Origin of the sequence: Streptomyces sp. NPDC058741, from assembly GCF_042746715.1 — a bacterium.
In the GTDB taxonomy this organism is placed as follows: domain Bacteria; phylum Actinomycetota; class Actinomycetes; order Streptomycetales; family Streptomycetaceae; genus Streptomyces.
Map to the genome: position 1 here is coordinate 56,523 of NZ_JBHYQH010000008.1, position 56,599 is coordinate 113,121.

51 protein-coding genes, 1 pseudogene and 1 riboswitch (2 of these 53 only partly in view) are annotated in these 56,599 nt (G+C 72.5%); of the genes and pseudogenes, 19 read left to right on the forward strand and 33 right to left on the reverse strand.

Features of this window, described 5'->3' with window-relative positions; translation table 11 throughout:
• Nucleotides 1–2,033, forward strand: partial view of an isoleucine--tRNA ligase gene (ileS, locus tag ACFW6P_RS09085; RefSeq protein WP_386423274.1) — the 3' portion only. 1,111 nt of this gene lie to the left of the window's left edge; 2,033 of the gene's 3,144 nt are visible here — the last part of the coding sequence; its start codon lies off the left edge, out of view; the stop codon is at nt 2,031–2,033.
• Between the two features lie 185 nt (nt 2,034–2,218).
• Here the strand turns inward: ileS and ACFW6P_RS09090 are convergent, their stop codons facing one another.
• The 16 genes from ACFW6P_RS09090 to rsmH form a co-directional block, all read right to left on the reverse strand.
• Nucleotides 2,219–3,391, reverse strand: coding sequence for a DivIVA domain-containing protein (locus ACFW6P_RS09090; RefSeq protein ID WP_386423276.1), 1,173 nt, complete (start codon nt 3,389–3,391; stop codon nt 2,219–2,221).
• A gap of 53 nt (nt 3,392–3,444) precedes the next feature.
• Nucleotides 3,445–3,729, reverse strand: coding sequence for a YggT family protein (locus tag ACFW6P_RS09095; protein WP_007448661.1), 285 nt, complete (start codon nt 3,727–3,729; stop codon nt 3,445–3,447).
• Between the two features lie 60 nt (nt 3,730–3,789).
• Entirely contained in the window at nt 3,790–4,431 is a 642-nt protein-coding gene (locus tag ACFW6P_RS09100) for a cell division protein SepF (RefSeq protein WP_386353602.1), read from the reverse strand.
• A gap of 129 nt (nt 4,432–4,560) precedes the next feature.
• Entirely contained in the window at nt 4,561–5,280 is a 720-nt protein-coding gene (locus ACFW6P_RS09105) for a YggS family pyridoxal phosphate-dependent enzyme (protein WP_386353600.1), read from the reverse strand.
• A 6-nt stretch (nt 5,281–5,286) separates the two neighbouring features.
• Nucleotides 5,287–6,018 carry a peptidoglycan editing factor PgeF gene (gene pgeF / locus ACFW6P_RS09110; RefSeq protein WP_386353598.1) on the reverse strand — a complete coding sequence of 244 codons (732 nt, stop codon included), beginning with the start codon at nt 6,016–6,018 and terminating at the stop codon, nt 5,287–5,289.
• 10 nt (nt 6,019–6,028) lie between these two features.
• Nucleotides 6,029–7,222: a cell division protein FtsZ gene (ftsZ, locus tag ACFW6P_RS09115; RefSeq protein ID WP_386353596.1), complete on the reverse strand. Its 1,194-nt coding sequence runs from the start codon at nt 7,220–7,222 to the stop codon at nt 6,029–6,031.
• A 288-nt stretch (nt 7,223–7,510) separates the two neighbouring features.
• Complete coding sequence (locus ACFW6P_RS09120; protein WP_386353594.1) at nt 7,511–8,305, reverse strand: cell division protein FtsQ/DivIB; 795 nt, start codon at nt 8,303–8,305, stop codon at nt 7,511–7,513.
• A gap of 26 nt (nt 8,306–8,331) precedes the next feature.
• Entirely contained in the window at nt 8,332–9,429 is a 1,098-nt protein-coding gene (gene murG / locus ACFW6P_RS09125) for an undecaprenyldiphospho-muramoylpentapeptide beta-N-acetylglucosaminyltransferase (RefSeq protein WP_386353592.1), read from the reverse strand.
• Between the two features lie 6 nt (nt 9,430–9,435).
• On the reverse strand, nt 9,436–10,800 hold the full coding sequence (gene ftsW, locus ACFW6P_RS09130; RefSeq protein WP_386353590.1) for a putative lipid II flippase FtsW: 1,365 nt from the start codon (nt 10,798–10,800) through the stop codon (nt 9,436–9,438).
• A gap of 136 nt (nt 10,801–10,936) precedes the next feature.
• On the reverse strand, nt 10,937–12,379 hold the full coding sequence (gene murD, locus ACFW6P_RS09135) for a UDP-N-acetylmuramoyl-L-alanine--D-glutamate ligase (RefSeq protein ID WP_386353588.1): 1,443 nt from the start codon (nt 12,377–12,379) through the stop codon (nt 10,937–10,939).
• Nucleotides 12,361–13,452, reverse strand: a complete 1,092-nt coding sequence (gene mraY / locus ACFW6P_RS09140; protein WP_386353737.1) for a phospho-N-acetylmuramoyl-pentapeptide-transferase — start codon at nt 13,450–13,452, stop codon at nt 12,361–12,363. Before mraY ends, murD begins: the two co-directional genes overlap by 19 nt.
• Nucleotides 13,452–14,867 (reverse strand): UDP-N-acetylmuramoyl-tripeptide--D-alanyl-D-alanine ligase, encoded by a 1,416-nt coding sequence (gene murF / locus ACFW6P_RS09145; protein WP_386353586.1) that lies wholly within the window; start codon nt 14,865–14,867, stop codon nt 13,452–13,454. The genes mraY and murF overlap by 1 nt, the downstream gene beginning before the upstream one ends.
• Before the next feature lie 28 nt (nt 14,868–14,895).
• On the reverse strand, nt 14,896–16,416 hold the full coding sequence (locus ACFW6P_RS09150) for a UDP-N-acetylmuramoyl-L-alanyl-D-glutamate--2,6-diaminopimelate ligase (RefSeq protein WP_386353584.1): 1,521 nt from the start codon (nt 16,414–16,416) through the stop codon (nt 14,896–14,898).
• A 178-nt stretch (nt 16,417–16,594) separates the two neighbouring features.
• Nucleotides 16,595–18,556: a peptidoglycan D,D-transpeptidase FtsI family protein gene (locus ACFW6P_RS09155; protein WP_386353582.1), complete on the reverse strand. Its 1,962-nt coding sequence runs from the start codon at nt 18,554–18,556 to the stop codon at nt 16,595–16,597.
• A 5-nt stretch (nt 18,557–18,561) separates the two neighbouring features.
• The gene (locus ACFW6P_RS09160) at nt 18,562–19,011 is read right to left on the reverse strand and encodes a septum formation initiator family protein (protein ID WP_386423277.1); all 450 of its coding nucleotides are present in this window, start codon (nt 19,009–19,011) and stop codon (nt 18,562–18,564) included.
• A gap of 35 nt (nt 19,012–19,046) precedes the next feature.
• The gene (gene rsmH / locus ACFW6P_RS09165) at nt 19,047–20,045 is read right to left on the reverse strand and encodes a 16S rRNA (cytosine(1402)-N(4))-methyltransferase RsmH (RefSeq protein ID WP_386353578.1); all 999 of its coding nucleotides are present in this window, start codon (nt 20,043–20,045) and stop codon (nt 19,047–19,049) included.
• 394 nt (nt 20,046–20,439) lie between these two features.
• Here rsmH and ACFW6P_RS09170 point away from each other — a divergent pair, with 394 nt between their 5' ends.
• The 4 genes from ACFW6P_RS09170 (at nt 20,440) to ACFW6P_RS09185 (ending at nt 26,111) form a co-directional block, all read left to right on the forward strand.
• Nucleotides 20,440–20,988, forward strand: coding sequence for a beta-class carbonic anhydrase (locus tag ACFW6P_RS09170; RefSeq protein ID WP_386353576.1), 549 nt, complete (start codon nt 20,440–20,442; stop codon nt 20,986–20,988).
• Nucleotides 20,989–21,310: 322 nt separating this feature from the next.
• The gene (locus tag ACFW6P_RS09175; protein ID WP_386353575.1) at nt 21,311–22,354 is read left to right on the forward strand and encodes an AAA family ATPase; all 1,044 of its coding nucleotides are present in this window, start codon (nt 21,311–21,313) and stop codon (nt 22,352–22,354) included.
• Nucleotides 22,354–23,715, forward strand: a complete 1,362-nt coding sequence (locus ACFW6P_RS09180; RefSeq protein WP_386353573.1) for a DUF58 domain-containing protein — start codon at nt 22,354–22,356, stop codon at nt 23,713–23,715. The genes ACFW6P_RS09175 and ACFW6P_RS09180 overlap by 1 nt, the downstream gene beginning before the upstream one ends.
• Complete coding sequence (locus tag ACFW6P_RS09185; protein WP_386353571.1) at nt 23,715–26,111, forward strand: DUF3488 and DUF4129 domain-containing transglutaminase family protein; 2,397 nt, start codon at nt 23,715–23,717, stop codon at nt 26,109–26,111. Before ACFW6P_RS09180 ends, ACFW6P_RS09185 begins: the two co-directional genes overlap by 1 nt.
• A gap of 468 nt (nt 26,112–26,579) precedes the next feature.
• Here ACFW6P_RS09185 and ACFW6P_RS09190 read toward each other — a convergent pair whose 3' ends face one another.
• From ACFW6P_RS09190 to ACFW6P_RS09200, 3 genes are all read right to left on the reverse strand, one after another.
• The gene (locus ACFW6P_RS09190) at nt 26,580–26,978 is read right to left on the reverse strand and encodes a DUF3040 domain-containing protein (RefSeq protein WP_386353569.1); all 399 of its coding nucleotides are present in this window, start codon (nt 26,976–26,978) and stop codon (nt 26,580–26,582) included.
• A 279-nt stretch (nt 26,979–27,257) separates the two neighbouring features.
• Complete coding sequence (locus ACFW6P_RS09195; RefSeq protein ID WP_386423279.1) at nt 27,258–28,100, reverse strand: methyltransferase; 843 nt, start codon at nt 28,098–28,100, stop codon at nt 27,258–27,260.
• Between the two features lie 210 nt (nt 28,101–28,310).
• Nucleotides 28,311–28,874, reverse strand: a complete 564-nt coding sequence (locus tag ACFW6P_RS09200) for an SAV_6107 family HEPN domain-containing protein (RefSeq protein ID WP_386423281.1) — start codon at nt 28,872–28,874, stop codon at nt 28,311–28,313.
• Between the two features lie 188 nt (nt 28,875–29,062).
• On the opposite strand from ACFW6P_RS09200, the gene ACFW6P_RS09205 reads away from it, so the two are divergent.
• The 4 genes from ACFW6P_RS09205 (at nt 29,063) to ACFW6P_RS09220 (ending at nt 34,633) form a co-directional block, all read left to right on the forward strand.
• Nucleotides 29,063–29,845 carry an ATP-binding cassette domain-containing protein gene (locus ACFW6P_RS09205; protein ID WP_386423348.1) on the forward strand — a complete coding sequence of 261 codons (783 nt, stop codon included), beginning with the start codon at nt 29,063–29,065 and terminating at the stop codon, nt 29,843–29,845.
• Nucleotides 29,817–31,901: a YhgE/Pip family protein gene (locus tag ACFW6P_RS09210; protein ID WP_386353563.1), complete on the forward strand. Its 2,085-nt coding sequence runs from the start codon at nt 29,817–29,819 to the stop codon at nt 31,899–31,901. The genes ACFW6P_RS09205 and ACFW6P_RS09210 overlap by 29 nt, the downstream gene beginning before the upstream one ends.
• 113 nt (nt 31,902–32,014) lie before the next feature.
• The gene (locus ACFW6P_RS09215) at nt 32,015–32,644 is read left to right on the forward strand and encodes a TetR/AcrR family transcriptional regulator (RefSeq protein ID WP_386353561.1); all 630 of its coding nucleotides are present in this window, start codon (nt 32,015–32,017) and stop codon (nt 32,642–32,644) included.
• A 498-nt stretch (nt 32,645–33,142) separates the two neighbouring features.
• Nucleotides 33,143–34,633 (forward strand): phytoene desaturase family protein, encoded by a 1,491-nt coding sequence (locus ACFW6P_RS09220; protein ID WP_386353559.1) that lies wholly within the window; start codon nt 33,143–33,145, stop codon nt 34,631–34,633.
• Between the two features lie 21 nt (nt 34,634–34,654).
• On the opposite strand, the gene ACFW6P_RS09225 is transcribed toward ACFW6P_RS09220, so the two are convergent.
• From ACFW6P_RS09225 to ACFW6P_RS09250, 6 genes and pseudogenes are all read right to left on the reverse strand, one after another.
• Complete coding sequence (locus ACFW6P_RS09225) at nt 34,655–35,581, reverse strand: hypothetical protein (RefSeq protein ID WP_386423283.1); 927 nt, start codon at nt 35,579–35,581, stop codon at nt 34,655–34,657.
• Nucleotides 35,582–35,637: 56 nt separating this feature from the next.
• On the reverse strand, nt 35,638–36,561 hold the full coding sequence (gene metF / locus ACFW6P_RS09230; protein ID WP_386353555.1) for a methylenetetrahydrofolate reductase [NAD(P)H]: 924 nt from the start codon (nt 36,559–36,561) through the stop codon (nt 35,638–35,640).
• 95 nt (nt 36,562–36,656) lie between these two features.
• Nucleotides 36,657–37,319, reverse strand: coding sequence for a thiamine phosphate synthase (thiE, locus tag ACFW6P_RS09235; RefSeq protein ID WP_386353553.1), 663 nt, complete (start codon nt 37,317–37,319; stop codon nt 36,657–36,659).
• Between the two features lie 329 nt (nt 37,320–37,648).
• On the reverse strand, nt 37,649–38,014 hold the full coding sequence (locus tag ACFW6P_RS09240; protein ID WP_356435086.1) for an Rv2175c family DNA-binding protein: 366 nt from the start codon (nt 38,012–38,014) through the stop codon (nt 37,649–37,651).
• A gap of 101 nt (nt 38,015–38,115) precedes the next feature.
• Complete coding sequence (locus ACFW6P_RS09245) at nt 38,116–39,357, reverse strand: NAD(P)/FAD-dependent oxidoreductase (RefSeq protein WP_386355195.1); 1,242 nt, start codon at nt 39,355–39,357, stop codon at nt 38,116–38,118.
• A 32-nt stretch (nt 39,358–39,389) separates the two neighbouring features.
• Nucleotides 39,390–39,738, reverse strand: a pseudogene (locus ACFW6P_RS09250) (hypothetical protein).
• A 51-nt stretch (nt 39,739–39,789) separates the two neighbouring features.
• Nucleotides 39,790–39,901, forward strand: a riboswitch (TPP riboswitch).
• Here ACFW6P_RS09250 and thiO point away from each other — a divergent pair.
• From thiO to ACFW6P_RS09275, 5 genes are all read left to right on the forward strand, one after another.
• Nucleotides 39,899–41,068, forward strand: a complete 1,170-nt coding sequence (gene thiO / locus ACFW6P_RS09255) for a glycine oxidase ThiO (protein ID WP_386355192.1) — start codon at nt 39,899–39,901, stop codon at nt 41,066–41,068. (Overlaps the previous riboswitch by 3 nt.)
• Nucleotides 41,065–41,265: a sulfur carrier protein ThiS gene (gene thiS / locus ACFW6P_RS09260; RefSeq protein WP_386423285.1), complete on the forward strand. Its 201-nt coding sequence runs from the start codon at nt 41,065–41,067 to the stop codon at nt 41,263–41,265. The genes thiO and thiS overlap by 4 nt, the downstream gene beginning before the upstream one ends.
• Before the next feature lie 2 nt (nt 41,266–41,267).
• The gene (locus ACFW6P_RS09265) at nt 41,268–42,065 is read left to right on the forward strand and encodes a thiazole synthase (RefSeq protein WP_386355187.1); all 798 of its coding nucleotides are present in this window, start codon (nt 41,268–41,270) and stop codon (nt 42,063–42,065) included.
• A 93-nt stretch (nt 42,066–42,158) separates the two neighbouring features.
• A complete protein-coding gene (gene pknB / locus ACFW6P_RS09270; RefSeq protein WP_386355184.1) occupies nt 42,159–44,132 on the forward strand; it encodes a Stk1 family PASTA domain-containing Ser/Thr kinase in 1,974 nt (657 codons plus the stop codon).
• Nucleotides 44,133–44,190: 58 nt separating this feature from the next.
• Nucleotides 44,191–45,069, forward strand: a complete 879-nt coding sequence (locus ACFW6P_RS09275; RefSeq protein ID WP_386355182.1) for a deoxyribonuclease IV — start codon at nt 44,191–44,193, stop codon at nt 45,067–45,069.
• Nucleotides 45,070–45,073: 4 nt separating this feature from the next.
• Here ACFW6P_RS09275 and ACFW6P_RS09280 read toward each other — a convergent pair whose 3' ends face one another.
• Nucleotides 45,074–45,724, reverse strand: a complete 651-nt coding sequence (locus tag ACFW6P_RS09280) for a sulfite oxidase-like oxidoreductase (RefSeq protein WP_386355180.1) — start codon at nt 45,722–45,724, stop codon at nt 45,074–45,076.
• A 174-nt stretch (nt 45,725–45,898) separates the two neighbouring features.
• Between ACFW6P_RS09280 and bfr the strand changes: the two genes are divergently transcribed.
• Nucleotides 45,899–46,375, forward strand: coding sequence for a bacterioferritin (gene bfr, locus ACFW6P_RS09285; protein ID WP_386355179.1), 477 nt, complete (start codon nt 45,899–45,901; stop codon nt 46,373–46,375).
• 10 nt (nt 46,376–46,385) lie between these two features.
• Here bfr and ACFW6P_RS09290 read toward each other — a convergent pair whose 3' ends face one another.
• Nucleotides 46,386–46,619 (reverse strand): bacterioferritin-associated ferredoxin, encoded by a 234-nt coding sequence (locus tag ACFW6P_RS09290; protein WP_386355176.1) that lies wholly within the window; start codon nt 46,617–46,619, stop codon nt 46,386–46,388.
• Between the two features lie 144 nt (nt 46,620–46,763).
• Entirely contained in the window at nt 46,764–48,119 is a 1,356-nt protein-coding gene (locus tag ACFW6P_RS09295) for a class II 3-deoxy-7-phosphoheptulonate synthase (RefSeq protein ID WP_386423287.1), read from the reverse strand.
• Nucleotides 48,120–48,322: 203 nt separating this feature from the next.
• On the opposite strand from ACFW6P_RS09295, the gene ACFW6P_RS09300 reads away from it, so the two are divergent.
• Together ACFW6P_RS09300 and ACFW6P_RS09305 are read left to right on the forward strand one after the other, a co-directional pair.
• Entirely contained in the window at nt 48,323–48,412 is a 90-nt protein-coding gene (locus ACFW6P_RS09300) for a trp operon leader peptide (protein ID WP_386423288.1), read from the forward strand.
• A 96-nt stretch (nt 48,413–48,508) separates the two neighbouring features.
• Nucleotides 48,509–50,392 carry an anthranilate synthase family protein gene (locus tag ACFW6P_RS09305; RefSeq protein ID WP_386423290.1) on the forward strand — a complete coding sequence of 628 codons (1,884 nt, stop codon included), beginning with the start codon at nt 48,509–48,511 and terminating at the stop codon, nt 50,390–50,392.
• A gap of 97 nt (nt 50,393–50,489) precedes the next feature.
• Here the strand turns inward: ACFW6P_RS09305 and ACFW6P_RS09310 are convergent, their stop codons facing one another.
• Genes ACFW6P_RS09310 through ACFW6P_RS09320 form a run of 3 tightly spaced genes read right to left on the reverse strand, consistent with a single transcriptional unit; the run spans nt 50,490 to nt 53,322 of the window.
• Nucleotides 50,490–51,176, reverse strand: coding sequence for a response regulator (locus ACFW6P_RS09310; protein WP_386355166.1), 687 nt, complete (start codon nt 51,174–51,176; stop codon nt 50,490–50,492).
• Entirely contained in the window at nt 51,173–52,408 is a 1,236-nt protein-coding gene (gene macS / locus ACFW6P_RS09315; protein ID WP_386355163.1) for a MacS family sensor histidine kinase, read from the reverse strand. The genes ACFW6P_RS09310 and macS overlap by 4 nt, the downstream gene beginning before the upstream one ends.
• A 29-nt stretch (nt 52,409–52,437) precedes the next feature.
• Nucleotides 52,438–53,322: a lysophospholipid acyltransferase family protein gene (locus ACFW6P_RS09320; RefSeq protein ID WP_386423292.1), complete on the reverse strand. Its 885-nt coding sequence runs from the start codon at nt 53,320–53,322 to the stop codon at nt 52,438–52,440.
• Between the two features lie 201 nt (nt 53,323–53,523).
• Between ACFW6P_RS09320 and ACFW6P_RS09325 the strand changes: the two genes are divergently transcribed.
• Both ACFW6P_RS09325 and ACFW6P_RS09330 read left to right on the forward strand, forming a co-directional pair.
• The gene (locus tag ACFW6P_RS09325; RefSeq protein WP_386355157.1) at nt 53,524–54,321 is read left to right on the forward strand and encodes an alpha/beta hydrolase; all 798 of its coding nucleotides are present in this window, start codon (nt 53,524–53,526) and stop codon (nt 54,319–54,321) included.
• On the forward strand, nt 54,314–54,961 hold the full coding sequence (locus ACFW6P_RS09330) for a hypothetical protein (RefSeq protein ID WP_386355154.1): 648 nt from the start codon (nt 54,314–54,316) through the stop codon (nt 54,959–54,961). Before ACFW6P_RS09325 ends, ACFW6P_RS09330 begins: the two co-directional genes overlap by 8 nt.
• Nucleotides 54,962–54,992: 31 nt before the next feature.
• Here the strand turns inward: ACFW6P_RS09330 and ACFW6P_RS09335 are convergent, their stop codons facing one another.
• Together ACFW6P_RS09335 and ACFW6P_RS09340 are read right to left on the reverse strand one after the other, a co-directional pair.
• Complete coding sequence (locus ACFW6P_RS09335) at nt 54,993–55,739, reverse strand: endonuclease/exonuclease/phosphatase family protein (protein ID WP_386355151.1); 747 nt, start codon at nt 55,737–55,739, stop codon at nt 54,993–54,995.
• 104 nt (nt 55,740–55,843) lie between these two features.
• On the reverse strand, nt 55,844–56,599 hold the 3' portion of the coding sequence (locus ACFW6P_RS09340) for an ROK family glucokinase (protein ID WP_386355148.1). The gene runs 198 nt beyond the window's last position; only the last 756 of its 954 coding nucleotides appear in the window; the start codon falls outside the window, past its right edge — the gene reads right to left on this strand; it ends in the stop codon at nt 55,844–55,846.

Below are 56,599 nucleotides of genomic sequence, written 5' to 3' on the forward strand. Positions count from 1 at the left end.
ACGAGAAGCTCACCGCCGACCTCGACGGCCGCGGCCTGCTCTTCAGGCACATCCCGTACGAGCACAGCTACCCGCACTGCTGGCGCTGCCACACCGCGCTGCTCTACTACGCCCAGCCGTCCTGGTACATCCGCACCACGGCCGTCAAGGACCGCCTCCTGACGGAGAACCAGAACACCAACTGGTTCCCGGACACGGTCAAGAACGGCCGGTACGGCGACTGGCTGAACAACAACATCGACTGGGCGCTGTCCCGCAACCGCTACTGGGGCACCCCGCTGCCCATCTGGCGCTGCGAGGACGAGCACCTCACCTGCGTCGGCTCCCTCGGCGAGCTGACCGAGCTGACCGGCACCGACCAGTCGGGCCTCGACCCGCACCGCCCGTTCATCGACGAGGTCACCTTCGCCTGTCCGCAGGGCGGCTGCGGCAAGACCGCCACGCGCGTGCCCGAGGTGATCGACGCCTGGTACGACTCGGGCTCGATGCCGTTCGCGCAGTGGGGCTACCCGTACAAGAACAAGGAGCTGTTCGAGGCCCGCTACCCGGCGCAGTTCATCTGCGAGGCCATCGACCAGACCCGCGGCTGGTTCTACACGCTGATGGCGGTCGGCACGCTCGTCTTCGACAAGTCCTCGTACGAGAACGTGGTCTGCCTCGGTCACATCCTCGCCGAGGACGGCCGCAAGATGTCCAAGCACCTGGGCAACATCCTGCAGCCGATCCCGCTCATGGACCAGCACGGAGCGGACGCGGTCCGCTGGTTCATGGCGGCCGGCGGCTCCCCCTGGGCGGCCCGCCGCGTCGGCCACAACACCATCCAGGAGGTCGTCCGCAAGACCCTCCTGACGTACTGGAACACGGTCGCCTTCCAGGCCCTGTACGCCCGTACGGCCGCCTGGGCCCCGTCCGAGGCCGACCCGGCCCCCGCCGACCGCCCGCTGCTGGACCGCTGGCTGCTGTCCGAACTGCACGCCCTCACCGACCAGGTGACCCGGGCGCTGGACGCCTACGACACCCAGCGCGCCGGCAAGCTGCTGTCCGCGTTCGTCGACGACCTGTCGAACTGGTACGTACGCCGCTCCCGCCGCCGCTTCTGGCAGGGCGACAAGGCGGCGCTGCGCACCCTGCACGAGGTCGTCCGGACGGTGACGCAGCTCATGGCGCCGCTGACCCCGTTCATCACCGAGCGGGTCTGGCAGGACCTGGTCGTCCCCGTCACCCCCGGTGCCCCCGAGTCGGTCCACCTGTCGTCCTGGCCCGAGGCCGACCTCGGCGCGATCGACCCGGAGCTCTCGAAGCAGATGGTGCTGGTGCGCCGCCTGGTGGAGCTGGGCCGGGCCACGCGCGCGGAGTCGGGCGTCAAGACCCGCCAGCCGCTGTCCCGCGCCCTGATCGCCGCCTCGGGCTTCGACGCCCTGGACGCCGAGCTGCGCACGCAGATCACGGAGGAGCTGAACGTCTCCTCGCTCGCCTCGCTGAGCGAGGTCGGCGGCAGCCTGGTGGACACCACGGCCAAGGCCAACTTCCGCGCGCTGGGCAAGCGGTTCGGCAAGCGCGTCCAGGACGTGGCCAAGGCGATCGGCGCCGCCGACGCCGCCGCCCTGTCGCTGGCGCTGCGCGCGGGCACGGCGTCCGTCGAGGTCGACGGCGAGACCGTCACGCTCGCTCCCGACGAGGTCATCGTCACGGAGACCCCGCGCGAGGGCTGGTCGGTGGCCTCCGACTCGGGCGCGACGGTCGCCCTGGATCTGGAGATCACGGAGGAGCTGCGCCGTGCGGGCCTCGCCCGTGACGCGATCCGCCTGATCCAGGAGGCCCGCAAGAACAGCGGCCTGGACGTGGCCGACCGCATCGCCCTGCGCTGGACGGCCGGCGACCCGGCCGTCGTGGAGGCGCTGACCGAGCACACGGCCCTGATCGCCGACGAGGTCCTCTCCACGGACTTCGCCCAGGGCGACGCGGACGGCGCGTACGGCGAGCCGTTCACCGACGAGGGTCTGTCGCTGGCGTTCCGCCTGCGCAAGGCGTAGCGCTCCGCCAGAAGGCCCGGACCCGCCAAGATCTTCGGCGGGTCCGGGCCTTCGGCGTTGCGTGCGCAGAACGCGGGTGCGTGACAGGGAACACGCGTGCCAAAAGGGCGAGGCCCCGGGGGGTCACCCGGGGCCTCGCCCTGAACGCTGCCGACGTCTATGCCGTACTACGGGCCATCAGGCCGTCAGTTGTCGTCCTCGTCGATCAGGAAGCCTCGCATGGGCGAGGGTGCCTGACCCATCGGCGACGGGCCCTGCGGACGCACCGGCGCCATCGGCTGGGTCATCGCCGGGGACATCTGCTGCTGACCGCCGTAAGACGGACCGGACGGCGAGGAGCCCCCGCCCATCGGCTGGTTGCCGCCGCCGTAGGACGGGGCGCTCGCGCCGGCCGGGGCCATGGAAGGCGCCGGGGACGGCGGGAGGGACGCGGCCGCCGGAGAGCGCGGCGGGGCCAGCGAGTCGTCGGCCTGGGTGTCCAGCTGGCGCAGCTGCGACTCAAGGTAGGACTTCAGGCGCGTGCGGTACTCGCGCTCGAAGCCGCGCAGGTCCTCGACCTTGCGCTCCAGCGTGGCGCGGGCGGACTCCAGGGAGCCCATCGCGACGCGGTGCTTCTCCTGCGCGTCCCGCTCCAGGGCGTCGGCCTTGGCACGGGCGTCACGCTCCAGACCCTCGGCACGCGAACGCGCCTCGCCGACGATCTTGTTGGCTTCGGAGCGGGCCTCGGCGATCGCCTGGTCGGCGGTCTGCTGGGCCAGCGAGAGGACACGGGCGGCGCTGTCGCCGCCGGGGCCCTGACCGGGGCCGCCCATCGGACCGCCCATCGGACCGCCCATGGGGCCGCCCATGGGGCCGCCCATGGGGCCGCCCATGTGCTGCTGCATCGGGGGCTGACCCATCGGCCCCGGACCCTGACCCATCGGCCCCGGACCCTGACCCATCGGGCCGGGGCCGCCGGGACCCTGGGGACCACCCTGACCGCCGGGGCCGGCGGGCAGCTGCGGGGCACCGCTCGGCAGCTGGGGCGGACCACCCATGGGGCCACCCATCTGCTGCTGCGGCGGGCCCGATATGCCGGCGGGTACGGGACCACCCGGACCGCGCATGCCCTGCTGCTGTTGCTGCTGCTGCTGTTGCTGGTCCTGCTCCGGCGGCTTGCGCATGTTCTGCTGGTTCTGGGCAGCAGCGCGCGTGGCCGCGGCCAGTTTGGCGCGCAGGTCCTCGTTCTCGCGGAGCAGGCGGGTCAGTTCGGCTTCGACCTCGTCGAGGAAGGCATCGACCTCGTCCTCGTCATAGCCTTCTCGGAGGCGGACGGTCGTGAACTGCTTGTTCCGCACGTCCTCGGGGGTCAACGGCATCTCTTCACCTCAACGTAGTCGTCGGCATTCGGCAAGACCGTAGTTCACATCGCTCACAGCCGGCTCACGATCGAGATCAGGATGTAGACGATGATCATCAGTACGAAGAAGGACAGGTCGAGCGCCACGCCCCCGAGACGCAGCGGCGGAATGAACCGCCGCAGAAGCTTGAGCGGTGGATCAGTGACAGTGTAGGTGGCCTCCAGAACGACCACCATCGCCTTGCCGGGTTGCCATGAGCGGGCGAACTGGAAGACATAGTCCATGACCAACCGGAAGATGAGCACGATGAGGAAGCACATCAGCGCGATGTAGACGACATCCAGGACCACGCTCATGGTGTGTTGCTTCCCTCTCCCCTGTGCCCTGCTGGGTACTGCTGTTTCCGGTGGTGCGTCTCAGCTCTGGTTGAAGAACCCGCCCTCTGCGATGCGGGCCTTGTCCTCCGCCGTGACATCGACGTTAGCAGGCGACAACAGGAACACCTTCTGCGTCACCCGCTCGATGCTGCCGTGAAGACCAAACACCAGACCGGCCGCAAAGTCGACAAGTCGCTTCGCATCTGTGTCGTCCATCTCAGTCAGATTCATGATCACCGGGGTGCCCTCACGGAAGTGTTCCCCGATGGTACGGGCCTCGTTGTAGGTCCGCGGGTGAAGTGTGGTGATCCGGTAAGGCTCTCGTTCCGACACGACCTTGGGCATGATCACCGGTGCGTTCTTCTCCAGGCTCGCGCGTTCTTGTGTGATGGACGCCACGGGCGCGATGCGCGCCGGGCGGCTGGATTCCGCGGGGAGCGAAGCGGAGCGGGCTGCCGGTTCGCGAGGCGCGGGCGGCTGTACGACTCGCACCTCTTCGCCCCTTTGGGGCTGATGTGAGATGTGGGGCTGATGGGTCGGCTCGTGCCGACGGTGGTCTCGCTCGGGCTCCGGGTCCAGTTCGGGTTCGAAGTCGTCGTCGGGGTCGAATCCGCGGCCGTCGTACCCATCGTCCTCCACGAGGCCGAGGTAGACCGCCATCTTGCGCATCGCGCCGGCCATGCTCTGAGTCCTCCGCTCTGTGGTGGATCGGCTGACGACTGCCAAGTGCCCGCGATCCACGTGGTCCTTGAATCCGCCTTTCGGCGGCAATGACCATATTTTCTGCTGTGGTCCGACTTCTTGGCGACGTTACCCGAGCCTGGGTCGGACTCCGAGTACCGCACTGCCGACGCGCACATGTGTCGCTCCGGCCGCCACGGCCTGTTCGAGGTCCGCACTCATCCCTGCCGAGACCATGGTGGCAGCCGGATGACTCCGGCGCAGGTCCGTCGACAAATCCATCAACCGCTCGAACGCGGCCTGTTCGCGCCCCGCGTACTCCCCGGTCAGAGGTGCGACGGTCATCAGTCCGGCGAGCCGCAGCCCGGGCGCGCCTGCGACGAGGTCCGCCAACTCCGCGACGCCGCCGGGCGCGACGCCGCCGCGCTCGCCCCGGGCGCTCTCACCGGCGTCGAGAGCGACCTGGATCAGGCACCCCGGCTCGCGCCCGGCCCGCCCGGCCTCCTTCGACAGGGCGGTGACGAGCTTGGCACGGTCGACGGACTGCACGAAATCCGCGTAACCGACCACGGAACGCACCTTGTTGGTCTGGAGTTGACCCACGAAGTGCCACGTCAGAGGCAGATCCGAACAGGCCTCGGCCTTCGGCGCCGCGTCCTGGTCGCGGTTCTCGGCGACATGGCGCACACCGAGTCCGGCGAGGATCCGCACATCGCTCGCGGGGTAGGTCTTGGTGACCACGATCAGGGTCACGTCGTCGCGCGCCCGCCCCGCGGCCGCGCACGCGTCGGCGATGCGACGCTCCACCTTCGCCAGATTCACGGCGATTTCGTCCCTGCGGTCCGTCATGCCCTATCAGTCCAGCCACACATAACCCGCGAGCCGACCGGTGGTGCGGTCGCGGCGGTACGAGAAGTGATCGTGCGATTCCAGCGTGCACACCGGCGACTGCTCCCGGTCGCGCACCCCGAGCCGTCGCAGTTGGGCGTGCACTCCAGCGCTCACGTCGACCGCCGGTGTGCCCCAGCTCGTCTCGGCGTACGCCGCAGGTTCGACGGCGGCGACCTCGGCGCGCATCGCCTCCGGCACTTCGTAGCACCGGCCGCAGACGGCGGGTCCCGTGCGGGCGACGACGCGGGAGGGTTCGGCGCCGAGGTCCGCCATGGCGCGCAGCGCGGCCGGGACGACCCCGGCGATCACGCCGGGCCGGCCCGCGTGGGCCGCGGCGGCGACACCGGCGACCGGGTCGGCGAGCAGCACCGGTACGCAGTCGGCGGTGAGCACCGCCAGGGCGAGCCCCCGCCGCGCGGTGACGATCGCGTCGACCGACGGGATCGCCGGCGACGGCCCCCAGGGCCCGTCCACCACCGCGACGTCCGCCCCGTGCACCTGGTTCATCCAGACCACCCGGTCCGGTGCGACGCCCAGCGACTCGGCGGCCAGGCCCCGGTTGGCGCGTACGGCGTCGGGGTCGTCGCCGACCGCCCCGCCGAGGTTGAGCTGCTCATACGGAGCGGCGCTCACCCCACCCCACCGGTCGGTGAAGGCGAAGTGCGCGCCGCTCACGCTCTCGCGCTGTCCTATCACGTCAGAAGGATCACTTGAGGAAGTCCGGTACGTCCAGTTCCTCGGCCGCGCTGTCCGAGTAGGTCCGCGGCGCCGGCGGGACCGGCGGGGCGACCTGGATGTCGCGGACCGGCTCCGGAGCGGGCTCCGGGTCCTCCTTCGGGGTCACACTGCCGAGCGAGCCGAAGGACGGGCGGCTATCGGTCTGCCGCACCGGGGCCGGCTCCTCGCGCTTGGCCGAGGCCGAGCCGATGACGTTCTCGCGCCGGGCCGGTGGCTGGCCCCCGTCGAAGCCGGCGGCGATCACGGTGACCCGGACCTCGTCGCCGAGGGCGTCGTCGATCACCGCGCCGAAGATGATGTTGGCCTCGGGGTGGGCGGCCTCGCTCACCAGCTGGGCGGCCTCGTTGATCTCGAACAGGCCGAGGTCCGAGCCGCCGGAGATGGAGAGCAGCACACCGCGGGCGCCGTCGATGGACGCCTCCAGCAGCGGTGAGGAGATCGCCATCTCGGCGGCGGCCACCGCGCGGTCGTCGCCGCGGGCCGAGCCGATGCCCATCAGGGCCGAGCCGGCCTCGGACATGACCGACTTGACGTCGGCGAAGTCGAGGTTGATGAGGCCCGGGGTGGTGATGAGGTCGGTGATGCCCTGGACACCGGAGAGCAGGACCTGGTCGGCCGACTTGAAGGCGTCCAGCACCGAGACCTGGCGGTCCGAGATGGACAGCAGGCGGTCGTTCGGGATGACGATGAGGGTGTCGACCTCTTCGCGGAGTTCGGCGATGCCGTCCTCGGCCTGGTTCGCTCGGCGCCGCCCCTCGAAGGTGAACGGGCGCGTGACCACGCCGATGGTGAGGGCGCCGAGCGAGCGGGCGATGTTGGCCACGACGGGCGCGCCGCCGGTGCCGGTGCCGCCGCCTTCACCGGCGGTCACGAAGACCATGTCGGCCCCCTTGAGGACCTCCTCGATCTCCTCGCGGTGGTCCTCGGCGGCCTTGCGGCCCACGGCCGGGTTGGCTCCGGCGCCGAGTCCGCGGGTGAGTTCACGGCCGACATCGAGTTTGACGTCGGCGTCGCTCATCAACAGGGCTTGCGCGTCGGTGTTGATGGCGATGAACTCGACGCCCTTGAGACCGACCTCGATCATCCGGTTGATGGCATTGACACCACCGCCGCCGACACCGATGACTTTGATGACTGCGAGGTAGTTCTGCGGTGCTGCCACGTCGAAGGCCTCTCGCCTCGAGTTACGTGTCGACGGGTCACCGTGGCGCCCTGCGCCCCGCGACCCGACGACTGATGCCGAATGGGACGGTCCGTATCGCCGACCCGAACCCTAAGCCTGAAGTTTAGGGTTACCAGTGTGTCCGTTCCTTGGAGTCTTCTGAACAGGACACTAAGTCGACAAGCGGCGCACGTTCAACGAACACGCCGAACCTCCCGTTTTTCTTTTCACCCTATGTGATCAGCCATAGCAGTGCCCAACCAGGGTGCTGGCCTGCGCGGATGTGCGTCAACTCGCCGATGACGCGGGCGCGGTGGGAACGCTCACGTCGAAGTGCCGCGCATCGCGCGAGGCTTTCATGAGGGCGGTGAGCGAACGGGCCTTCGCCGCCCCCTTCTCGCTGCTCCCCCAGGCGACCGTGCGGCCGTCCCTCAACTCCAGCGAGATGTCGTCGTAGGAACGGACCTTGACGGTCCGCGTGTCGCGTGCGACGGCGGCCGGAAGGGCACGGGCGACCCCGACCGCCTCGCGTACCAGCCGGGACTCGCCGAAGCGGCGCAGGCTCGCGGCGGCGTGCCCGGAGCGGGACAGTGCCAATGTGAGTGCGGGTACACCTTTCGGCGCCTTCGGAACCGTGGCGAAACGGACACCTTCATCGTCCACTTCGACGAACTTTCCGCCCTTTTGGACAATCAGAACCGGAGTCCGCTCGACCACTTTCAGGTCGATTCCGTGGGGCCAGGAACGGACCACGTCAACCGAGTCAATTCGGGGCAGTTTCCGGAGCAGTCGCGTCTCGATCGCATCGGTGTCGACGGAAATCAGCGGCTTGCCGAGGGGGACGTCCGCCGCAGACCTGACCTGAGCCTCGGTCAGGACCTTCGTCCCGGACACGGAGACCTGCTCGACGCGCAGCCAGTCGGAGCCGTAGAAGAGCCACACGGCCGGGATGCCGAGGAAGACGAAGGCGAGGGCCAGGATGACGATCACACGAAGGTGGCGCCGCCTCAGGCGTCTGACGGGCGGCGGGCCGGACGACTCCCGCTGGCGTTCACCGCGCTCGGCGGTGGTCGATCCGGCCACGCTCCCCTGCCTTCCGTCATACGGTCCTAGCGGTGTGCACCCGCGGCGGCGATCGCCTCGTACACCATGCCGACGAGGAGGTCGTCGGCGTCCCGGCGGCCGAACTCGGAGGCGGCGCGGGACATCTGGTACAGCCGGTGGGGATCGGCGAGCACGGGCAGGACGTTCTGCTGGACCCACTCGGGGGTCAGCTCCGCGTCGTCGACCAGCAGCCCGCCGCCGGCCTTGACCACCGGCTGGGCGTTGAGCCGCTGTTCGCCGTTGCCGATGGGCAGCGGGACGTAGGCGGCCGGCAGCCCGACGGCGGAGAGCTCGGCGACGGTCATCGCGCCCGCGCGGCAGAGCATCATGTCGGCCGCGGCGTACGCGAGGTCCATCCGGTCCAGGTACGGTACCGGGCGATAAGGCGGCATTCCCGGCATCTGCTGCACCTGCGGCACTTCGTTCTTCTTGCCGACCGCGTGCAGGATCTGGATCCCGGCCTGCTGCAGCCAGGGCGCGACCGCCTGCACGACCTCGTTGAGCCGGCGGGCGCCCTGGGAGCCGCCGGTGACCAGCAGCGTGGGCAGGTTGGGGTCGAGCCCGAAGAAGGCCCGGGCCTCGGGGCGCACGGCGGCCCGGTCCAGGGTGGCGATGGAGCGGCGCAGCGGGATGCCGATGTAGCGGGAGTTGCGCAGCTTGCTGTCCGGGGTGGAGACGGCGACCTGGCTGGCGTACCGCGAGCCGATCTTGTTGGCCAGGCCTGGGCGGGCGTTGGCCTCGTGGATCACGATGGGCACACCCAGGCGCTTGGCGGCGAGGTAGCCGGGGAGGGCGACGTAGCCGCCGAAGCCGACCACGGCGTCCGCCTTGGTGCGCTCCAGGATCTGCTCGGTCGCCCTGATGGTGCCGCGCAGCCGGCCCGGGACGGTGATCAGCTCGGGCGTGGGCTTGCGTGGCAGCGGCACGGCGGGGATCAGCGCGAGTTCGTACCCGCGCGCGGGTACGAGTTCCGTCTCGAGTCCCCGCTCCGTGCCCAGGGCCGTGATGCCCACGGTCGGATCCTGCCTGCGCAGGGCGTCCGCGAGGGCGAGCGCGGGCTCGATGTGGCCCGCGGTTCCTCCGCCGGCGAGTACGACATGCACCGAAATTCACCGCTCTCCGGACGAACGCGCCGCCGAGGCGCGCCGTCGCATCGTGTTCCATCTCCGGGGACTCCGACCCGAACCGGTTCCCCCAGTCCCCCGCTTTCTACCAAAGCGGGGTTGCCGCATCGCAAGCGCCGCCCGCGCAGCGGGTTCGTCGCGCGCGAAGGCGATCAGCAACCCGATGGCGAACATGGTCGGCAGCAGGGCGGATCCCCCGTAGGAGAACAGCGGGAGGGGGACACCGGCGATCGGCAGCAGACCGAGCACCGCACCGATGTTGATCACGGCCTGGGCCGTGATCCAGGTGGTCACGCCTCCCGCGGCATACCTGACGAAGGGGTCCTCCGTGCGTCCGGCCACGCGGATACCCGCATAGCCTAGAGCCGCGAAGAGGGCGAGGACCGACAGCGTCCCCACCAGGCCCAGTTCCTCACCGGTGACGGCGAAGATGAAGTCGGTGTGGGCTTCCGGTAGTTGGCCCCATTTCTCCACACTCGCGCCCAGCCCGGAACCGAAGATCCCGCCGGAGGCGAGAGCGTAGATCCCATGCACGGCCTGCCAGCAGTCCACGGGGCCCGACTGCGGCTCGGTGGCGCCCAGGCACTGCAGGCGGGCCATCCGGTTGGCGCTGGTCTTGATGAGGATCAGGCCGAGTACGGCGGCGACCGACAGCACGCCGGCGAACAGCCGCGTGGGGGCGCCGGCCAGCCAGAGCAGGCCGAACAGGATGGCCGTGAGGATGATCGCGGTGCCCATGTCGCCGCCGAGCATGATCAGCCCGAGCAGCATGAAGGCCGCGGGCACCAGCGGCACCAGCATGTGCTTCCACTGGTGCAGCAGCCTCCTGTCCTGCTTGCGGGCGAGCAGGTCGGCACCCCACAGCACGAGCGCGAGCTTGCCGAACTCGCTGGGCTGGACCTGGAAGGAGCCGCCGAGCGCGATCCAGTTCTGGTTGCCGTTGACCGAGACTCCTATCCCGGGGACCTGCACCAGCACCATGAGGAGGACGGCGCCCGCGAGGATGGGGTAGGCCAGCGCGCGGTGGAGTCTGACCGGCATGCGGGAGGCGGCGAACAGCAGCCCGGCGCCGATCACCGCCGCGAGCAGCTGCTTGCGGAAGAAGTAGGAGCCCGGCAGCGACATCTGCAGCGCGGTGATCTGGGAGGCCGAGTAGACCATCACCAGCCCCAGGACGGTGATCAGCGCACTGCCGCCCATGATCAGGTAGTAGGCGGTCAGCGGCCGGTCCCAGCCCCGCCGTGCCCGGGTGTACAGGCCCAGGACGCCGTTCTCACGCCTGGGCCGGGGTGGTACGGGGCGTTTGGGCGCGCGTACGGAAGGCGGCCGTCCGGTGCGGCTGGTGGGCATCGCCGCTCACCTCGCCTTGCCGGGAAGGGGTGTTCCGCGGCGAGCGCTTCCCGGCCGCTCGGGCACCAGCCACATCCCTGTCACACGTCCCTCCCAGGTACGCCCGGCACCGCCGCGGGGGCGAGGCGGACCCGGGTCAGCCCTCGGCGGAGCCGAGTTCGCGGACGGCGTCCGCGAAGGCGTCCCCGCGCTTGTTGTAGTTCGCGAACATGTCCATGGAGGCACAGGCCGGGGCCAGCAGCACCGTGTCGCCGGCGCGGGCGAGTCTGTGCGCCTCCTGGACCGCCGCGCGCATCGCCCCAGTGTCGGTCCGGTCGAGGTCGACGACGGGTACCTCCGGGGCGTGTCGCGCCAGGGCTTCGCGGATGAGCGCGCGGTCCGCGCCGATCAGCACGGCCCCGCGCAGCCGCTTCGCCGACTTGGCGACCAGCTCGTCGAAGCTGGCGCCCTTGGCGAGTCCGCCCGCGATCCACACGATCGGCTCGTACGCCGCCAACGAGGCTTCCGCGGCGTGGGTGTTGGTCGCCTTTGAGTCGTCGACGTAGGCGACCCCGTCCACGTCGGCCACGTGCGCGATGCGGTGGGCGTCCGGGGTGAACGCCCGCAGCCCGTCCCGTACGGCCGTGGCGGGCACGCCGTAGGCGCGCGCCAGGGCCGCCGCCGCGAGGGCGTTGGCGATGTTGTGCGGGGCGGGCGGTTCGACGTCGGCGACCTCGGCGAGCTCCTGGGCGTTCTTCCGTCGGTCCTCCACGAAGGCCCGGTCGACCAGGAGGCCCTCGACGACGCCGAGTTGGGAGGGCGCCGGGGTGCCCAGCGTGAAGCCGACGGCCCGGCAGCCCTCCTCGACGTCGGCCTCGCGGACCAGGTCCTCGGTGGCCATGTCGGCCACGTTGTAGACGCAGGCGACCCGATTGCCCTCGTAGATGCGGCCCTTGTCCTTGGCGTACGCCTCCATGGAGCCGTGCCAGTCGAGGTGGTCGGGGGCGAGGTTGAGCACCGCGGCCGAGTGGGCGCGCAGGGACGGCGCCCAGTGGAGCTGGTAGCTGGACAGCTCCACGGCCAGGACGTCGTACTTCTCCTCGCCGAGCACCGCGTCCAGCAGGGAGACGCCGATGTTCCCGACGGCGGCGGTGCGCAGGCCCGCCGCCTTGAGGATCGACGCCAGCATCTGGACGGTGGTGGTCTTGCCGTTGGTGCCCGTGACGGCCAGCCAGGGTGCGGCGTCGGGGCCGCGCAGGCGCCAGGCCAGTTCGACGTCGCCCCAGACCGGGACGCCCGCCTGCCCGGCCGCCGCGAACAGCGGCTTGTCCGGCTTCCAGCCGGGCGCGGTGACGATCAGCTCGGTACCCTCCGGCAGCGTGTCGCCGTCGCCGAGGCGCACGGTGACACCGAGCGCCTCCAGTTCGGCCGCCTGCGCCCGCGCGCGCTCGTCGGCGCCGTCGTTGACGACCGTGACCGTCGCGCCGAGCCCGTGCAGCACCTTGGCCGCCGGGACGCCCGAGACGCCGAGCCCGGCGACGGTGACGTGCTTGCCCTGGAAGTCGAAGGGCTCCGAGGAGGTCACTTGTCCGCTGCCCATCCTGCATAGAAGAGGCCGAGTCCGACGATCACGCAGATGCCCTGGATGATCCAGAAGCGGACCACGACGAGCACTTCGGACCAGCCCTTGAGTTCGAAGTGGTGCTGCAGCGGCGCCATCCGGAAGACGCGCTTGCCGGTGAGGCGGAAGGAACCGACCTGGATCACCACGGACATGGTGATCAGGACGAACAGGCCCCCGAGGATGGCGAGCAGCAGCTCGGTGCGCGAGCAGATCGCGAGTCCGGCGAGCACACCGCCGAGCGCCAGCGAACCGGTGTCACCCATGAAGATCTTGGCCGGCGAGGTGTTCCACCACAGGAAGCCGAGACAGGCGCCCATCAGGGCGGAGGCGACCACGGCCAGGTCGAGCGGGTCGCGGACCTCGTAGCAGGCGCCGGGGTTGGTGAGCGTGTTCGCGTTGGCGCAGGACTCCTGGAACTGCCAGACGCCGATGAAGGTGTAGGCGCCGAAGACCAGCACGGAGGCGCCGGTGGCCAGACCGTCCAGGCCGTCGGTCAGGTTCACGCCGTTCGACATCGCGAGGATCATGAACAGCGCCCAGACCACGAACAGCACGGGGCCGATCGTCCAGCCGAAGTCCGTGATGAACGACAGCTTCGTGGAGGCCGGGGTGTTGCCGCGGTTGTCCGCGAACTGCAGGGACAGCACCGCGAAGGCGATGCCGACGATCAGCTGGCCGGCCATCTTCGCCTTGGCCCGCAGACCGAGCGAGCGCCGCTTGACGATCTTGATGTAGTCGTCGAGGAAGCCGACCAGGCCCATGCCGACCATGAGGCCCAGCACCAGCAGGCCGGAGAAGGTCGGCGCGGCGTCGACGTCCGGGTCGAGATAGCCCGTGATCACCTTCGCCAGGAAGTACGCGGCGACCGTCGCCAGGATGAAGGCGATGCCGCCCATGGTCGGCGTACCGCGCTTGCTGGCGTGCTCGCGCGGGCCGTCGTCGCGGATGTACTGGCCGTAGCCCTTGCGCGCGAGGAGCTTGATCAGCAGTGGTGTGCCGATCAGCGTCAGGAACAGGCCAATGACTCCCGCGAACAGGATCTGCTTCATCATCGGGCGGAAACCTCACCCTCGGCACCGGTCTCGAGCAGTGCCTGGGCCACGCTCTCGAGGCCGACCGAACGGGACGCCTTCACGAGCACGACGTCCCCCGGGCGCAACTCGCTGCGCAACAGGTCGACCGCCGCCTGTGCGTCGGACACGTGCACCGACTCCTCACCCCACGAACCCTCGTTATATGCGCCCAGTTGCAGCCAGGCGGCTTCCCTGCCACCGACTGCGACGAGCTTGCTGACGTTGAGCCGGACGGCGAGCCGCCCGACCGCGTCGTGCTCGGCGAGAGCCTCGTCCCCGAGCTCGGCCATCTTGCCGAGCACCGCCCACGTACGACGCCCCTTGCCCATCGCCGCGAGCGCGCGCAGAGCGGCTCGCATGGACTCGGGGTTCGCGTTGTAGGCGTCGTTGACGACGGTCACGCCGTCCGGGCGCTCGGTGACCTCCATCCGCCAGCGGGAGAGGGAGCCCGCCTCGGAGAGCGCGACGGCGATCTCGTCTGCGGACATGCCCAGCTCGTGGGCGACGGCGGCCGCGGCGAGCGCGTTCGACACGTGGTGCTCACCGTACAGGCGCATGGTCACATCACGTGCACCGGAGGGTGTGTGAAGGCGGAACGAGGGCTGTCCGGTGTCCGTGAGTCGCACGTTCTCACCGCGAACGTCCGCTTCGCCGGACTCTCCGAAGAAGGTCACCTTCGCCTTCGTACGGGAGGCCATGGCGCGCACGTAGGGGTCGTCCGCGTTCAGGATCGCGATGCCGCCCTCGGCCTCGGACGGCAGGGACTCGACGAGTTCGCCCTTGGCCTGGGCGATCTGCTCGCGGCCGCCGAACTCGCCGATGTGGGCGCTGCCGACGTTGAGGACGAGACCGACCCCGGGGGGCGTCAGGCCCGTGAGGTAGCGGATGTGCCCGATGCCGCGGGCGCCCATCTCCAGGACGAGGAACTTCGTCTCCTCGGTGGCGCTGAGCGCGGTCAGCGGCAGCCCGATCTCGTTGTTGAGCGAGCCGGGCGTGAACACCGTCGGGGCCTTGCGCTGGAGCACCTGCGCGATGAGGTCCTTGGTGCTGGTCTTGCCCGCCGAGCCGGTGAGGGCGACGAGGGTGGCGCCGAGCCGTCGGACGACGTGCCGGGCGAGGGCCGCGAGGGCGGCCTGGACGTCGTCCACGACGACGGCGGGGACGCCGACCGGGCGGGTGCCGAGCACGGCCACCGCTCCCGCCTCGACGACCGCCGCCGCGAAGTCGTGGCCGTCCACGCGCTCGCCGGCGAAGGCGACGAAGAGGCTGCCGGGCACGGCCTCGCGGGAGTCCCGGACGACCGGGCCCGTGACCTGGACGGACGGATCCGGTATGTCGTACGTCTGCCCGCCGACGACTTCTGCGATCTCGGCGAGGGAGAGGGCGATCACAAGTTCATCCCCTGGGTCTTCTGGATTTTCATCCCTGGGTCTTCTGGATGGCTTCGCGGAGCACCTGGCGGTCGTCGAACGGACGGACCACACCGGCGATGTCCTGGCCCTGCTCGTGGCCCTTGCCGGCCACCAGCACGGTGTCGCCGGGCTCGGCGCGGGCGACGGCGGCGGCGATCGCGGCGGCCCGGTCCTCGAAGACCTGGACCTCGCCGCGGTGGTGCGCGGGCACGGAGGCCGCGCCCTGGAGCATCGTGGCGAGGATCGCGAGGGGATCCTCGGAGCGGGGGTTGTCGGAGGTCAGCACGGCCGTGTCGGCGAGCCGCGCCGCGGCGGCGCCCATGGGCTCGCGCTTGGTCGTGTCGCGGTCGCCGCCGCAGCCGAGGACGATGTGCAGCTTGCCCTCGGTCACCTTGCGTAGGGCCCGCAGCACGGACTCCACGGCGTCGGTCTTGTGGGCGTAGTCGACGACCGCGAGATAAGGCTGCCCGGCGTCCACGCGCTCCAGGCGGCCCGGCACGCCGGGTACGGCGGCGACACCGTCGGCGGCGGCCTGCGGATCGAGGCCGGCGACGGCGAGGGCGACGATCGCGGCGAGGGTGTTGGCCACGTTGAAGGGGCCCGGCAGCGGCGACTTGGCGGCGATCCGCTCGCCCTTGGGGCCGACGACGGTGAACGTCGAGTCCAGCCGGCCGACCTCGACGTCCTCGGCGCGCCAGTCGGCGTCGGGGTGGCCCTCGGCGGAGTAGGTGACGACCGGGACGGTGGCCTCGTTGGCCAGCCTGCGGCCGTACTCGTCGTCGACGTTGACCACGCCGAGCTTGCCCCGTTCCGGCGTGAACAGCTGCGCCTTGGCCCGGAAGTAGTCCTCCATGTCGGAGTGGAACTCCATGTGTTCCGGGCTGAGGTTGGTGAAGACGCCGATGTCGAAGACACAGCCGTCGACACGGCCGAGGACCAGGGCGTGGCTGGAGACCTCCATGGCGACCGCGTCGACGCCGCGCTCACGCATGACCGCGAACAGCGCCTGCAGGTCGGTGGCTTCGGGCGTGGTGCGCTCGGACTTGATGCGCTCGTCGCCGATGCGCATCTCGACCGTGCCGATCAGGCCCGTCGAGCGGACCGTCTTCAGGCCGCCCTCGACGAGGTAGGCGGTCGTGGTCTTGCCGGAGGTGCCGGTGATGCCGATCTGGAGCAGGTCCCGGCCCGGGTGTCCGTAGATCGTGGCGGCCAGCTCGCCCATCAGCGCGCGGGGGTCGTCGACGACCAGGACCGGCAGTCCCGACGCGGCGGCGCGCTCGGCGCCGCTCGGGTCGGTCAGCACGGCGGCGGCGCCGAGGCCCGCGGCCTGGTTCACGAAGTCGGCTCCGTGCAGGCGGGCGCCCGGCAGGGCGGCGTACAGGTCGCCGGGGCGCACGGCGCGCGAGTCATGGGTGATGCCCGTGACCTCGGCGTCGATGTCCGGCGCGGCGGCACCCAGCTGATCGGCGAGTTCCGCGAGGGGTGTGGCGGAGACGCGCACCGGCCTGGGCGGCCCGGGATATGTCACGGGATGGCCCTTCTGGGTGGTTTGGGACTGATCAGCGTGTGGCACGGCGGTGAGCGTACCGGGCGTACCCGCCTCCGGGCGAAGCGAGGGGCGGGGGCTGCTCTGGTTCCCGGGGTCCGGGGTGATCGTCGTCACGAGGTGTTCCTGTGGTTCGGTGCCGGCGGGGGCGTGTGGCCGGTCAGCGCTGGAAGGTGACCGGGATCCGGGCGGGCTCGGCGCCGGTCGGCGGGACCTGGAGGGACTTCAGTGCGAACTCCATGACCTTCTTGTAGACGGGACCGCAGATCTGCCCGCCGAAGTAGCTGCCCCGGGTCGCGTTCTGGATGGCGCAGTAGACGGTGACGCGGGGCTTGTCGGCGGGGGCGAAGCCGGCGAACGACGAGGTGTATCCGCTGTACTTGCCGGTGGCCGGATCCACCCGGTTCGCCGTACCCGTCTTGCCCGCGACGCGGTAGCCGGGGATGCGCGCCCTGGTGCCGGTGCCCTCCTCGTCGTCCACGACGGACTCCAGCATCCGGGCGAGGGTCTTCGCCGTCCCGGCGCTCACGACCCGTGTCTTCTCGGGCTTCGGGGCGGGGGTGAAGCGTCCGTCGGGTCCCTTCGCGCCGCGCACGAGCGTGGGTTCGACGCGGACGCCGCCGTTGGCGATGGTCGAGTACACCGACGCCGCCTGCATGGCGTTGATGGACACGCCCTGGCCGAAAGGGATCGTGTACTGCTGCGAGGTGGACCACTTGTCGGGCGGCGCGAGGATGCCCTTGGTCTCGCCGGGGAAGCCCAGGCCGGTGTAGCCGCCGAGGCCGAACCGGCGCAGGTAGTCGTAGAGGACCTTGTTGGCCTCGGCCTGCGTCTTGCCGAGCTGGCCGGTGGCGAGGATGGTGCCGATGTTGCTGGACTTGGCCAGGACGCCGTTGAGCGTCAGGTACCAGGTCGGGTGGTCGACGTCGTCCTTGAAGAGCCGGTCGCCGCGGTGCAGCCGGTTGGGCACCACGACGTGGGTCGTCGGTGTGGCGGCGTTCTCCTCCAGCACGGCGGCCATCGACATGACCTTGGCGGTGGAGCCGGGCTCGAAGGCGTCCTGCAGGGCGGCGTTGCCGAGGGCGGCCGGGTCGGCGTCGGACAGGTCGTTGGGGTCGAAGCCGGGCGAGTTGGCCAGGGCGAGGATCTGGCCGGTGCGGGTGTCCTGGACGATGACGTAGCCGCGGTCTGCGGCGGACTCCTCCACCTGGTCGGTGATCGCCTTCTGGGCGGCCCACTGGATGTCGCGGTCGATGGTGAGCTCGATGTCGCTGCCCGGCACGGCCGGGGTCTCGGTGGCGCCGCCCGCGGTGGGGACGAGGCGGCCGCCGGACTGGGCGTAGCGGATCTTGCCGTCCTTGCCGGCGAGCTGCTCGTCCAGCTGGAGCTCGATGCCGCCGCCGGGCTTGCCCTCGGCGTTGACCCAGCCCAGTATCCCGGCGGCGAGGTCGCCGTTGGGGTACACGCGCTTGCTGGTGGCGACGGAGAAGACGCCCGCGAGGACGTTGCGCGCGGACTCGTCCGTCTCCTCCTTCTTGGCGAGCGCGGACTTCAGGTCCTTGATCTGCTTCCAGACCTGCGGGGTCTGGCGGGAGGCCAGCTTGACGTAGCGCAGCGCCTTGTTCTCCGGACGCAGCTTCTCGACCAGGGTCTCCTGCTCCTGGCCGAGGATCGGTGCGAGGAGCGCGGCCGCCTGCTCGGGTCCGTCGCCGGTCTTCAGCGTGCCGGGGGCGAACATCGTCGGGTCGGCGGTGATGTCGTAGGCGTCCTCGCTGGTCGCCAGCGCCACTCCGGACCGGTCGGTGATCTCGCCGCGCTCGGCGGGCAGCACCTGCCCCACGTACCGGTTCTGCTCGGCCTTCGCCGCGTAGGTGCCGGCGTCGACGGCCTGCACCTGGAACAGCCGTACGACGAAAGCGATCATGACGAGGGTCAGCGCGAGCCCGACCAGGCGCAGCCGCGGGCGGGGGCTGCCCAGCCGGAGCTGCTTGGGCGGTGCGGGCCGGCCGGGTCCGGGCCTCCGGGCCGGCCGGGCACCGGGCCCGGGCCGGCGGCGGGCGTCGGGGCGCGCGGGGCTGGCGGGGCCGGGCACACGGCGGCGCGGCGGTTGCCTGTCGGACACTTCCGTCACCTGCCGGGGGTCGATACGGGGCCGTCGGGCATGGCCTCGGGAGCGAGGACCGGGGGGACGTCGTCGGAGCTCCGGCGGACGCCCGGGGCCGGGCTGGGGACGCCCTTGACCGAGCCGTCGGGGCCGAGGAACGCCGGGTCACCGCCGGGCACCATGCCGAGCTCGCGGGCGCGGCGCTGGAGGGCCTCGGGGGCGGAGTAGGCGTCGATGTCCCGCTGGAGGGCCTGCTCCTCGTCGGTGAGGTTCTTGGTCTCGCGCTGGAGGTCGTCGAGCTTGAACGCGCCTTCGCTGAGGGCCGAGTTCAGCACCAGCAGGCCGATGAGACCGCCGCCGAGCAGCAGGACCACGAGGAGCACGAAGGGCGTGCGGGCGGCCTGCCCGGGGCCGGTCGGGAAGAGCCGCGCGAGACGGGCCGCCCTGCCCTTCAGTTCGGGTTTACTGCTCACTCACGCTCCCTCGGTCCGAGACCGCCACCCGTGGCTCACCCGACGTCCTCCCTGATGCGCTGGGCGCCGCGCAGCCGCGCCGGCGCCGCCCGCCGGTTCTCGGCGATCTCCTCCTCGGTGGGGAGTTCGGCACCGCGGGTGAGGAGCTTGAGCCGCGGCTGGTAGCGCTCGGGCACGACGGGCAGCCCGGGCGGCGCGGTGGTGGCGGCGCCCGCCGCGAACACCTGCTTGACGAGCCGGTCCTCCAGCGAGTGGTACGACAGCACCGCGATCCGCCCGCCCACGGCGAGGGCCTTCACGGCGGCCGGGATCGCGCGTTCCAGCACGGACAGCTCGCCGTTGACCTCGATGCGCAGGGCCTGGAAGGTGCGCTTGGCGGGGTTGCCGCCGGTGCGCTTGGCGGCCTGCGGCAGGGCGTCCCGGATCAGTTCGACCAGCCGCGCGCTGTTGGTGAACGGCTCCTTCTCCCGCTCCCTCACGATCGCGGAGACGATCCGCTTGGCCTGCTTCTCCTCGCCGTACGCCCGCAGGATGCGCACGAGTTCGCCGGGCGGGTACGTGTTGAGGACCTCCGCGGCGCTGACGCCGGTCGTCTGGTCCATGCGCATGTCGAGCGGGGCGTCCTGGGCGTAGGCGAAGCCGCGGTCGGCCTCGTCGAGCTGCATGGAGGAGACGCCCAGGTCGAACAGGACGCCCTGCACGCGCGCGATGCCGAGCCGGTCGAGGACCTCGGGGAGCTCGTCGTAGACGGCGTGGACGAGGGTGGCGCGCTCACCGTGGGGCGCGAGGCGCTCGCCGGACAGGCGCAGGGCCTCCTTGTCGCGGTCGAGGGCGACGAGGCGGACGTCCGGGAACCTCTCCAGGAGGGCCTCGCTGTGCCCGCCGAGGCCGAGGGTGCAGTCGACGACCACGGCGTCCGGGCCCTCCAGGGCGGGTGCCAGCAGATCCAGGCACCGCTGGAGCATCACCGGGACGTGGCGTCCCTGCCCCTCCCGTCGCCCACCACCCTCGATCGAACGCGCTTCGCGCCTCATGTGATCCGGGCCCTCTCAGATCCGGCGGGGCCGAACGCACCGCCGGGTCCCTACCCTCCCCCAGCTTCGCTGGGGACCCCCAAGGGGTGGCCTGCCGGCGCCGGAAGCGTCAGCCGACCGGGAGCGGGAGGAGGCCGAGCCGTACGTACGCGCCGCGCACGCGGGGAGATCGCCGGTCGTCGCCGGGGTCTCCGGGTGAATCAGTCCAGCGGGGAGTCTCGTCTCCCGCTTCGCGTCACTTTAGTGCACCCTGTCTCCCGGTCAATCAACCGGCCTGCGCGTCGGGTCCGGCGGCACACCGCCCTTGTGGGTTACCTCACTACAAGTCCCGTTGTCGTTTTTTGTCCCCTTTCACAGCGGGCTGAAAGCCGTCGTGAACAGTACCGTCATGGTTATGACGACTTCTGCATCGGTTCCCACTGGCCCTGACGCCGCGTCAACCGGCGGCACCGTCACCGACCGGCTCGTGGAGGCGAACGAGCGCTACGCGCAGGCCTTCACCGACCCGGGCATGGACGCCCGCCCCGTCCTGCACGTCGCGGTCGTGGCCTGCATGGACGCCCGGCTCGACCTGCACGCCGCGCTCGGCCTGGAACTCGGCGACTGCCACACGATCCGCAACGCGGGCGGCGTCGTCACCGACGACGTGATCCGCTCCCTGACCATCAGCCAGCGCAAGCTCGGGACGCGCAGCGTGGTCCTGATCCACCACACCGGCTGCGGTCTGGAGAGCCTCACCGAGGACTTCCGCAACGAGCTGGAGGCCGAGGTCGGCCAGCGCCCGGCATGGGCGGTGGAGTCCTTCCGGGACGTCGACCAGGACGTGCGGCAGTCGATGCAGCGCGTGCGCACCTCGCCGTTCGTGCCGCACACCGACGATGTGCGGGGATTCGTGTTCGACGTGCGGACCGGTCTGCTGCGGGAGGTCGACCCGGTCTCCTGACGCCTCCGGCCAGGACTTTCCCGCGCCTCTGACCAGCGAGTCGCGGGGCGGCCCGCCCAGAACGGCCACCTGCCGCAGCCGCCGAAAGCCGGTCAATCACACGCTCGAAAGGCCGCAAGACCGACATATCGCGGCCGGTTGTCCACAGTCGAGTGACACGAATCGGTAACGGCAGCAAGAATGCGGGTGTGGGCGTCGCGCGGAACTTTTCACGCGTGGTGCCCGTGTTCGGGGTGGGCCGGCCCGCGTCACGCGACGTCGGCCCGGGAGAACGGGGTATCCCGTGCTCCCTGGGAGTGTGGGAAAGGCCGAGGAGGGCCGGGTGACGACCTATGACGATCGAGCGAGCCTCACTGATCTGACCGCCGTGGTGGAGCGCGTGCGGGATTCGGTGGAAGGCGTGATCGAGGGCAAGCCCGAGGTCGTACGGCTCTCGCTGACCGTGCTGCTCGCCGAGGGGCACCTGCTGATCGAGGACGTCCCCGGCGTGGGCAAGACGATGCTGGCCAAGGCCCTGGCCCGGTCCATCGACTGCTCGGTGCGGCGCATCCAGTTCACGCCCGACCTGCTGCCCTCGGACATCACGGGTGTGTCCATCTGGGACCAGCAGCGCCGCGACTTCGAGTTCAAGCCGGGTGCGATCTTCGCGCAGGTGGTCATCGGCGACGAGATCAACCGCGCCTCCCCCAAGACGCAGTCCGCGCTCCTGGAGTCGATGGAGGAGCGCCAGGTCACCATCGACGGCAAGACCTACGAGCTGCCCAGCCCCTTCATGGTGGTGGCGACACAGAACCCGGTCGAGATGGAGGGCACCTACCCGCTGCCGGAGGCCCAGCGCGACCGCTTCATGGCCCGGGTCTCGGTCGGCTACCCCAGCGCGGAGGCCGAGCTGCAGATGCTGGACGTGCACGGCGGCGTCTCACCGCTGGAGGACCTCCAGCCGGTGGCCCACGCGCACGAGATCCTCAAGCTGATCGAGGCGGTGCGCGGCGTGCACGTGGCCGAGCCGGTCCGGCGCTACGCGGTCGACCTCGTCGGCGCCACGCGCACGCACCCCGACCTCAGACTGGGCGCCTCCCCGCGTGCGACCCTGCACCTGCTGCGCGCGGCGAAGGCGTCCGCGGCCCTCAGCGGCCGGGAGTACGCCCTGCCGGACGACGTGCAGGCCCTCGCCGTCGCCGTCCTGGCCCACCGCCTGCTGCCCACCGCCCAGGCGCAGCTCAACCGCCGCACCTCCGAGCAGGTCGTCGAGGAGATCCTGCAGCGCACCCCGGTCCCGGCGGCACCGCAGCACCAGCAGAACGGCTTCGGCGCCGTGGGCCGCACGGCTTCGACGTATCCCTCGCACCCCCCGCGGAGGCTGTGATGAGCACCGCGGGGGCGGGGCGCGCGGAGGCCGACCGGGGCGACAAGGGCGGCATCCGCACCGCCCTGGCCGGTCTGACCACCCGCGGACGCTCCTTCCTCGCCGCCGGCGTCGCAGCCGCCGTCTGCAGTTACGTGCTCGGGCAGAGCGATCTGCTGCGGGTGGGCCTGCTGCTGGCGGTGCTGCCGCTGGTGTGCGCGGCGGTGCTGTACCGCACGCGCTACCGGGTGGCGGGCAGCCGCCGCCTCTCCCCCGCGCGGGTACCGGCCTGCAGCGAGGCCCGGGTCCACCTGCGGATGGACAACGTCTCGCGGCTGCCCACGGGCCTGCTGATGCTCCAGGACCGGGTGCCCTACGTGCTGGGCCCCCGTCCCCGCTTCGTGCTCGACCGGGTCGAGGCGGGCGGCCGGCGCGAGGTGTCCTACCGGGTCCGTTCCGACCTGCGCGGCCGCTACCCGCTGGGCCCGCTCCAGCTGCGCCTGACCGACCCGTTCGGCATGTGCGAACTGACCCGGTCCTTCTCGTCGTACGACACCCTGACGGTGATCCCTCGCGTCGAGCCGCTGGCGCCGGTACGGCTGAGCGGCGAGGCGAAGGGCTACGGCGACGGGCGGCAGCGCTCGCTCGCGCTGGCCGGCGAGGACGACGTGATCCCGCGCGGATACCGCTACGGCGACGATCTGCGCCGCGTGCACTGGCGTTCCACGGCCCGCTACGGCGAGCTGATGGTGCGCCGCGAGGAGCAGCCGCAGCGGGCCCGCTGCACGGTGCTGCTCGACACCCGGGGCATCGCCTTCCAGGGCGCGGGACCGGACTCGGCCTTCGAGTGGGCCGTCGCGGGTGCCGCTTCGGTGCTGGTGCACATGCTCGAACGGGGCTTCTCGGTGCGGCTGCTCACGGACACCGGCAACGCGGTGCCCGGCGAGGGCGGGGACGGCTTCGCGGGCGTGAGCCAGGAGTCGGCGGACGCGGCCGGGCTGATGTTGGACACCCTCGCCGTGATCGACCACTCCGACGGCGCGGGCCTGTCCCGGGCCTACGACGTGCTGCGCGGCGGCAACGAGGGGCTGCTGGTGGCGTTCCTGGGCGACCTGGACGAGGAGCAGGCGGCGATAGCCGCCCGGATGCGCCAGCGCAGCGCGGGAGCGGTCGCCTTCGTGCCGGACAGCGGGGCGTGGGCGCGGGAACCGGGCGACGTGCCCGGTCCGCAGGACCGGGGCCAGGAGCGGCTGCGTCTGCTGCGCGAGGCGGGGTGGACGGCCCTCGGCGTGCCGCGGGGCGCCCGTCTGGACGAGCTGTGGCGGCAGGCCGACCGGGAGCGCAGGGGCGTGGCCGCCGCGGGCGGCGGGGAGGGACCGTGATGAGCGGGCGGGTACGACTGACCCTGGGCGCGTGGGCGGCCACGCTGACGGCGGCGTGCGCCCTGCTGCCCCTCGTCCGACCGGCCACCTGGATCGTGCAGGCGGCCTTCCTGCTGGCCGTGCAGGCCGGTGCGGGCGCCGCGGCCCGCCGGGTGCCGCTGGCCCGCCCCCTGACGGTGGCGGCGCAGACCGTGGTCACGGTCGCGCTGCTGACCTTCCTGTTCGCCCGTGAGCAGGCCCTGGCCGGGCTGGTCCCCGGCCCGCAGGCCCTCGACCGCTTCGCGCTCCTGCTCCGGCAGGGCGGGGAGGACATAGCGCGGTACGCGATCCCGGCGCCCCTGCAGTCCGACGGCATACGGCTGGTGCTCATCGGCGGGGTGCTGATCATCGGGCTGCTGGTGGACACCCTCGCGGTGACCTTCCGCAGCGCCGCCCCGGCCGGACTGCCCCTGCTCGCGTTGTACTCGGTGGCGGCGGGGCTGTCCGACGGGGACTCGGACTGGCTGTGGTTCCTGGTCGCGGCGGCCGGCTACCTGATGCTGCTGCTGGCCGAGGGACGGGACCGGCTCTCCCAGTGGGGCCGCGTCTTCGGCGGTGCCCCGCGCACGGCCGGAGGGGAGCACAGCGGCGCGTTCGCCCCGGTGCGCACCGGCCGGCGCATCGGCGTGGTGGCGCTGGGCATCGCCCTGGTGGTGCCGCTCGGCCTGCCCGCGATGAACGGCGGCCTGCTGGACTCGGTGGGCGCGGGCGCCGGCACCGGCAGGGGCGGCGGGGGCACGATCTCCGCGGTGAACCCCCTGGTGTCGCTGCGGGACAACCTGAACGCGGAGGATGACCGGCAGGTCCTGTCCGTGCGGACGAAGATGCCGGACGTCTCGGACCTGTACCTGCGGATCGTGTCCCTGGACGACTTCGACGGCACCACCTGGAAGCCGTCCCGCCGCTCCATCACGGAGGTCCCGGACGGCACGTTCCCGACACCGGGCGGCCTCGGCCCCGACGTGAAGCGCACCGAGGTCGACACCACGATCTCGGCGGCAGACTGGTACGCCCAGGACTGGCTGCCCATGCCGTATCCGCCGAGCGGCGTGCGGATCCCGGGCAACTGGCGCTACGAGCCCGTGGGCATGACCCTGGTCGGTGACCACGGCCAGAACACCCGCGGGCTGACCTACCGGGTCACGAGCCTGGACCTGCAGCCGACGGCGAAGCAGCTGGCCTCGGCGGGGCCGCCGGCCGAGGCGATCGCGCGTGACTTCACCGAGCTGCCCGACTCGCTGCCCTCGGTGGTGGCCCGCACGGCCCGCCGGGTCACCTCCGGTGCCGACAACCCGTACGACCAGGCGGTCAAGCTGCAGGACTGGTTCGCGGTGAACGGCGGCTTCGAGTACGACACCCGGGTGCAGGTGGGCAGCGGCTCGGAGGCCATCGCACGCTTCCTGCGGGACAAGCAGGGCTTCTGCGTGCACTTCTCGTTCTCCATGGCGGCGATGGCCCGCTCCCTGGGGATACCGGCCCGGGTCGCGGTGGGCTTCGCGCCCGGTTCCCCGCAGGCCGACGGCTCGGTGTCGGTCGGGCTGAGGGACGCGCACGCCTGGCCCGAGCTGTACTTCGAGGGTGTGGGCTGGACGCGCTTCGAGCCGACGCCCAACCGCGGTTCGGTGCCCCGGTACACGCTGCCGGACACCCCGGACAGCTCGGCGCCGGAGGCGGCGCAGCCGTCGCAGTCGGCGTCCAGCGCACCGTCCGCGGCGCCCTCACGGAGCGAGGGCTGCACGCCCGAGCAGAAGAAGCTGGACGGCGGCTGCGCCAGCGAGTCACCGCAGGCGTCGCTGCCCACGGGCGGCGGCGGTCCGACGTGGTACGCGCTGGCGATGCGGGCCCTGGCCGGCCTCGCCGTACTGGGGCTGCCCCTGGTGCCGATGCTGTGGCGGCTGCGGACGCGCTCGGTGCGGCTGGGCGCGCACGGGCGCGGCGAGGCGGACGCGGCACCGCACACGCTGGCCGTCTGGCAGGAGCTGACCGACACCGTGTGGGACTTCGGCATCGTGCCGGACGAGTCCCGGACTCCGCGGCAGGCGGCGGCCCGGATCGTCCGGCTGGGCGGCCTGGACGAGACGGCGGAGGCCGCGGTGCACCGCGTGGCGAACGCGGTGGAGCAGGTCCTGTACGCGCCTCGCCCCCTCCTCGCGGCGGGCCTCACGGAGGACGTCCGCCGCGCGACGGCGGGTCTGAACGCCGCGGCCGGCCGGACCACCCGGCTCCGCGCCCTGCTCGCCCCGCGCTCGACCGTGCGCGTGGTGTGGACGGTGTCGGCCTGGTGGTCGGGACTGCGGGAGCGGGTCCTGGCGCTGCGACCGACGTGGTGGCGAAAGGCGTCGGGGCAGCAGGGTTGAGACCGGCCCGGGGACAGAAGGCATCCGGCACCAGGACTGAGACCGGCCCAGGGACAGAAGGCATCCGGCACCAGGACTGAGACCGGCCCAGGGACAGAAGGCATCCGGCACCAGGACTGAGACCGGCCCAGGGACAGAAGGCATCCGGCACCAGGACTGAGACCGGCCCGGGGACAGAAGGCATCCGGCACCAGGACTGAGACCGGCCCGGACGTGAGAGCCTGACCGGGTGGGCTGAGACCGGCCCGGCCGTGAGGGCGCCTGTCCGGGGTCTTGTCCGGGTCTCGTCACGTCCGGGGGCGGGCTACGGGCTCCGGATCCCAGACTGCCGGCTCCGGTTCGGGTTCTGGGCTCCACGTTGCGAATCACAGCGGCTGCGGGCATGCGTCAGGGGGTGACCACCGGCCCGGTGGTCACCCCCTGACGAACGTGTTCACGGAGGCCTGGAGAGGAGGCAGCGCGAGGGGGCTAGTGACCGCCCTGCTCGTCGCGGCGCTTCTGCCAGCGCTGTTCGATGCGGTCCATCATGGAGCGGCGCTGCCGGCTCTGACTGCGGGCGTGGGGCCCGGCCGCACCGGCCGTCTGCTCGCCCGGCTTCGGGGCCTTGCGCCAGCCGGTCACGGCGAGCACCGCGCAGCCCAGCATGACGAGGAAGCCCACGACGCTGAGCCAGACCTGCTTGGCGACCATACCGGCCATGAGGAGCGCAATACCTACGATGAAGCCCGCGACCGCCTGGTAGACCCGCCGCCGGGTGTACGTACGCAGCCCGCTTCCCTCGAGCGCCGACGCGAACTTGGGATCTTCGGCGTACAGCGCTCGCTCCATCTGCTCGAGCATGCGCTGCTCGTGCTCCGAGAGCGGCACGGAGTCCTCCTCATCGTGCAGTCGCCGGGGCGACCCGGGGGGTCCCTTCAGGATAGGCAGGGAATCGCCCCCGTGAAACCCGCCCCTCTGCGCCAATTGGCCAACCAGGAATCCGCCACGACGTCCCGGCTCGCTGAGGCTTCCATTCCCCGGCGGCCGACCCGTCATGCCGGAACGGTCTCCCTCGATCATACGGCGCCAAGCGCCCATTCGGGGGGCCTGTGGCGTACTCCATGCGCAGCCCCGCCGCTGATCAGCGGCGGTGCCCCAGGAACCGGCTCACGCCCCGACGGCCCCACCGGTCTCATCGGCCCCGCTGATCTCACGGGCGTCGTTGGTCCCGTCGGTCCCATCCGTCCCAGAGGCCGCGCCCGTCTCACCGAGCACGTGGAGCTGCGTGGCCACCGCGTGGAAGCCCGGAACCTCCGCCGCCGCCTCCTCCAGCTTCAGCAGCGCTTCCAGGGCGCCGGGCTCGGTGTCCACGAGCACGCCGGGCACGAGGTCGGCGAAGACCCGCACGCCGTGCACGGCGCCGACGCGCAGACCCGCGCCCTCGACCAGGCCCGTGAGCTGCTCGGCTGTGAAGCGGCGCGGGACCGGGTCACCCGTGCCCCATCGTCCGTTCGGGTCGCCGAGGGCCTGCCGGGCCTCCTTGAAGTGCCCGGCGAGGGCACGGGAGAGCACGGCACCCCCGAGCCCCGCGGCGAGCAGGCTGAGGACGCCCTCCGGACGCAGGGCCGCCACCGCGTTGCGGACGCCCTCGGCCGGGTCGTCCACGTACTCCAGGACGCCGTGGCAGAGCACCACGTCGTAGCCGCCGCGCTCGGCCACGTCGAAGAGGCCGTGGGCATCGCCCTGCAGGCCCTTGACCCGCTCGGCGACACCGGCCTCGGCGGCGCGGCGCTCCAGGGCGAACAGCGCGTTGGGGCTGGGGTCGACCACGGTGACCCGGTGGCCGAGCCGGGCGACGGGCACCGCGAAGTTGCCGCTGCCGCCTCCTGTGTCGAGGACGTCGAGCGACTCCCGGCCCGTGGCCTTGACCCGGCGGTCCAGGGCGTCCTGGAGGACCTCCCAGACCACGGCGGTACGGAGTGAGGCGCGGGGTCGCATCGGGTCCGACACGGCAGTTGACTCCTCGGCGCGGCACCGCCTCTTGCGCGGCGGAGCGAACGGGCTGCCCTCCCGGTCCCGGCGTACGGGGTGGGAGGACTTCAGGCGTCCCCCACCCTATTGCCTCGGACGGGGCGACCCGTAGGACCGGTACCGACCGGAGCTGCGCCGATGGCGCGCCCGGGCGGACCGGACCACCCCGGCCGGACCGCATGGGAGCGGTCAGCCCGCGTCCGGCATGCCGGGGTCCGGTCCCTGCTCCTCCGGCTGGTCCTGGTCCGAGCGCGGCTGGGGAAGGACCGGCTGGAGGACCAGCATGCGCTCGACAAGGCGCAGGAACATCGACACGTCCCGTATGAGGTCGTCGGCTTCCCGGGGGGTGGCCGCGCCCTGGATGCCCGCCTCGGCCCGGGCACGGCGCCGGGCGCCCGCGGCGAACAGGGCGCTCCACTCGGTCAGTTCGGGCGCGATCTCTGGGAGCACCTCCCAGGCGCTCCGGATCTTGGCGCGGGCCCGGGAGGAGGTCTCCGGCCGGCCCCGGGCGGCGAGGACGGCGGCGGCGGTGCGCAGTGCGGCGAGGTGGGCCCTCGCGTAGCGCTCGTTCGGTGTCTGCAGGACGGTGGCCTCGTCGAGACCCGCGCGGGCCTGGGCGAGCAGGTCGAGGGCCGCGGGCGGGGCCGCCGCCCTGCGCAGCACGGGGTGGACGTCGCTCGCCGGACCGTTCAGTGAGGGGGCAGGGCCGGTGGCGCGGCGCCGACGGGCGGCTGCTGCGTGATAGGTGGCCATGACGAACCTCCTGTCGTCTGTGTGACGGCACGTCGGTTACGAAGTGCCGTATGTGACCCATCGTGAGGTATGGCACTGACAATCCGATCTGACCTGCGATTTTGCTTCGCTCTTGGGTTCGGAGTAGTTTTTGTACTGACCAGTCAGTTCAATTTTCTGCATGCCAGGGGAGACTCGTGGGGGAACCGATGGGAGGGGTGCGGATCGCCGCCGAGGGCCTCGGGATCAAGGGGCCGAGGGGGTGGGCGGTCCGCGGGATCTCCGTCGACGCCGGGCCGGGATCGCTCGTCGCGGTGGAGGGACCGTCCGGGTCCGGCCGGACGTGCCTGCTGCTCGCGCTGACGGGGCGGATGAAGGTCACGGAGGGCACGGCGACGGTGGGCGCCGCGCGTCTGCCCAAGCACCTGTCCGCGGTACGGCGGATCAGCGCCCTGGCGCACGTCCCGGGGGTCACCGATCTCGACCCGGCCCTCACCGTAGGGGAGCACCTGCGGGAACGGGCCCTGCTGCAGCGCCGGTTCGGCGACTCCCTGCGCGGACTGCTGCGGCCCCGCGCCGAGCGGGCGGCCGCTTCGGGGCAGCGCGTCGACGAGGCGCTGGCCGCCGCCGGCCTCGACCTGCGGACGCTGCCCAAGGGGCCGCGCACCGCCGTACGCGATCTGGAGCGGCTGGAGGCCCTACGGCTGTCGGTCGCCCTGGCGCTCATCGGCCGGCCGCGGCTGCTCGGCGTCGACGACACCGACCTCAATCCCTCGGACGGCGAGCGCGCCGAGGCGTGGGCCCTGCTCAGGTCCCTCGCGGAGGCGGGGACGACGGTGCTGGCCGTGTGCAGCGAGGCACCGCAGGACACCGTCCGGGTGTCCACGGGGGGCGACCGGGACGCCGACGACCCCGGGACCACCGCCACCACCGGCGAGCCCGACCGTGGAGAGGAGAAGGCCGATGCGATCGCCGAGACTGGCCGCGCTTGAGCTGCGCCGGTTCGGCCGGGGCAAGCTGCCGCGGGCCGCGCTGGTCGCCGTGCTGGTGCTGCCCCTGCTGTACGGCGCGCTGTACCTGTGGTCGTTCTGGGACCCGTACGGCCGTCTGGACCGGATCCCCGTGGCGCTCGTGAACGACGACAAGGGGGCGACCGCCGACGGGAGGAAGGTCACGGCGGGCGACGACATCACGGAGCGGCTGCGCGACAGCAAGACCTTCGACTGGCGTGAGGTGAGCGCCGCCGAGGCCCGCAGGGGCGTCGAGGACGGCACCTACTACCTGTCGCTCACCATGCCCGCCGACTTCAGCGAGCGCATCGCCTCCAGCTCCGGCTCGTCCCCGGAGACCGGCGCCCTGCGGGTGCGCACCAACGACGCGAACAACTACATCGTCGGGCAGATCTCCCGGACGGTCTTCAACGAGGTGCGGCAGGCCGCGTCCACGAAGACCTCCCGGTCCTTCCTCGACAGGATCTTCGTGTCGTTCTCCGACATCCACGGCGAGACCGTGGAGGCCGCCGAGGGCGCCGACAAGCTCAAGGGCGGCATCGGCAAGGCCGAGAAGGGCTCCAAGGACCTCGCCGACGGCCTGCGGGACGCCAAGGACGGCAGTGGCAGCCTCGCCAAGGCCCTGAAGAAGCTCACGAACGGGGCGGGCGCCCTGGAGACCGGCTCGAAGGGCGTCTCGGACGGCACGCAGAAGCTCGCCGACCAGGTCAACGGCACCGCGGACAAGGTCCGCCCGTTCCTCAGGGGCAACGAGAAGACCATCGGCGAGACGGCCGAGCTGGTGGCCGACTCCTCCGGCGTGATCCGCAAGCACCTGGACACCCTGGTCGAGTCGGCCCCGACCGCCGCAAAGGGCGCCCGCGCGGCGTCCGGCACGCTGGACGACGTCCACGCCCGGCGCTGCGACGACCCGGTCGTGCCCGACGCCGCCTGCGCCGACCTGGAGAGGGCCAAGGACGCGGCGGCCGACGTGGCGGTCATAGCGGACGACCTCGACACCCTGGTCGCGGACCAGGACGGCGACCTGGAGAAGCTCGACAAGAACCTCGCCACCCTGCAGAAGCAGTCCCAGGCCCTGGCCGATCGCGCGCCGCACCTCTCCGAGGACCTCGACGACGCGGTCCGGAAGATCAACAAGCTGAACGACGGGGCCGGCAAGGTCGCCGCCGGCGCGAAGAAGCTGCACGAGGGGCTCGGCAGGGCGAAGACCGGTGCGGTGGACCTGGACAAGGGCGTCGGCAAGCTGAAGACGGGCGCGGACGACCTCAACGGCGGCATCTTCAAGCTGGTCGGCGGCTCCGGCAAGCTCGCCGGCGGTCTGCACGACGGGGCGGAGAAGATCCCGGACTACGACGAGCAGGACCGCGACCGGCGCACCGAGGTCATGGCCGACCCCGTGCGGCTGGCCTCCCACGACCTCCACAAGGCCCCGAACTACGGCACCGGCTTCGCCCCGTACTTCATCCCGCTGTCCCTGTGGGTGGGCGCGATGGTGGCGTACATGCTGATCACGCCGATGAACCGGCGCGCCCTGGCCGCGGGCGCCCCGGCGTGGCGGATCGCGCTGGCGGGCTGGCTGCCGGTGGTGGCGATCGGGGTGCTGCAGACGGTGGCGCTGATGTCGGTGCTGCACTGGGCGGTCGGCCTGGAGATGGCCCGGGCGGCCGGGACGGTGGGCTTCCTGTTCCTGGTGACGGCGTGCTTCGCGGCGATCGTGCAGTGGCTGAACGCCCGGTTCGGGGCGGCGGGGCGGATCCTCGTCCTGGCGCTGCTGATGCTGCAGCTGACCTCGGCGGGCGGCACGTACCCCGTGCAGACGAGCCCCGGCTTCTTCAACGCGCTGCACCCCTTCCTGCCGATGAGCTACGTCGTCGAGGCCCTCCGGAGGCTCATCACGGGTGGTGGTCTCGAACCGGTGTGGCAGGCGTGCGCCGTCCTGACGGCGTTCACCGCGGGTGCCCTCGCGCTGACCGCCGTGGCGGCCCGCAGGCGCCAGGTGTGGACGCTGGACCGGCTGCACCCGGAGCTGAGCCTGTGAGCCGCGCCCCCTCTCCCGGAAAGGTCCCTGTGAGCCGCGCCTCCTCTCCCGGAAGGGTTCCTGTGAGCCCTTCCGGCACCTCTCCCGGAAAGGTTCCTGTGACAATCAGGGCCATGGAAAGCAGCAGTGCCGCGTCGGGCGGCAGCACGCGCCGCGAGGCCACCCGGCAGAAGCTCTACGAGGCGGCCGTCACTCTCATCGCCGAGCAGGGGTTCTCCGCCACGACCGTGGACGAGATCGCCGAGCGTGCCGGGGTCGCGAAGGGCACCGTCTACTACAACTTCGCGAGCAAGTCCGTCCTCTTCGAGGAGCTGCTGCGGCACGGGGTGGGACTCCTCACCGCCTCCCTCAGGGACGCGGCCGAGCGGACCGCCCGGCAGGGCGTCGGCAAGGTCGACGCCCTGGACGCGATGATCCGGGCGGGCCTGGTCTTCATCGACCGCTACCCGGCCTTCACGCAGCTGTACGTGGCCGAGCTGTGGCGCACCAACCGCACCTGGCAGTCCACGCTGATGGTGGTCCGGCAGCAGGCGGTCGCGGTCGTGGAGGACGTCCTGAGCGACGGCGTGGCGGGCGGTGAGTTCAGCGAGGAGATCGACGTGCCGCTGACGGCGTCCGCGCTGGTCGGGATGGTCCTGGTGGCCGCCCTGGACTGGAAGGCCTTCCAGCCGGAGCGCTCCCTGGACGACGTCCACGCGGCCCTGTCCCGGCTGCTCCAGGGGCGGGTGAGCGGCTGCCGCTGACCGCGGCGGCACAGACGAGAGGCGCCGGTCCGGTGTGCCCGCGTCCCCCGCGGACCACCTCGAACCGGCGCCTCCCGTGCTCCCCCGTTCCCTTCTTCTCCGTTCCCCGTGAGCACCCCGCGGGACCCCCGTCGCGGTCGTCCCCCGGTTCCCCCGGTTCTCCCCCCGTGCCTCGCTCCCGCCGACACCGCCGGCGGAAGGAGCGGATCGCGGGCCGGCTCCGTACCGGCGCCCCGTGTCGCCGGTGCCGGAGCCCTGCCCCTCTCCGTGTGTCCACTCTCTCGTTCCCGCAGGTCCTTCCCCATCCGCGCGCGTACTCAACTCCCGCACTAGGTACGGATACTCAGTGCCGCGTCCCCGGCCCCAGAACGCTCCGCCCCCTGGTCACGGACACCTCCGCGCCCGTACTCGGAAGGGGCCGGCGCCGCGTGCCGTCCCGGGGCGTCGTCGGGGGGCTCCCGCCGGGGGCTGCCGGAGGGTGCGGATAAAGTCCCTGGCATGGCACGGATTGCGGTGATCGGCGCCGGGATGGGCGCCCTCGCGGCCGCCGCCCGGCTGGCCGTCGCGGGCCACCGGGTGGCGGTGTACGAGCGGACGGACACCTACGGCGGCGCGCTGCGCCGCTTCGAGCGCGACGGGTTCTCCTTCGACACGGGCCCCGGTCTGCTCCCGCTGCCCGCCGTCTACCGCGACCTGTTCGTCAAGACCGGAAAGGAACCGCTGGAGGCGTGCGTCGAGCTGGTCCAGGTGGACCCCTCGTCGCGGCACGCGTTCGCGGACGGCACCGCGGTGTCCCTGCCGAACGCCTCACGCGCGGGCGTGGTCGCGGCGCTGGACGAGGCGCTCGGCTCGGGCGCCGGCGGGCGCTGGGGCGACTTCCTGGTCCGGGCCCGCGAGGCCTGGGACCGGACCCGCCGGCCGCTCCTTGAGGAGCCGCTCTGGCCGAACTGGCAGGTGCTGGCCGAGCGCGAGCCCTACCCGGCGGTGCCCCACAAACGGCTGCTGCGCACCCGCCGGGCCGGCACCCTGGCCGAGATCGGCGCCTGGGAGCTGCGCGACCCCCGTCTGGCGGCGCTGCTGGAGAGCCACGCCCTCGCCTACGGGCTGGACCCCCGGACGGCCCCGGCCAGCGCGGCCGTGCTGCCGTACATGGAGCACGCCTTCGGCACCTGGTACGTCCGCGGCGGTCTGCGGGAGCTGGCCCGCGCGGTGTACGAGCGGTGCCTGGCCCGCAGGGTCGAGTTCCACTTCGGCTCCGACGTCACCGGCGTGCGGGAGAAGGACGGCCGGGTCTCGGGGATCGAGCTCGCCGACGGGGCGGTCGCGGAGGCGGACTTCGTGGTCGCCGGTGTCGCGCCCGCCGTCCTGGACCGGCTGACGGCGGGCCAGGTGCTGCGAGGCGACGGCGACGCGCCCCCGCAACCGCCCGCGGCCGGGCGGCTGACGGCGCTGCTCGCCCTGCGCGGCGCCCGGCCCGAGGGCACGGCGCATCGCACGGTGGTGCACACACCCGACCGTGAGGCGGAGGCGGAGGCGCTGTTCGGTGCGGGAGCGCCGGGCGCGTCGCCCACGGTCACGGTGCTGCGGCCCGGCGACCCGCGGACGGCCCCCGAGGGCCATGAGGCGGTCACCCTGTCGGCGGTGGTGCCCGCGCGGCTCGGCCTGCCCTGGGGCGAGCTCGTGGAGCGCATGATCACCGTCGCCGAACGCGCCGTGCCGGACCTGCGCGACCGCCTCCTGTGGCACGAGGTGCGCACCCCCGCGGACATCGCCGAGGCCACCGGCGCGGAGGGCGGCGCCGTGCCCGTGCCGGCGCTGGCGGCGGCCGGGGGGCGGCTGCTGCATCCGGCCGCCACCACGCGCGTGCCCGGCCTGTTCACCGTGGGCGGCTGGACGCACCCGGGGGGCGGGCTGCCGCACGCGGGCATGTCGGGCGCGCTGGTGGCGGGACTGATCGTGGAGGGGCCGGAGTTCCGCGGCTCGCAGTGACCGGCCGCCGAGCGGGACGCCTCAGAAACGGTACTGCTCGTCGAAGCCGTTCCCCTGCGGCTGCTGCTGACCGCCCTGGTAGGGGTGGCCCTGCTCCGGCGGCAGTTCCTGCCCGTACTCGTCGGTGCTGCGCTGCTGCGGCACCCACACCCCGCCGGGCGGGGTCTCGCCGCCGTACGTCCCGGCGTAGGGGTCCTGCTGGCCGTAGCCCTGCTGGCCGTAGTACCGCTGGTCGCCGTAGCCGGTGTCGTACGAGGTCGCGCCGTAGTTCGCCGAGCCGATGTACGGATCGGAGTAGGCGGCGTACTGCTGCCGGCCGGTGGCGTCGTAGTCCTGCTGCGGGCCGTAGCCGGAGGGGTCGTGGGCGTAGGACTGGTCGGAGCCCTGGGGGGCGTACTGGTCCTGGGACTGGGCCTGGTAGGACGTGTCGCCGTAGACGCCGTAGGAGCCGGTGTCCTCGGGCAGGGGCTGCGGGGCGTAGACGGCGGTGGACTCGGCGGCGGTCTCGCGGCCGGCGCGCACCGGGGTGAAGACGTCGTCGCGGTCGTAGTCGTCGTCCTGGCCGTAGGCGGCTGCGTCGCGGTGGTCGGCGCCCTCGTCGCCGTAGCCGTCGTCGGCCTCCAGGCCGGAGACCTCCAGGGCCGGCTCCCGGCGGCCGCGCTCGGCGCGGCGGCGCTTGCTGCCGCCGCGTCCCGGCGTGTTCATCGCCCAGCCGCCGGAGAAGCCGCTGCGGAAGGAGAGGGTGACGTAGGTCTGTCCGACCGCGAAGGCGGCGGCACCCAGGCCGATCACCACGACCTGCGAGATCAGCACGCCGAGGACGACGCCGAGGAACCCGCCGAAGGCCAGCAGCCGCCAGCGCAGCCGCGCCTTGTACTGCAGCAGCACCTCGCCCAGCAGCCACAGCGCGACGATGCCGAACGCGATGTAGAGGACCGTCCAGCCCATGTACGCCCCTCTCCCAGTGGCCGTTACGCAGTGTGTCGTATACCGGTGCGAACGCTCTAGGCCTGCGGTGGGCGGTGCAGGCCCAGGTTCTCGTAGATCTCCAGGGTCGCCGTGGAGTTGTTGAGCGTGATGAAGTGCAAGCCGGGTACTCCCTCGGCGAGCAGCCGCGCGCAGAACTCCGTGGCGAATTCGATCCCCAGGGAGCGTACAGCGGCCGGATCGTCCTGCGCTGTGAGGATCCGCTCTTTCAGGGCGGCCGGGAACGCGGCGTTGGTGAGGGACCCGATCCGCTGCAAGGTCTTCACACTGGCGATCGGCATGACCTCGGGGATGATCGGCGTGTCGCAGCCTGCGGCCGAGACGCGGTCGCGCAGCCGGAGGTAGTCCTCCGGCTCGAAGAACATCTGCGTGATGGCGTAGTCCGCGCCCGCTCGGCACTTGTCGACGAAGTGGCGGACGTCACTGTCCCAGTCGGTGGACCGCGGGTGCATGGCGGGGAAGGCGGCGACGCCGACACAGAAGTCCCCGGAGGCCTTGATCAGCTCGACGAGCTCGGCGGCGTACGCCAGGCCGCGGGGGTGCGGCACCCACTCGCCCATCGGGTCGCCGGGCGGGTCGCCGCGCAGGGCGAGCATGTTGCGGATCCCGGCGTCGGCGTACTGGCCGATGATGTTGCGCAGGTCCGCCACCGAGTGGTCCACCGCGGTGAGGTGGGCGATCGGCGTCAGGGTGGTGTCGGAGGCGATGGCCTCGGTCGCCTTGACCGTGCCCGCGCGGGTGGAGCCGCCGGCACCGTAGGTCACGGAGACGAAGTCGGGGGCCACGGCCTCGACGCGCCGCAGCGCGTTCCACAGCATCCGCTCGCCCTTCGGGGTCTTCGGGGCGTAGAACTCGAACGAGTACGTCGTCTTGCCGGTCGCGAGCATGTCGCGGACGGTGCGCGCGTGGTCCGACCTGATGGATGCGGTGCCGAGGGCCATACCGGCAGGTTAGCCAGGGGCGGTCGGTCCCCCAACCGGGCACCGGGAATTGCCCCATATGCCCTCTTGTTGTCCACCCCTTGGACAAACCGCCGTCACGTCCCCTCACGCAGCCGCTTCGCGAAGGAGGCCGCCGCCGCACCCGGGTCGTCGGCCTCGGTGATCGCCCGTACGACGACGACGCGCCGGGCGCCCGCCTCCAGGACCTGGTCGAGGTTGCCGAGGTCGATGCCGCCGATGGCGAACCAGGGACGGTCGGTGCCGAGGGCGGCGGTGGAGCGGACGAGGTCCAGGCCGGGGGCGTGGCGGCCGGGCTTGGTGGGGGTGGGCCAGCAGGGGCCGGTGCAGAAGTAGTCCACGCCCTCCTGCACGGCGGCCGCGGCGGCCTCGTGCCCGGCGTGGGTGGAGCGGCCGATCAGGACGTCGTCGCCGAGGATCGCCCGGGCCGCGCGAACCGGCAGGTCGCCCTGGCCGAGGTGCAGGACGCCGGCGCCGGCGGCGTGGGCGACGTCCGCGCGGTCGTTGACCGCGAGCAGCTTGCCGTGCCGGGCGCAGGCGTCGGCGAGGACGGCCAGGTGCTCCAGCTCCTCGGCCGCCTCCATGCCCTTGTCGCGCAGCTGCACGATGTCCACCCCGCCCGCCAGCACGGCGTCCGCGAACTCCGCCAGGTCGCCCTGCCGTGTACGGGCGTCCGTGCAGAGGTAGACCCGGGCGTCGGCGAGCCGGGCTCGTGCGGCGGTGACGGTGGTGCCGGGCATGTGGGTCCCCCTGAGGTGTCGGTGGCTGTGGCGCACGGGTGCCGGTGCCGGCGGCTGTGGCGCGCGGGTGCCGGTGACCGGGGCGCACGGGTGCGCCCCGGTCGGACCGGTGGCGTGCCGCGTGGCTGCTCTCGGGTGCCGCAGCGGCCGCCCCGGGCACCTTACGCCCCGCTCCGCGGGCGGGGCACGGCCCGGCGGGGCACGGCCGGGAACGGCGCGGCCCACCCCGGGCCGTGGCCCTCGCGGACCACGGCCCCACACCGGGCGGTTTGTTCGGGCCCGGGTCCGCTCTCACGGCACCGGGCGGTTGTTCGGCCGTCGAGGTCGGGTCAGACCGCGAGCGCCTGGGCGCGGCGCTTCACCTCCGTGCCGCGGTTCTCGCTCAGAGCCTGCGCGGGGGTGCCGGGCAGGCTGGGGTCGGGAGTGAAAAGCCACTCCAGCATCTCTTCGACCGTGAAGCCGTCGTCCCGCAGCAGCGTCAGGGTGCCGGACAGGCCCTTGACGACCTTGTCCCCGTCGATGAAGGCGGCGGGGACGTGCAGCGCGCGGTTCTCACCGCGGCGTACGGCGATGAGCTGGCCCTCCTTGACCAGCTGCCGGACGCGCGTCACCTCGACGCCGAGCATCTCGGCGATGTCGGGGAGAGTGAGCCAGGCGGGGACGAGAGCATCGATCTTTGCGTCAATCTCGGTCACGGAAACAAGCCTGCCATCCGCCGCTGACAGCCGGAAGTCGGCCCGGTCCACCCGGGCGCATGCGCGGGGCGGGTCCCTGCCCCGCGCATGCGCCCGCGGCCCTACGCGGCAGCCGCCTTCAGTGGTCTGGCGGGGTCCACCAGCAGCACCGGGTTCATCGGTGTGCCCGACTCGATCAGACGCCGGCCCTGCGCCAGGTCCCGGGGCCGGCCCACCGCCAGCAGCGCGACCAGCCGTTCGCCGCGCAGCCAGCACACCGTCCAGGCCGGGCCCGACGGGTCGCCCCGCCACAGCGTCCGGTCCGCGCCCGCATGGTGCCCGGCGTACTGCACGAACCGCCCGAACTGCTCGGACCAGAAGTACGGCACCGGGTCGTAGACCGCCGGCATCTCCCCCGTGGCCCGGCCGGCGATGTTCGCGGCGACCGTGCGCGGCCCCTGCAGGGCGTTGTCCCAGTGGTGCACCAGCAGGCGCTCGCCGTAGCGGCCCGAGGGAAAGGAGGCGCAGTCGCCGACCGCGTACACGTCGGGCACGGAGGTGCGCAGGTGCTCGTCGGCCAGGATCTCCCCGTGCGCGCCCAGTTCGATCCCGGACCCGGCCAGCCAGGCCGTCGCGGGGCGGGCACCGATGCCGACGACGACCGCGTCCGCGGGCAGCCGCGAGCCGTCGTCGAGGTACACCGCGCCGGGCCCCACGCGCTCCACGCGCGCGTGCGTCCGCAGCACCGCGCCCGCGTCGGCGTACCAGCCGGCCATCGGCGCGGCGACCTCGGGCGGCAGCGCCCCGGCCAGCGGCCGGTCGGCGGCCTCCACGACGGTCACCGCGCAGCCCGCCTCCCGGGCGGCGGTGGCGAACTCCGCGCCGATCCAGCCCGCCCCGACGACCACGATCGCACCCTGCCCCGCCAGCACAGGCCGCAGCCGCTCGGCGTCGTCGAGGGTGCGCAGCAGATGCACGCCCGGCTCGTGCTCCGCGCCGGGCAGCCGGAGCGGATCGGCCCCGGTCGCGGCGACCAGGACGTCGTAGGGGACGGGCCCGTCCCGGGTGTCCAGCTCGTGGTCGCCGGGGCGCAGCCGCAGCACCTCGCAGCCGAGCCGCAGTTCGATGCCGAGGGCCGCGAAGTCCACGTCGAAGGCGGAACCCTCGGACTTGCCGAGCAGGACGGCCTTGGACAACGGGGGCCGGTCGTAGGGCTGGTGGGGCTCGGCGCCGATCAGGACCACGTCGCCGGCGAAGCCCCGCTCGCGCAGGGCGACCGCGGTCTGCACCCCGGCCATGCCCGCGCCCGCCACGACCACGCGCCGCGGCGCGGACGACCCTGGTTCCCGCGTCTGCTCGCTCACCTGATCACCATAGACAACTGACACCCCGTCAGTCAGTGCTCGTGCGCCGTGACCTGGTCCACAACGCTGGTCCCGCTGCCCTGCTGGGACTCCCACTCCCAGCTCTCCTCCAGCCGCACCCGCCCGTCGGGCAGCTCCACGACCGTCGACACGCAGTGCCCCGAGGAGGTGGACCCGTCCCGCTTGAGCTGGACGTACCGGAAATCCAGCCTGTCACCTTCCCGCATACCCACGAGATGCCCGTGTACGACGTCCGCCCGCGTAGTCGGCCCAGATCCGCCCGTCCCGCTCGTGGTGGGTGAACCGGGTGCGGGTCCCCACCTGGCCCGGGGCCCGGTCGGCGACCGGGGCGAGGACGAGACCGTCGAGCGATCGGGCCATGGGCGAGGCTCCCTTACTGCGGTGTGCCGGCTCGGGCTAGGGTGGCCGACGTAGAGCACTCGCGGGAGCCCGGACGCACCGGGCTGAGAGGGAGGCTGGCGGCCTCCGACCGTACGAACCTGATCCGGGTCATGCCGGCGAAGGGAGGGGCTGGACGCCCATGTCGCGTACGCCGACCTCAGACGTCCTCGTCATCGGGGGCGGGATCATCGGCCTGGTCACGGCCTGGCGGGCCGCGCAGCGCGGGCTCTCCACGGCCGTGCTGGACCCCGAGCCGGGCGGCGGCGCCGCCCGGGTGGCGGCCGGGATGCTGGCCGCCGTCACGGAACTGCACTACGGCGAGCAGACCCTGCTCGGCCTGAACCTCGCCTCCGCCCGGCGCTACCCGGACTTCGCCGCGGAGCTGACCGAGCTGACCGGCCACGACCTCGGCTACCGCCGCTGCGGCACCCTCGCCGTGGCCCTGGACGCCGACGACCGGACCCACCTGCGCGAACTGCACGCCCTGCAGCAGCAGTCGGGCCTGGAGTCGCAGTGGCTGCCGGGGCGGGAGTGCCGCCGGCTCGAGCCGATGCTCGCACCCGGGGTGCGCGGCGGGCTGCGGGTCGACGGCGACCACCAGATCGACCCGCGGCGGCTGGCCGCGGCGCTGGTCGAGGCGTGCGAGCGGGCGGGCGTGGCCGTCCACCGGGAGTGGGCCGAGCGGCTCACCGTCGCACGGGACCGGGCCACGGGTGCCGTCACGGCCGGCGGGACCACGCTGGGAGCCGGGCGCGTCGTACTGGCCGCGGGCAGCCTGAGCGGGCGGCTCGCGGGCGTCCCCGAGGACGTGCTGCCGCCGGTGCGGCCGGTGAAGGGACAGGTCGTGCGGCTGACCATGCCGGGGCGGCACGGGCCGTTCCTGAGCCGGACCGTCCGCGCGGTGGTGCGGGGCAGCCACGTCTACCTGGTGCCGCGCGAGAGCGGCGAGCTGGTGATCGGGGCGACCACCGAGGAGCAGGGCTGGGACACCACCGTGACCGCGGGCGGCGTGTACGAGCTGCTGCGCGACGCGCACGAGCTGGTCCCGGGCATCACCGAGCTGCCGCTCACCGAGACCCGGGCCGGGCTGCGGCCGGGCTCCCCGGACAACGCCCCGCTGCTCGGCCCGACCGGTCTGGACGGGCTGCTGCTGGCCACCGGGCACTACCGCAACGGCGTCCTGCTCACACCGGTCACCGGCGACGCCCTGGCGCACGCCCTGGTCACGGGCGAACTGCCCGAGGAGGCCCGGCCCTTCACCCCGCGGCGCTTCCACGCCGCGACCGCACTCACGGAGCAGCCCGTATGAACATCTCCGTCAACGGGGAGCCCCGGGACGTCCGGCCCGGCACGGCTCTCGACACCGTCGTGAGGTCGCTGACCGCCTCGCCCTCCGGGGTGGCCGCCGCCCTCAACGAAAACGTCGTCCCGCGCGCACAGTGGCCTTGCACACCGCTGTCCGAGGGGGACCGCGTGGAAGTCCTCACCGCCGTCCAAGGAGGCTGACGATGGCCGACGATCCGTTCGTCCTCGGTGGTACGTCCTTCACGTCCCGCCTGATCATGGGCACGGGCGGGGCGCCCAGCCTCGACGTGCTGGAGCGGTCGCTGGTGGCCTCCGGCACGGAGCTGACGACGGTCGCGATGCGCCGCGTGGACGCCTCGGTGCACGGCTCGGTGCTGTCCGTCCTCGACAAGCTCCGCATCCGGGTGCTGCCCAACACGGCGGGCTGCTTCACCGCCGGCGAGGCCGTCCTGACCGCCCGCCTCGCGCGCGAGGCGCTCGGCACGGACCTGATCAAACTGGAGGTCATCGCCGACGAGCGCACCCTGCTGCCGGATCCGATCGAGCTGCTGGACGCCGCCGAGACGCTGGTCGACGACGGTTTCACGGTGCTGCCGTACACCAACGACGACCCGGTGCTGGCGCGCAGGCTGGAGGACGCCGGCTGCGCGGCGATCATGCCGCTGGGCTCACCGATCGGCTCGGGGCTCGGCATCCGCAACCCGCACAACTTCCAGCTGATCGTCGAGCACGCGCGCGTGCCGGTGATCCTGGACGCGGGGGCCGGCACGGCGTCGGACGCGGCGCTGGCGATGGAGCTGGGGTGCGCGGGTGTGATGCTCGCCTCGGCGGTGACACGGGCCCGGGAGCCGGTGCTGATGGCCGACGCGATGCGGCACGCCGTGGAGGCGGGCCGGCTGGCGTACCGCGCCGGGCGCATCCCGAGGCGGCATTTCGCGCAGGCGTCCTCCCCCGCGGAGGGCAGGGCCGTCCTGGACCCGGAGCGGCCCGCCTTTCGCTAGACCGCCGGCGACACGTCACAGGTCGGCTGCAGTCCCGACCCGGATTCCGGCGGCGGGACAGGGGTGTCGGCGGTGACTCGTACACTCGCCTGCGTGGACACGACCCTTCAGGACCCCTTGGTCGGGCAGGTGCTCGACGGCCGGTACCGCATCGACGCGCGGATCGCGGTCGGCGGGATGGCCACGGTCTACCGGGCCGTGGACACCCGGCTCGACCGGGTCCTCGCGCTCAAGGTGATGCACCCCTCGCTCGCGGTCGACGGCTCGTTCGTCGAGCGGTTCATCCGCGAGGCGAAGTCCGTGGCCCGGCTGGCGCACCCGAACGTGGTGCAGGTCTTCGACCAGGGCACCGACGGCTCGTACGTCTACCTCGCCATGGAGTACGTGGCGGGCTGCACCCTGCGGGACGTGCTGCGCGAGCGCGGGGCCCTGCAGCCGCGCGCCGCCCTGGACATCCTGGAGCCGGTCCTGGCCGCGCTCGGCGCCGCGCACCGCGCCGGGTTCGTGCACCGCGACATGAAGCCCGAGAACGTCCTGATCGGGGACGACGGCCGGGTCAAGGTCGCCGACTTCGGCCTGGTCCGGGCCGTGGACACGGTGACGAACACCACCGGCACCGTCCTCGGCACGGTCTCGTACCTGGCCCCCGAGCAGGTAGAGGACGGCACCGCCGACCCCCGCGTCGACGTGTACGCGTGCGGCGTGATGCTCTTCGAGATGCTGACCGGCGACAAGCCGCACGAGGGCGACTCCCCGGCCGTGATCCTCTACAAGCACCTGCACGAGGACGTCCCGCCGCCCTCGGCCGCCGTGCCCGGCCTGGCCCACGAGCTGGACGAGATGGTCGCCTCGGCGACGGCCCGTACCCCGGAGATCCGCCCGTACGACGCGGTGGCGCTGCTCGCGCAGGTCCGCGACGGGCGCGCACGGCTGAGCCCGGACGAACTGGACGCGGTGCCGCCGCGGGCGCTCGCCCCGGACCACGACAACGCCGACGACCGGACGAGCGTGATCCCGCGGGTGCTGACCACCCCCACGCTCGACTTCACCCGGGCGGCCGCACCCCCGTCGGACCCGCTGCCCCCCGGTGAGGCCGGGGAGGGCTCCGAGGCCGCCCTCCACCGCACGAGCCGGCTCGCCTCCCCGCCCCCGCCTCCCCCGGCCCGGCGCCGCACGGGCTCCCGGCGCGGTCCCGTGTCGATCGTCGTCGCCGCCCTGCTCGCGGTGGGCCTGGTCGCCGGCTTCTGGTACATCAACTCGGGCCAGTTCACCAAGGTCCCGCCGCTGCTGACGAAGACCCAGGAGCAGGCCGAGGACCGGCTGGCGGACGCCGGTCTGGAGCTCGGCAAGGTCGAGCACGCCTACAGCGACACGGTGGAGCGCGGCCGGATCATCAGCACCGACCCGGAGCCCGGGGCGCGCATCCGGGGCAACGACGCGGTGAGCATCACCCTCTCCGACGGGCCCGAGACGGTGCGGGTGCCCGCGCTGGCGGGCCGGGAGCTGGACGAGGCCCGGTCCCGGCTCAAGGAGGACGGGCTGGAGCCGGGCATGGTCACGCGGGAGTTCAGCGAGGACGTGCGGCGCGGCTCGGTGATCTCCGCACGGCCGGCGGACGGCACTCAGGTGCGCGCGGGCTCGGCCGTCGCGCTCGTCGTCAGCAAGGGCAGCCCCGTGGACATCCCGGACGTCACCGGCTCCGACCTGGCCGACGCCAGGTCCGAACTGCAGGACGCCGGTCTCGAGGTGAAGATCGCCCCCGAGCGGGTCCACTCCTCGGAGTACGGCAAGGGCCAGGTCGTCGGCCAGACCCCCGGGCCGGGCGGCCGGGCCGCCCAGGGCGACACCGTGACGCTGACCCTGTCCAAGGGCCCCGAGATGATCGAGGTCCCGGACGTGGTCGGCGACAGCGTGGACGAGGCCAGGCAGGCACTGGAGGGCGCCGGATTCGAGGTCGACGAGGACCGCGGTCTGCTCGGCCTGTTCGGCGACACCGTCAGGGCGCAGTCCGTCGAGGGCGGCGAGACCGCGCCCAAAGGTTCGACGATCACCATCAGGATCAGGTGAGGGGCCCGGCGGGGAGCCCGTGGACGGGCCCGGCCCCGACGCATGGCACCCTGAACGGGTGAACCCTCAGCTGTCCGGCCCTTCCCGCAACCCCGTGGGCGGCCACGTCCCCGTGGCCGGCGGCCTCCACCGCATCGGTCTGTCCTACGCCCGTGACCTGCGGGCGGAGGCCGTCCAGGTCTTCGTCGCCAACCCGCGCGGCTGGGCCACCCCGGTGGGCGACCCCCGGCAGGACGAGGCGTTCCGCGCGGCCTGCGAGGCCGAGTCCCTCCCCGTGTACGTGCACGCCCCCTACCTGATCAACTTCGGCTCGCACACCGAGGCGACCGTGGAGCGGTCGGTGGAGTCGCTGCGGCACTCGCTGCGGCGCGGGCGGGAGATCGGGGCGCGCGGCGTGGTCGTGCACACCGGCAGCGCGACCGGGGGCCGGGAGCGGCCGGTGGCACTGCGGCAGGTCCGGGAGCGTCTGCTGCCGCTGCTCGACCAGCTGACCCACGACGACGACCCGTTCCTGCTGCTGGAGTCGACCGCCGGGCAGGGCGCCTCGCTGTGCAGCAGGACCGGGGACTTCGGCCCGTACTTCGAGGCCCTGGACGCCCACCCGATGCTGGGCGTGTGCCTGGACACCTGTCACATCTTCGCCGCCGGGCACGATCTGACCGGCCCCGACGGCATGCACCGGACACTGGACCTGCTGGTGGACACGGTCGGCGAGGGCCGGCTGAGGCTGATCCACGCCAACGACTCCAAGGATGTGGTGGGCGCCCACAAGGACCGGCACGAGAACATCGGCGTCGGCCACATCGGCGAGGACCCGTTCCGGGCACTGATGACCCACCCCGCGACCGAGGGCGTACCGCTGGTCATCGAGACGCCGGGCGGCAGGCAGGGGCACGCCGCGGACGTGGAGCGGCTGAAGAAGCTGCGCGACGGCTGAGGCGTCAGACGCCGGGCCCGTCCCCGGGCTCCTCCTGGTACGAGTAGCGCTGCTCCCGCCACGGGTCGCCGATGTTGTGGTAGCCGCGCTCCTCCCAGAAGCCGCGGCGGTCGGCGGTCATGTACTCCACGCCGCGCACCCACTTGGGGCCCTTCCAGGCGTACAGGTGCGGCACGATCAGGCGGAGCGGGAACCCGTGCTCGGCGGTGAGCAGTTCGCCGTCCTTGTGGGTGGCGAACAGGGTCTGGCCGGCGGCGAGGTCGGTCAGCCGGAGGTTGGAGCTGAATCCGTACTCGGCCCACACCATCACATGGGTGACGTCGTCCGCGGGCGGGGCGAGGTCGAGGATCGTGCGGGCGGGGACGCCGCCCCACTCGGCGCCCAGCATGCTGAACTTCGTGACGCAGTGCAGATCGGCCACGACGCTCGTGTGGGGCAGGGCCGTGAACTCCTCGTGGGTCCAGCAGTGCTTGCCGCCCTCGGCGGTGGCCCCGAAGACCCGGAACTCCCAGCGCTCGGGCCGGAACTTTGGCACGGGTCCGTAGTGCGTGACCGGCCAGCCGCGCTGCAGGCGCTGTCCCGGGGGCAGCACGGGCTGTGTCGCTCCCGACGAATCGTGCCCTTCTTCCGATTCGTGTCCCTGCGGCTGCCCCATGACTCCATCCTGACAGACCCCGGGTGATGCCCCTGACCGGGGTCACGCCGAACGCGACAAAAACAACTAAGCATGCCCTTACTTACTAAGTGAACACTTACTGGACGATCTTCGCGCCCAGTGGAATCATGCGGCGCAACCCGCCAGTCCCCCGCGTTGGAAGGAGCCTCTGCTATGCAGGGCGACCCCGAGGTCCTCGAATTCCTGAACGAACAGTTGACCGGCGAGCTGACCGCGGTCAACCAGTACTGGCTGCACTACCGGATCCAGGACAACAAGGGCTGGACCAAGCTCGCCAAGTACACGCGTGAAGAGTCCATGGACGAGATGAAGCACGCGGACACGCTCACCGAGCGCATCCTCATGCTGGACGGTCTGCCGAACTACCAGCGGCTCTTCCACGTGCGGGTCGGGCAGACGGTCACCGAGATGTTCCAGGCCGACCGGCAGATCGAGGTGGAGGCGATCGACCGCCTCAAGCGCGGGATCGAGGTGATGCGCAGCAAGGGGGACGTCACGTCGGCGAACATCTTCGAGGAGATCCTCGCGGACGAGGAGCACCACATCGACTACCTGGACACGCAGCTGGAGCTGATCGAGAAGCTCGGTGAGGCGCTGTACATCGCCCAGCAGATCGAGCAGCCGAGCTAGGACCCGCCCGTCAGGCGGCGTCCTCCAGGCCGGTGAGCACCGGCCGGCCCTGGTCGGCCGGCTCGCGGCGGGGGCACGCGCCCCGGCCGAGGATCGACTGGATCCGGCGCACGCAGGACCCGCAGTCCGTACCCGCCTCGCAGGCGGAGGCGATCTGGCGGGGGGTGCCGGCGCCGTTGTCCGCGTGCTGCTTGACCTGCTGCTCGGTGACACCGAAACAACTGCAGACGTACACGCGGTCCACCTCCCGACGGGGTCGTTCTCTGGCGCCGTCCCCGATGATCGGTGAGGCTAACCTAACCTTACCTGCCGGGTCCGGGCCGCAACAGTGGAGAGGGGCGCGGATCGTGTGATCCGCGCCCCAGTCCGTGCCCTCGAAACGGAACCCCTACTGGTCCCGGTACATCTCCGCCACGAGGAACGCCAGGTCGAGCGACTGGCTGCGGTTCAGGCGCGGGTCGCAGGCCGTCTCGTAGCGCTGGTGCAGGTCGTCGACGAAGATCTCGTCGCCGCCGCCGACGCACTCGGTGACGTCGTCGCCGGTGAGCTCCACGTGGATGCCGCCCGGGTGCGTGCCGAGCGCCTTGTGGACCTCGAAGAAGCCCTTGACCTCGTCGAGCACGTCGTCGAAGCGGCGGGTCTTGTGCCCGGAGGCCGCCTCGAAGGTGTTGCCGTGCATCGGGTCGGTCACCCAGGCCACGGTGGCACCCGAGGCGGTGACCTTCTCGACCAGCTCGGGGAGCTTGTCGCGGACCTTGTCGGCGCCCATGCGCACGATGAAGGTCAGCCGGCCCGGCTCCCGCTCGGGGTCGAGGCGGTCGATGTACTGCAGCGCCTCCTCGGCGGTGGTCGTCGGACCCAGCTTGATGCCGACGGGGTTGCGGATCTTCGAGGCGAACTCGATGTGCGCGTGGTCCAGCTGCCGGGTGCGCTCACCGATCCACACCATGTGCCCGGAGACGTCGTACAGGCTGCCCGTGCGCGAGTCGACCCGGGTCAGGGCGGACTCGTAGTCGAGCAGCAGCGCCTCGTGGGAGGCGTAGAACTCGACCGTCTTGAACTCCTCCGGGTCGGCCCCGCAGGCGTGCATGAAGTTGAGCGCCTGGTCGATCTCGCGCGCCAGCTGTTCGTAGCGCTGCCCCGACGGGGACGACTTCACGAAGTCCTGGTTCCAGGCGTGCACCTGGCGCAGGTCGGCGTAGCCGCCGGTGGTGAAGGCGCGCACCAGGTTCAGCGTGGAGGCGGAGGCGTGGTACATCCGCTTCAGCCGCTCGGGGTCCGGGACCCGGGCCTCCTCGGTGAACTCGAAGCCGTTGACGGAGTCGCCGCGGTAGGTCGGCAGCGTCACGCCGTCGCGGGTCTCGATCGGCTTGGAGCGCGGCTTGGAGTACTGGCCGGCGATACGGCCGACCTTGACGACCGGCACGGAGGCGGCGTACGTCAGCACGGCGCCCATCTGGAGCAGCGTCTTCAACTTCGCCCGGATGTGCTCGGCGGACACCGCCTCGAAGGATTCGGCGCAGTCACCGCCCTGGAGCAGAAACGCCTCACCTCGCGCAACCGCCGCCATACGCGCGCGCAGCTGGTCACACTCGCCGGCGAACACGAGCGGGGGATACATTTCAAGCTCGGCGATCACATCGCGCAGAGCCTCGGCATCCGGGTACTCGGGCTGCTGCGCCGCAGGCAGTTTTCGCCAGGTCGCCTGATCGGCGACGCTTTGAGAATCAGCGTTCACGGTCACGCGCACCACAGTACGCGGTCGCATAGGCCGTCCATTCCGGCGCTCAACAAATGAGACGAGGGCCTCTCCGCCCGGCGGCGGAGAGGCGGATCCGGCATCCCCGCAGTGGCGGGGAGCACCGCGCCCATGTGAAGCAGCGTCCTCAGCCTGGGGCCATCCCCGCGCCGACGGGGAACACCACCTGTAACGACGCGAGACCGCACATGTCACGCGTCGCATCGTGTAGCGTGCCTGCCGTGTTCGCGCACTCGATCCAGACCTGGTGGTGGACCGCTCATCCGGCGGCCCACTGACTGCGCGTACGCACAGACTTCGCGAAGGCCGCCCGAGGGGCGGCCTTCGGTGTTCCCGGGGTCCGTTCCTCTCTCCCCGAGAAGGAGCACGGACCCATGAACCTGCTCGGCTTGCTGGACGACCCCCGTCCGTTCGCCCTGCTCCGCCGCCGTACCCCGGGCCACGACCACGAGCTGGTCGAGGTCCTGATCGGCCCGGTCGCCGTCTGCGACCGCCTCGCCGACCTGCCCGACGAGAGCCTCGCGCTCGTCCCCTTCCGCCAGATCCGCGAGCGCGGCTTCGATGTCCGCGACGACGGCACGCCCCTGCTCGCGCTGACGCCAGAGGAGTCGTACACCGTCCCGCTCGCCGACGCCCTCGAACAGCTCCCGGCGCACGAGGTGCGCGTCAACGGCGGTCGCTTCGACATCACCGACGAGGAGTACGCGCGGATCGTCGGCCGGGTGCTGGACGAGGAGATCGGCCGGGGGGAGGGCGCGAACTTCGTGATCCGGCGGACGTACGTGGGTGAGATCCCCGGGTTCGGGCGGGCCGACGCGCTGGCGCTGTTCCGGCGGTTGCTGCAGGGCGAGCGGGGCGCGTACTGGACGTTCGCCGTGCACACCGGGGACGGGCGGGAGACGGGTGGGCGGACCCTCGTCGGCGCCAGCCCCGAGGTGCACGTCCGGATGTCCGGCGGAACCGTCGTCATGAACCCGATCAGCGGCACCTACCGCTACCCCGCCGAGGGCCCGACGCCCGAGCACCTGTTCGGCTTCCTCGCCGACGGCAAGGAGGTGGAGGAGCTGTCGATGGTCGTCGACGAGGAGCTCAAGATGATGTGCACCGTCGGCGACATGGGCGGGGTCGTGGTCGGGCCCCGGCTGAAGGAGATGGCCCATCTCGCGCACACCGAGTACGAACTGCGCGGCCGGTCCTCGCTGGACGTGCGGGAGGTGCTGAGGGAGACCCTGTTCGCGGCGACCGTCACGGGCTCGCCGGTGCAGAACGCATGCCGGGTGATCGAGCGGCACGAGACCGGCGGGCGGGGCTACTACTCCGGGGCGCTGGCGCTCGTCGGCCGGGACGCGGGCGGGGCCCAGACCCTCGACTCCCCCATCCTGATCCGCACCGCCGACATCGACGCCGGCGGACGGCTGCGGGTATCGGTCGGCGCGACCCTGGTGCGCGGCTCGGATCCGCGCAGCGAGGTCGCCGAGACCCACGCGAAGGCGGCGGGTGTGCTGGCGGCGCTGGGGGTCGCTCCTTCCCGTCCGCGCGCGGAGGCCGTCCGGCCGAAACTGGCCGACGACCCCCGGGTCCGGGCGGCGCTGGACGGGCGCCGGGCCTCACTGGCGCCCTTCTGGCTGCGGATGCAGGAGCGGTCCGCTGAACTGGCGGGCCACGCCCTGGTCGTCGACGGGGAGGACACCTTCACGGCGATGCTCGCGCACGTGCTGCGGGCCGGCGGGCTGGAGGTGACCGTGCGGCGGTACGACGAGCCGGGACTGCGCCGGGCGGTGCTCGGGCACGCGGGGCCGGTGGTGCTCGGGCCCGGGCCGGGCGATCCGTCGGACACGGCGGATCCGAAGATGCGGTTCCTGCGCGCCCTGACGGCCGAGGTGATCCGGGCCGGGGGGCAGGGCGTGCTGGGCGTCTGTCTCGGGCACGAGCTGATCGCGGCCGAGCTGGGGCTGGACATCGTGCGCAAGGACGTGCCGTACCAGGGGGCGCAGACGGTGATAGAGCTGTTCGGGCGGCGGGAGACCGTCGGCTTCTACAACAGCTTCGTGGCGCGCTGCGACGACGGGGCGGCGGCCGAGCTGTCGGCCCACGGGGTCGAGGTCTCCCGCGCCGCGAACGGGGAGCTGCACGCGCTGCGCGGACCGGGCTTCGCCGGGGTGCAGTTCCACCCGGAGTCGGTGCTGACGCTGAACGGGGCGCGGATCGTGCGGGAGCTGGTGGGGCAGCTGCGGGACACGAGCACGCCCACGGCGTAGCCGGGGTCCGGCCGGGGCCGCGCCGCCCCGGCCGGAGCCGACCGGGCCCGGAGCGCCGGCCCCGCCGCCTCGGACAGTCCCCGGGCCGTGCGGCGTCTCACTCGTCGTCGAGGCCGCGCTCGATGGCGTACCGGACCAGTTCCACGCGGTTGTGAAGGTGGAGCTTGCCCAGGGTGTTCTGGACGTGGTTCTGCACCGTGCGGTGGGAGATCACCAGGCGTTCGGCGATCTGTTTGTAGCTCAGGCCCTTGGCCACCAGGCGCAGCACCTCGGTCTCGCGGTCGGTGAGCCGGGGCGCCTTCGGCTCGTCGGCGGCGGGGGCCGGTTCGGAGGCCAGGCGGCGGTACTCGCCGAGGACCAGTCCGGCCAGGCCGGGGGTGAAGACGGGGTCGCCGGCGGCCGTCCGGCGGACCGCGTCCTGGAGCTCCTCGGTGGAGGCCGACTTCAGCAGGTACCCGGTCGCCCCGGACTTCACGGCCTCCAGGACGTCGGCGTGCTCGCCGCTGGCGGACAGCACCAGCACGCGCAGGGCCGGGTTCGCCGCCACGACCTCCTTGCAGACCTGGACGCCGGGTTTGCCGGGGAGGTTCAGGTCGAGCACGAGGACGTCGGGCCCGGCGGCCTGGGCGCGGCGCACGGCCTGCTCGCCGTCGCCCGCGGTGGCGACCACCTCGAAGCCCGACTCCGCCAGGTCGCGGGCGACGGCGTCACGCCACATGGGATGGTCGTCGACCACCATGACCTTGATCGGGCCCTCCTGCCGGTCGTCCGTCGTCCCCGTCATCGCTGCTCCGCCTTCCCCCGTGGGTCCTTCGCGTCCCGCGTGCCCTTCGGCACCTTCAACTCGACCTCCGTGCCCTGGCCCGGCACCGAGATCAGCTCCGCGCTGCCGCCCAGGTCGCGCAGCCGGCCGCGGATCGACAGGGCGACCCCGAGCCGCCCCTCGCCCTCGGCCTGGGCGAGCCGGCCCTCGGGGATGCCGGGGCCGTCGTCCCGGACGGTGACGATCACCTCGTCCGGCTCGTCCTCGACCAGGATCCAGGCACGCGCCCCGTCCCCGGCGTGCTTGCGGACGTTGTCCAGGGCGGCCCCGACCGCCGCGGCCAGCTCGCGGGCCGCGGCCGGCGCCAGCGGCACGGGCGCGCCGGGCTCGGCGAGGCTGACCCTGGAACCGGCGTACGGGGCGAGCAGGGCGCGCAGGTCGGCCGGGCCGCTCTCCCGCGGCTCCTCCTCGACGGCGCGTACCACCGCGCCCTGCGCGGCGTCCTCCGAGACCCGGGAGACCGGCACCAGCCCGCCGGAGACCAGGGTGCGCAGCGCGACCTCCTGCTCGCCGGCCATCCGGCCCAGCTCCGCCGCCTCGCCGCCGATCACCGCGCCGCGCCGCTGCACCATGGCCAGCACCTGCAGCACGCTGTCGTGGATGTCCCGGGCGAGCCGCTCCCGCTCCCGCGTGGCGGCCTCGATCTCCAGGGCGCGGGCGAGGGTGCGCTCGGAGGCGCGGGCGACCTCGACGACGTAGCCGATGGCGACGGAGGCGATGCAGACCAGGATGACGTTGTGGACGGTGTCCCGGGCCGGGGCGCCGCGCTCGACGAGGTTCGCGACGGCCACCAGGCCGGAGGCGAGGGCCGCCCAGCGCCAGCCGCCCTTGATGGCGCAGGCCAGGACGGCACCGGCGGTCCAGATCGACGGCAGGGTCGGGCCGCCCGCCTGGACCCGCTCGTGGGCGTCGGCGAGGGGTGTGAGGAGGATGCCGGTGACGGCGACGGTCAGGTCGGCGGCGAGGAACCGCTTGGTGCAGCGGGCGGCGTTCGCGACCAGGGGCAGCGTGGCCAGGGTCCACACGCCGAGCACGGTGTAGTAGCCGACGGCGACCCAGGGGCGGGGGAACTCGTCGTAGGCGGTGGTGAACAGGCCGACCGCGTACAGCAGGGTGAGCACCCGGTAGGCGGTGAGGGCACGCCACAGCGGCTGCTCGACCGACATCCTCATCACCCGCTCGCGTCCGGCCATGTCCCCCACCACCCCGGGCTGAGCCCCGGCTAGGGCTCGGTCCGCCGCTGCTCCGCCTGCTGGTCCTCGGCCCGGTTCCCGGCGGCCGTCTCCCGGCCGGCCGCCCGGTCCCGCTCGGCCTTCTCCTCCTCGGCCTTCTCCTCCTCGGCCTTCTCCTCCTCGGCCTTCTCCTTCTCGGCCCGTTCCTTCTCCGCGCGGGCGAGCGCGGCCCTGGCCGCCTTCTCGGCCTCCTTCTCCGCCTTCGCCGCCTCCGCGAGCTGCCGCTTCATGGCCGTCGCGTACATGTCGACGTACTCCTGGCCGGAGAGCCGCATGATCTCGTACATGACCTCGTCGGTCACCGCGCGGAGCACGAACCGGTCGTGCTCCATGCCCTGGTAGCGGCTGAAGTCCAGCGGCTTGCCGATCCGGATGCCCGGCCGCATCAGCTTCGGCACGACCTTGCCGGGCGGCTGGATCTTCTCCGTGTCGATCATGGCGACCGGGATGACGGGCGCGCCGGTGGCGAGCGCCACGCGCGCGAGGCCGCCCGGCTTGCCACGGTAGAGCCGGCCGTCGGGCGAGCGGGTCCCCTCCGGGTAGATCCCGAAGAGCTCGCCGCGCTCCAGCACCTCGACGCCGCTCCTGATGGCGGCCTCCCCCGCGCCGCGCGCACCGGAGCGGTCCACGGGCAGCTGGCCGACCCCCTTGAAGAAGGCGGCCGTCAACCGGCCCTTGACCCCGGGCGTGGTGAAGTACTCCGCCTTCGCGATGAACGTGACCTTGCGGTCCAGCACCGCGGGCAGGAAGAACGAGTCCGAGAAGGACAGGTGGTTGCTCGCCAGGATCGCGGGGCCCTCGGCGGGGACGTTCTCCAGGCCTTCCACCCAGGGCCTGAAGGCGACCTTCAGCGGTCCCCCCACAGCGACCTTCATCGCGCCGTACAACAACCGAGTGCCTCCTGTATGTGTCGATCAGACCTTAACCCGGAGCGCCGCCAAAGGCTCCTGCGGCCCTGGTCGGTGTCAGTGCGGTCGCGTACCGTGAAGGTCCCGCGAACGCCGTGCGACTCCTTCCATGACGTTCCGTGACATCCCTGATCGTGTCCGTCCCTTCTCACGACCTGGAGGCCGAAGGTGCCGGTCCTCGCCGGAGCCGAGCCGTTTCGCCACGAGGGCGGGGAGGTCGCCGTCCTCCTCTGCCACGGCTTCACCGGTTCCCCGCAGTCGCTGCGCCCCTGGGCGGAGTACCTCGCCGAACACGGCCTGACCGTCTCCCTGCCGCTGCTGCCCGGGCACGGCACACGCTGGGAGGACCTGCGGATCACGGGCTGGCAGGACTGGTACGCGGAGGTGGACCGCGAGCTGCGCCTGCTGCGCGAGCGCAGCGCGCAGGTCTTCGTCGCCGGTCTGTCCATGGGCGGCGCCCTGGCCCTGCGGCTCGCCGCCCAGCACGGCGACGCCGTCAGCGGCGTGGTCGTGGTGAACCCGGCGAACAAGGTGCACGGCCTGGCCGCGCACGCCCTGCCGGTGATCCGCCACCTCGTCCCGGCCACCAAGGGCATCGCCAGCGACATCGCCAAGCCGGACAGCAGGGAGCTCGGCTACGACCGGGTGCCGCTGCACGCGGCGCACTCCCTGCGGCAGTTCTTCCGGATCGTCGACGGCGAGCTGCCGCAGGTCACCCAGCCGGTGCTGCTGCTGCACAGCCCGCAGGACCACGTGGTGCCGCCCGCCGACTCCGCGCGTGTCCTCAGCCGCATCTCCTCGACGGACGTCCGGGAGGTCCTGCTGGAACAGAGCTACCACGTCGCCACGTTGGACCATGACGCGGACCGGATCCACGAGGAGAGCCTCGCGTTCATCGGCCGGCTCGCGTCCGGCCCCGCCCAGGAGCCCGGTCCCGGCAAGGAAGGGACGACCGCAGGTGGCTGAGCACGACTCCGACCGCGAGGGCCGCGAGCCCGACGAGAAGGGTGTCCCGTTCGACGAGGAGGCCGCGTGGGCGGCGATCGTCGCCGGGTACGGCGAGGAGCCGCCGGACCCGCCGGGTGCCAAGCCCTTCAAGTCGGTCGAGGACCTCGCGCTGCTGGAGTCCCCGACCAACGACGACCGGTCCGCCCCGGCCGGCGCCGGACCGGCGGCCGGTGACGCCCGCAAGCCCGGCGAGCCGGACGGGCCGGAGCCCAAGGGCACCCGGGAGGCCGGGGCCGCCGCGGACGAGCCGGTGAAGCCGCTCGGCGGTTCGGTCTCCTTCGCGCCCGGGGTCGGCCCGCGCGACTACACCGCGCCCGCGCCGGCCGAGGACGACTTCGACGAGGACGACGAGGGGCACTTCGTCCCGCCGGAGCCGCCGCCGCTGCCGGCCGCCGACGTCACCGCGAGGTTCGCCTGGCTCGGGGTGCTCGGCGGCCCGGTGCTGCTCCTGCTGGCCGTGCTGCTCGGCTGGGATATGACCTGGTGGCTGGCGACCCTGGGGATCGGCGGGTTCCTCGGCGGGTTCGCCACGCTGGTGATGCGGATGCGCACGGACGACGAGGACGACGGCGACCCGGGGCGCGGCGCGGTCGTCTAGGGACGGACGGAATATGCCGTGACGACAGGCTCTAGGAAGCAGGCACTCTGAGGGCGGCCAGGACCGGAAGGTGGTCGGTGGCCGCGTTCAGGTCCGCCTCGGTCACCCCGGGGTGGCCGAGCGGGACGCCGCAGCCCAGCACCTCGACGCCCCCGGTCGCGAAGATCGCGTCAATGCGCTGGCAGGGGTCGGCGGGGGTCCAGGTGTGCTCACCGCCCCAGGGTGCCGCGGCCCGGCAGTCGGTCAGCCGCTCGGCGAGCCGGCGGAAGGCGGGGCCCTCGGGGCGCTCGTTCAGGTCGCCGCCGGCGATCGCGTGGTCCACTCCCAGGCCGGTCAGCCGGTCCAGCAGCAGGCCGGCCTGCTGGAGGCGTTCGTCCTTCTGCAGCGAGAGGTGGCAGCTCAGGACGCCGAGGCGGGTGTCGGCGAAGCGGACGACCGCGAGGGCGAAGCCGCGGCGGTGCAGTCCGGGCGTGGGAGGCAGGAGCACGTCCTGGGTCCGCTCGACGGTGGCCCGCAGGGAGCAGAGGATCGCGGGGCCCGTGGTGGTGGCGCCGCCGGTGAGGACCACGAGGTCGCAGGCGCGGGCCAGCCGGGCGAGTTTCTTGCGCCAGCGGAAGAAGCGGGGGGCTTCCTGGATGAGGACGAGGTCGGGCGCACAGGCCCTGATCACCCGGGCCAGGGCGTCCGTGTCGTCCCGCATCGAACGGATGTTGTAGCTGAGGACCCTGATGACCGCGGAACCGTCGGGTTCGGTACGGGAGTCGGGGAGCAGGGGCATGTGATCAATCTACGCCCGGGAGCTCGGGGCGCGGGGGTGTACGCGAAGGCCGGCCGGGTGCGGCCGGTCGCGCGGTGTCCCGCGCCCCCGGGAGCGGCGGCGCGTCACACGATCGGGTCGGGCTCCCTGGCCAGGTCGGCCGCGCCCACCAGGCCCGCCTTGTTGCCCAGTTCCGCGGCGCGGACCTCGGCCACCGGGCGCCAGTTGCCGCCCACCAGCCAGCGCTTGTAGGACTTGCGGATCGGGCCCAGGACCAGTTCGCCCTCGTCGGAGAGACCGCCGCCGACGATGAACGCCGAGGGGTCGAAGAGGGAGGCGAGGTCGGCCAGGCCCGCGCCGACCCAGCGGGCCAGCTCGCGGTAGGAGTCGACGGCGACGCGGTCGCCCTGGCGGGCGGCCATGGAGATGTGCTTGCCCTCGATGCCGTCGGGCGTGCCGTCACCGAGGCCGAGCAGCGTCTCGGCGTTCTCCGGGGTGGCGTTGGCGCGCTGCTTGGCGTACCTCACCAGCGCCCGGCCCGAGGCGTACTGCTCCCAGCAGCCCTGCGAGCCGCAGCCGCACAGCAGGCCGTCCGGCACCATGCGGATGTGGCCGAACTCGGCGGCCACGCCGAAGTGCCCGCGGCGCAGCTTGTTGCCGATGATGATGCCGCCGCCGAGGCCGGTGCCGAGGGTGATGCAGATGACGTTGCGGTGGCCCTTGCCCGCGCCGAACTTGTACTCGCCCCACGCCGCGGCGTTGGCGTCGTTCTCGACGACCACCGGGAGGCCCACGCGGGCCTCGACCTTCTGCTTGAGCGGCTCGTTGCGCCAGTGGATGTTGGGCGCGAAGTACACCTCGGAGCGCTGCCGGTTGACGTA

Coding starts and splice junctions, on each gene's coding strand:
- ACFW6P_RS09280 (WP_386355180.1), bottom strand. CDS start 45,724: ATGGGGCAGCCGCAGGGACACGAATCGGAAGAAGGGCACGATTCGTCG.
- ACFW6P_RS09300 (WP_386423288.1), top strand. CDS start 48,323: ATGTCACGCGTCGCATCGTGTAGCGTGCCTGCCGTGTTCGCGCACTCG.
- ACFW6P_RS09265 (WP_386355187.1), top strand. CDS start 41,268: ATGGCCGACGATCCGTTCGTCCTCGGTGGTACGTCCTTCACGTCCCGC.
- ACFW6P_RS09215 (WP_386353561.1), top strand. CDS start 32,015: ATGGAAAGCAGCAGTGCCGCGTCGGGCGGCAGCACGCGCCGCGAGGCC.
- ACFW6P_RS09105 (WP_386353600.1), bottom strand. CDS start 5,280: ATGACGGACCGCAGGGACGAAATCGCCGTGAATCTGGCGAAGGTGGAG.
- ACFW6P_RS09305 (WP_386423290.1), top strand. CDS start 48,509: ATGAACCTGCTCGGCTTGCTGGACGACCCCCGTCCGTTCGCCCTGCTC.
- ftsW (WP_386353590.1), bottom strand. CDS start 10,800: ATGCCCACCAGCCGCACCGGACGGCCGCCTTCCGTACGCGCGCCCAAA.
- thiE (WP_386353553.1), bottom strand. CDS start 37,319: ATGCCCGGCACCACCGTCACCGCCGCACGAGCCCGGCTCGCCGACGCC.
- ACFW6P_RS09090 (WP_386423276.1), bottom strand. CDS start 3,391: ATGCCGTTGACCCCCGAGGACGTGCGGAACAAGCAGTTCACGACCGTC.
- ACFW6P_RS09170 (WP_386353576.1), top strand. CDS start 20,440: ATGACGACTTCTGCATCGGTTCCCACTGGCCCTGACGCCGCGTCAACC.
- ACFW6P_RS09100 (WP_386353602.1), bottom strand. CDS start 4,431: ATGGCCGGCGCGATGCGCAAGATGGCGGTCTACCTCGGCCTCGTGGAG.
- macS (WP_386355163.1), bottom strand. CDS start 52,408: ATGGCCGGACGCGAGCGGGTGATGAGGATGTCGGTCGAGCAGCCGCTG.
- ACFW6P_RS09095 (WP_007448661.1), bottom strand. CDS start 3,729: ATGAGCGTGGTCCTGGATGTCGTCTACATCGCGCTGATGTGCTTCCTC.
- bfr (WP_386355179.1), top strand. CDS start 45,899: ATGCAGGGCGACCCCGAGGTCCTCGAATTCCTGAACGAACAGTTGACC.
- thiO (WP_386355192.1), top strand. CDS start 39,899: ATGTCGCGTACGCCGACCTCAGACGTCCTCGTCATCGGGGGCGGGATC.
- ACFW6P_RS09200 (WP_386423281.1), bottom strand. CDS start 28,874: ATGGCCACCTATCACGCAGCAGCCGCCCGTCGGCGCCGCGCCACCGGC.
- ACFW6P_RS09205 (WP_386423348.1), top strand. CDS start 29,063: ATGGGAGGGGTGCGGATCGCCGCCGAGGGCCTCGGGATCAAGGGGCCG.
- thiS (WP_386423285.1), top strand. CDS start 41,065: ATGAACATCTCCGTCAACGGGGAGCCCCGGGACGTCCGGCCCGGCACG.
- murD (WP_386353588.1), bottom strand. CDS start 12,379: ATGGGCAGCGGACAAGTGACCTCCTCGGAGCCCTTCGACTTCCAGGGC.
- ACFW6P_RS09185 (WP_386353571.1), top strand. CDS start 23,715: ATGAGCGGGCGGGTACGACTGACCCTGGGCGCGTGGGCGGCCACGCTG.
- ACFW6P_RS09225 (WP_386423283.1), bottom strand. CDS start 35,581: ATGGGCTGGACGGTCCTCTACATCGCGTTCGGCATCGTCGCGCTGTGG.
- mraY (WP_386353737.1), bottom strand. CDS start 13,452: ATGAAGCAGATCCTGTTCGCGGGAGTCATTGGCCTGTTCCTGACGCTG.
- ACFW6P_RS09210 (WP_386353563.1), top strand. CDS start 29,817: ATGCGATCGCCGAGACTGGCCGCGCTTGAGCTGCGCCGGTTCGGCCGG.
- ACFW6P_RS09180 (WP_386353573.1), top strand. CDS start 22,354: ATGAGCACCGCGGGGGCGGGGCGCGCGGAGGCCGACCGGGGCGACAAG.
- ACFW6P_RS09310 (WP_386355166.1), bottom strand. CDS start 51,176: ATGACGGGGACGACGGACGACCGGCAGGAGGGCCCGATCAAGGTCATG.
- ACFW6P_RS09220 (WP_386353559.1), top strand. CDS start 33,143: ATGGCACGGATTGCGGTGATCGGCGCCGGGATGGGCGCCCTCGCGGCC.
- metF (WP_386353555.1), bottom strand. CDS start 36,561: ATGGCCCTCGGCACCGCATCCATCAGGTCGGACCACGCGCGCACCGTC.
- rsmH (WP_386353578.1), bottom strand. CDS start 20,045: ATGAGGCGCGAAGCGCGTTCGATCGAGGGTGGTGGGCGACGGGAGGGG.
- ACFW6P_RS09335 (WP_386355151.1), bottom strand. CDS start 55,739: ATGCCCCTGCTCCCCGACTCCCGTACCGAACCCGACGGTTCCGCGGTC.
- ACFW6P_RS09320 (WP_386423292.1), bottom strand. CDS start 53,322: ATGAAGGTCGCTGTGGGGGGACCGCTGAAGGTCGCCTTCAGGCCCTGG.